This is a genomic window from Plantactinospora endophytica (assembly GCF_016862915.1).
Lineage (GTDB): Bacteria > Actinomycetota > Actinomycetes > Mycobacteriales > Micromonosporaceae > Plantactinospora > Plantactinospora endophytica.
Genome location: NZ_BONW01000050.1, coordinates 57,672 through 99,541 on the forward strand (window position 1 = coordinate 57,672; position 41,870 = coordinate 99,541).

At 66.9% G+C, this 41,870-nt stretch carries 25 protein-coding genes, 3 pseudogenes and 2 CRISPR repeat arrays (1 of these 30 only partly in view); of the genes and pseudogenes, 23 read left to right on the forward strand and 5 right to left on the reverse strand.

Annotated features, from left to right (window positions below; translation table 11 throughout):
* The 3 genes and pseudogenes from Pen02_RS39625 to Pen02_RS39635 all read left to right on the forward strand — a co-directional run.
* Nucleotides 1-6,552: the 3' portion of a polymorphic toxin-type HINT domain-containing protein gene (locus tag Pen02_RS39625; protein ID WP_203871356.1), read on the forward strand. It extends 558 nt beyond the left edge of the window; the window shows 6,552 of its 7,110 coding nt (coding positions 559-7,110); the start codon falls outside the window, past its left edge; the stop codon is at nucleotides 6,550-6,552.
* Entirely contained in the window at nucleotides 6,549-6,953 is a 405-nt protein-coding gene (locus tag Pen02_RS43125; protein ID WP_203871357.1) for a CPCC family cysteine-rich protein, read from the forward strand. The genes Pen02_RS39625 and Pen02_RS43125 overlap by 4 nt, the downstream gene beginning before the upstream one ends.
* Nucleotides 6,954-7,226: 273 nt before the next feature.
* Nucleotides 7,227-7,427, forward strand: a pseudogene (locus Pen02_RS39635) (transposase); the annotation flags it as partial.
* A 111-nt stretch (nucleotides 7,428-7,538) separates the two neighbouring features.
* On the opposite strand, the gene Pen02_RS39640 reads toward Pen02_RS39635, so the two are convergent.
* The 3 genes from Pen02_RS39640 to Pen02_RS39650 form a co-directional block, all read right to left on the reverse strand.
* A complete protein-coding gene (locus tag Pen02_RS39640; RefSeq protein WP_203871358.1) occupies nucleotides 7,539-8,639 on the reverse strand; it encodes a tetratricopeptide repeat protein in 1,101 nt (366 codons plus the stop codon).
* Nucleotides 8,629-9,384: a hypothetical protein gene (locus Pen02_RS39645; RefSeq protein ID WP_203871359.1), complete on the reverse strand. Its 756-nt coding sequence runs from the start codon at nucleotides 9,382-9,384 to the stop codon at nucleotides 8,629-8,631. Before Pen02_RS39645 ends, Pen02_RS39640 begins: the two co-directional genes overlap by 11 nt.
* A 539-nt stretch (nucleotides 9,385-9,923) precedes the next feature.
* Nucleotides 9,924-10,154 (reverse strand): hypothetical protein, encoded by a 231-nt coding sequence (locus tag Pen02_RS39650; protein ID WP_203871360.1) that lies wholly within the window; start codon nucleotides 10,152-10,154, stop codon nucleotides 9,924-9,926.
* Between the two features lie 369 nt (nucleotides 10,155-10,523).
* Between Pen02_RS39650 and Pen02_RS39655 the strand changes: the two genes are divergently transcribed.
* From Pen02_RS39655 to Pen02_RS43290, 7 genes and pseudogenes are all read left to right on the forward strand, one after another.
* A complete protein-coding gene (locus tag Pen02_RS39655; RefSeq protein ID WP_203871361.1) occupies nucleotides 10,524-12,599 on the forward strand; it encodes a GNAT family N-acetyltransferase in 2,076 nt (691 codons plus the stop codon).
* The gene (locus Pen02_RS39660) at nucleotides 12,596-13,063 is read left to right on the forward strand and encodes an ASCH domain-containing protein (protein WP_203871362.1); all 468 of its coding nucleotides are present in this window, start codon (nucleotides 12,596-12,598) and stop codon (nucleotides 13,061-13,063) included. The genes Pen02_RS39655 and Pen02_RS39660 overlap by 4 nt, the downstream gene beginning before the upstream one ends.
* Nucleotides 13,064-13,257: 194 nt before the next feature.
* Nucleotides 13,258-13,673 (forward strand): annotated as a pseudogene (locus Pen02_RS39665) (DDE-type integrase/transposase/recombinase); the annotation flags it as partial.
* Between the two features lie 470 nt (nucleotides 13,674-14,143).
* Nucleotides 14,144-14,812 carry a hypothetical protein gene (locus Pen02_RS39670; protein WP_203871364.1) on the forward strand — a complete coding sequence of 223 codons (669 nt, stop codon included), beginning with the start codon at nucleotides 14,144-14,146 and terminating at the stop codon, nucleotides 14,810-14,812.
* Between the two features lie 44 nt (nucleotides 14,813-14,856).
* Entirely contained in the window at nucleotides 14,857-15,117 is a 261-nt protein-coding gene (locus Pen02_RS39675; RefSeq protein ID WP_203871365.1) for an Rv1352/Rv1906c domain-containing protein, read from the forward strand.
* 121 nt (nucleotides 15,118-15,238) lie between these two features.
* Nucleotides 15,239-15,919 (forward strand): DUF6308 family protein, encoded by a 681-nt coding sequence (locus tag Pen02_RS39680; RefSeq protein WP_203871366.1) that lies wholly within the window; start codon nucleotides 15,239-15,241, stop codon nucleotides 15,917-15,919.
* 200 nt (nucleotides 15,920-16,119) lie between these two features.
* A complete protein-coding gene (locus Pen02_RS43290; protein ID WP_504739750.1) occupies nucleotides 16,120-16,338 on the forward strand; it encodes a DUF8847 domain-containing protein in 219 nt (72 codons plus the stop codon).
* Nucleotides 16,339-16,373: 35 nt separating this feature from the next.
* Here the strand turns inward: Pen02_RS43290 and Pen02_RS39685 are convergent, their stop codons facing one another.
* Nucleotides 16,374-16,751: an Imm32 family immunity protein gene (locus tag Pen02_RS39685; RefSeq protein ID WP_203871367.1), complete on the reverse strand. Its 378-nt coding sequence runs from the start codon at nucleotides 16,749-16,751 to the stop codon at nucleotides 16,374-16,376.
* A gap of 192 nt (nucleotides 16,752-16,943) precedes the next feature.
* On the reverse strand, nucleotides 16,944-20,048 hold the full coding sequence (locus Pen02_RS39690; protein WP_203871368.1) for an NACHT domain-containing protein: 3,105 nt from the start codon (nucleotides 20,046-20,048) through the stop codon (nucleotides 16,944-16,946).
* A gap of 591 nt (nucleotides 20,049-20,639) precedes the next feature.
* On the opposite strand from Pen02_RS39690, the gene Pen02_RS39695 reads away from it, so the two are divergent.
* From Pen02_RS39695 to Pen02_RS39755, 13 genes and pseudogenes are all read left to right on the forward strand, one after another.
* Nucleotides 20,640-21,164, forward strand: a complete 525-nt coding sequence (locus tag Pen02_RS39695) for a WXG100 family type VII secretion target (protein ID WP_203871369.1) — start codon at nucleotides 20,640-20,642, stop codon at nucleotides 21,162-21,164.
* Entirely contained in the window at nucleotides 21,165-22,025 is an 861-nt protein-coding gene (locus Pen02_RS39700; RefSeq protein ID WP_203871370.1) for a hypothetical protein, read from the forward strand.
* Complete coding sequence (locus tag Pen02_RS39705; RefSeq protein WP_203871371.1) at nucleotides 22,018-23,394, forward strand: PGAP1-like alpha/beta domain-containing protein; 1,377 nt, start codon at nucleotides 22,018-22,020, stop codon at nucleotides 23,392-23,394. Before Pen02_RS39700 ends, Pen02_RS39705 begins: the two co-directional genes overlap by 8 nt.
* A 25-nt stretch (nucleotides 23,395-23,419) precedes the next feature.
* Nucleotides 23,420-23,860, forward strand: coding sequence for a hypothetical protein (locus tag Pen02_RS39710; RefSeq protein WP_203871372.1), 441 nt, complete (start codon nucleotides 23,420-23,422; stop codon nucleotides 23,858-23,860).
* 208 nt (nucleotides 23,861-24,068) lie between these two features.
* A pseudogene (locus Pen02_RS39715) lies at nucleotides 24,069-24,428 on the forward strand (dihydrofolate reductase family protein); the annotation flags it as partial.
* Nucleotides 24,429-24,760: 332 nt separating this feature from the next.
* Nucleotides 24,761-25,883: a CRISPR direct-repeat array (repeat unit 37 nt; unit sequence CCAGCACCGACGGCTCGCCGTCGGTGAGGATCTCAAC).
* A 230-nt stretch (nucleotides 25,884-26,113) separates the two neighbouring features.
* Nucleotides 26,114-28,372, forward strand: coding sequence for a CRISPR-associated helicase Cas3' (gene cas3, locus Pen02_RS39720; RefSeq protein WP_203871373.1), 2,259 nt, complete (start codon nucleotides 26,114-26,116; stop codon nucleotides 28,370-28,372).
* Nucleotides 28,373-29,124: 752 nt separating this feature from the next.
* A complete protein-coding gene (gene cas5c / locus Pen02_RS39725) occupies nucleotides 29,125-29,793 on the forward strand; it encodes a type I-C CRISPR-associated protein Cas5c (protein ID WP_239141997.1) in 669 nt (222 codons plus the stop codon).
* A complete protein-coding gene (locus Pen02_RS39730) occupies nucleotides 29,793-31,682 on the forward strand; it encodes a type I-C CRISPR-associated protein Cas8c/Csd1 (protein WP_203871374.1) in 1,890 nt (629 codons plus the stop codon). The genes cas5c and Pen02_RS39730 overlap by 1 nt, the downstream gene beginning before the upstream one ends.
* Nucleotides 31,679-32,575 carry a type I-C CRISPR-associated protein Cas7/Csd2 gene (cas7c, locus tag Pen02_RS39735; RefSeq protein WP_203871375.1) on the forward strand — a complete coding sequence of 299 codons (897 nt, stop codon included), beginning with the start codon at nucleotides 31,679-31,681 and terminating at the stop codon, nucleotides 32,573-32,575. Before Pen02_RS39730 ends, cas7c begins: the two co-directional genes overlap by 4 nt.
* Before the next feature lie 22 nt (nucleotides 32,576-32,597).
* On the forward strand, nucleotides 32,598-33,239 hold the full coding sequence (cas4, locus tag Pen02_RS39740) for a CRISPR-associated protein Cas4 (protein ID WP_203871376.1): 642 nt from the start codon (nucleotides 32,598-32,600) through the stop codon (nucleotides 33,237-33,239).
* Nucleotides 33,232-34,263 (forward strand): type I-C CRISPR-associated endonuclease Cas1c, encoded by a 1,032-nt coding sequence (gene cas1c, locus Pen02_RS39745; RefSeq protein ID WP_203871377.1) that lies wholly within the window; start codon nucleotides 33,232-33,234, stop codon nucleotides 34,261-34,263. Before cas4 ends, cas1c begins: the two co-directional genes overlap by 8 nt.
* Entirely contained in the window at nucleotides 34,263-34,553 is a 291-nt protein-coding gene (gene cas2 / locus Pen02_RS39750; protein ID WP_203871378.1) for a CRISPR-associated endonuclease Cas2, read from the forward strand. Before cas1c ends, cas2 begins: the two co-directional genes overlap by 1 nt.
* Nucleotides 34,554-34,686: 133 nt before the next feature.
* Nucleotides 34,687-38,450: a CRISPR direct-repeat array (repeat unit 37 nt; unit sequence CCAGCACCGGCGGCTCGCCGTCGGTGAGGATCTCAAC).
* A gap of 132 nt (nucleotides 38,451-38,582) precedes the next feature.
* Nucleotides 38,583-41,606, forward strand: coding sequence for a KAP family P-loop NTPase fold protein (locus Pen02_RS39755; RefSeq protein ID WP_203871379.1), 3,024 nt, complete (start codon nucleotides 38,583-38,585; stop codon nucleotides 41,604-41,606).
* Nucleotides 41,607-41,870: the final 264 nt, after the last annotated feature.

A 41,870-nucleotide genomic window follows, 5' to 3' on the forward strand; every position in this document is an offset into this window, starting at 1 on the left:
AGCGGCCAGCGGGCGGCGGCCAGCGGTGGCGCGCAGGTGCCGGGGCTGCCGATACGGGTGGCCCCCACGCCGGCTAGCGGCTCGCTGTCCGAGGTGAGCGTGGAGATCCTCGACCGCACGACCGCGAAGGGATGGCGTGACGGGCTCCTCGTCCGGGTGAAGCCGGTCACGCCCGCGAACGCCACGCCAGTGCCGATGAAGGTGTCGATCGACTACGGAGGCTTCCGGTACGCCTACGGCGGCAACTGGGGGTCGCGGCTGCGACTGTGGCAGCTACCAACCGCGTGCGCGGAGCAGACACCGGGATCTGACGATTGCCGGCCGAAGCCGCTGGCGTCAGTGAACAACGCCGCCGGCGGCACGGTCACCGCCGACGTCGTCGCAGCTCCGGCCGGCGCGCTGGTGGCGTTGGCAGCCGCCCCGTCCGGGCCGGAGGGCGACTTCACCGCCACCCCGCTGGCGCCGTCGGCGACCTGGTCGTCGGGCGGAAACACGGGAGACTTCACCTGGTCGTATCCGATGCGTGTGCCGCCGTCGCTGGGCGGACCGACACCTAACCTCGCCCTGTCGTACTCGTCGTCAAGCACCGACGGCCGATCCAGCGCGGACAACAACCAACCCTCCTGGGTGGGCGAGGGCTTCGAGTACACCCCCGGCTTCATCGAGCGCAGCTACGTGCCCTGTATCGATGACATGACCGACGGCAACAACAGCGAGAAAACCGGCGACCTGTGCTGGCGGTCGGACAACGCCACCATGTCCCTCAACGGCAGCGGCACCGAGCTGATCTTCCAGGAAGGCAAAGGCTGGCACGCCCGCAACGAGAACGGCGCGAAGATCGAAAAGCTGCCGGGTGCGAGCAACGGAGCCCGGGGCGGCGAGCACTGGAGGGTGACCACCACCGACGGCGTCCAGTACTACTTCGGCCTCAACAACCTCGCCGGCCAGACATCGACGACGAACTCGACCTGGACGGTACCGGTCGCCGGCAACCACGACAACGAGGAATGCCACAGCGCTACCGGAGGCTTCGACGACTCGTTCTGCACCCAGGCGTGGCGGTGGAACCTCGACTACGTCATCGACCCCCGCGGGAACACCACGTCCTACTGGTACAACACGGAGACGAACTTCTACGCGAAGAACATGGGCGAGGGCGACAATGTCTCCTACATCCGGGGCGGAACGCTGAGGCAGATCGACTACGGCACCTGGGACCGGACCCTTCCCAACGGAACGACGAGCCGCTCGACCATCCCCACCGCCCGCGTGGTGTTCGAATCCGCCAACCGGTGCGAATCCGACTGCGGCGTCCACGACGCCACCAGTTGGAAGGACGTGCCGTGGGACCAGGACTGCGCCAGCGCCACCGCCGACTGCGACGACAACAACTCGCCGACGTTCTGGTCCACCAAGCGGCTGGAGAAGGTCACCACCCAGGTCTGGGACACCACCAAAACCCCTGCGGCGTTCCAGGACGTCGACTCCTGGACGCTCGACCACACCTACCCGCCCGTCGGTGACGGCAGTGAATACGCCGGCATGTGGTTGAACTCGATCACCCGAACCGGCCTCGTCGTCAACAGCGGTGCCACCGGACCCACGCCCCTGGCCCCAGTGTCGCTCCCGCCGGTGACGTTCGAGCCGACATCGATGCCGAACCGGGTCCTGACGGCCCACAACACCAGCAACAACCGCAACCGGATCGGGAACATCGTCACCGAGACCGGTGCGAAGATCCAAATCACCTACAAGCAGCCCGAATGCACGGCCGGAAACACTTCCGAGCCGCACATGAACACAAAACTGTGCTACCCCGTCATCGGCCCGAACCCGACTAACCCGACCGGGCCGGAGATCCGGGAGTGGTGGCACAAGTACGTCGTGGAAAAGATCTCCGAGTACGACGTGCGAATGATCGTCGACGACACCGACCACAGTGCCCCGGCCAAGCACACCCACTACACCTATCTAGAGGAGCCGGCCTGGCACTACGCGGACGACGACGGCCTCGTCAAGCCGAAACGCAAGACGTGGAGCCAGTTCCGCGGCTACAAGGCCGTGGAGACACGCGTCGGTGAAGCCCCCAGCCAGACCCTGACGGTGACGACGTACCTGCGTGGCATGCACGGCGACCGGGAAGCTCCGTCCGGCGGCACCCGCACGGTGCTCGTGCCCGCCAGTCTCGGCAACGAGACCGTGCAGGACGAGGACCAGTTCGCCGGCATGGTCCGGGAACAGGTCGTCTACAACGGCGTCGACACCAAGCCCGTCTCGAAGACCGTCAACGTTCCCTGGCGCTCACCAGCCCTGGCGTCCCGGACCATCAACGGCGACACCGTCACCGCCCGGTTCACCAACACGACCATCACCCACACCGCGACCGCCCTCGGCACCGACGGCCAGGCCGGCTGGCGCACCACACGCACCCAAGCCGCCTTCCACGACACCTACGGCACCCTCGAATCGCTGCGCGACGACGGCGACACCGCCAAGACCGGCGACGAGAAATGCACCACCCACCACTACAACCGCAACACCGGCAAGAACCTCACCAGCACGGTGAAGCAGACCACCGTGACAGCCCTGGCCTGTGGCACCAACCCGGCCAGCACGGCCGACATCATCAGCGACACCCGCAACTACTACGACGGCGCCACCAGCACCGACACCCCAACCACCACCGGCGCCATCACCAAGGTCGAAACACTCAAGGACTGGACCGCCACCACAGGCACGGCGTGGCAGACCACCGCCACGAGCACCTACGACGCCTTCGGACGCACCCTGACCGCCACTGACGTCCGCGAGAACGCCACCACAACCACCTACACCCCCGACACCGGACCAGTCACCAAGATCACCACCACCACCCGCGACCCGAACAACGGCCCGGCCTGGACCAGCAGCGTCGACACCCGCCCGTACTGGGGAACGCCGATCAAGACCACCGACCCCAACGGACGGGTCAACGAACTGGCATACGACCCACTCGGCCGCATCACCAAAGTCTGGAAAAACGGTTGGGACCGGGCAAACCGCGAAGGTAGCCCCTCCGTCGGATTCACCTACCACTACGCACCCGGGCGGGACGCCTACCCCTACACCGTCACAAGGACCCTGCACGCCGGCGGGAACTACCGCACCCTCTACGAGATCTTCGACGGCCTGCTCCGGCCCCGACAGACCCAGACCGAAGCGGTCGGCGGCGGCCGGATCGTCTCCGACACCCGCTACGACAAGGCCGGACGCCCGGAGATGACCTACGCCCCCCACCACGAACTCGGCACCGCCGAGGGCGGACTCTGGGGCAAAGCCGAGTGGCACGTACCCGCGGTAACGAAAACGGTATACGACGACGCCTCCCGACCCCTCGCCGCCATCTTCCTCACCTCCGGCAGCGACGACACCAGCCTCTTCGAGAAATGGCGGACCACCACCGTCCACACCGGTGACAGCACCCGCGTCACACCCCCGGACGGCGGCACCCCGACCACCATAGTCACCGACGCCCAAGGCCGTACCGTCGAACTACGCGAGCACACCACCACCCAAGGGGTCAACGGCCCGTACCAGGCCACCCGCTACACCTACAACGGCAAGGGACAACTCGTCACCGTCGCCGACCCCGACGACAACGAGTGGACCTACACCTTCGATGTCAAGGGCCGCCAGGTCCAGGCCAAAGACCCGGACAGCGGCGTCGTCACCTCCGACTACAACGACTACAACGACCTGACCAAGACCACCGACGCCCGCGGCGAGGTCCTCGCCTACAGCTACGACCTGCTCGGCCGCAAGACCGGCGTCTACGACGACACCGTCACCCCAGCGACCAAGCGCGCGGAGTGGAAGTACGACAAGCTGTCGAGCGGACCCACCGTCCGCGGACAGCTCACCGAGACGATCCGCTACGACCCACCGGGCTCCGCCAACGCATACAAGATGCAAATCCGGGCGATGAACGCCCGCTACCAGCCCACCAGCATCAACTACATCATCCCTGCGGCGGAAGCCGCAGGCCTGCAAGGCACCTGGACCTTCCTACCGTCGTACTCCCTGTACGACGGCACCCCGACCAGCAGCTCCCACCCCGCTGCAGGCGGACTCGGCGCCGAAGCCGTCACCACGGTCTACCACGAAACCACCGGACTGCCGGTCAAACTGGAATCCAACGCCATCGGCGTCAGCGGCTACGTCACCAACCAGCAGTACACACCCTTCGGCGAGCCGTACCGCACCACCCGCGCCAGCACCAACGCCGACCCGGTCGAAGACACCGTCACCTACGACGAGGCAACCCGCCGGATCAAGCGAATCGACGTCAAGTTCGGGGACGCTGCCGAGAACGACGTCCTCTCCAACCGCAGCTACGAACACGACCCCGCCGGCAACGTCACCTCCATCACCGAAAGCCCCTACGGCGGCCCCGTCGACATCCAATGCTTCCGCCACGACACCCTGCGGCGCCTCACCTCCGCGTGGACTCCGAAGACCAGCGTGAACTGTGAGACCGACCCCACCGTGCCCAACCTCGGCGGACCGGCCCCCTACTGGCACGACTGGACGTTCGACAAAGTCGGGAACCGACTCACCGAAACCACCCACGCCGCCGGCGGGAACACCACCCGCACCTACGCCGTCCCCACCGGCGGTAAGGACGTCGCCCGGCCACACGCCGTCACCTCCGTCACCACCCAAGCCCCCGGCCAACCCGCAGTCGTCACCAACTACAGCTACGACGCCGCAGGGAACACCACCTGCCGACCCACCAGCAGCACCGCCAACACCTGCCCACCAGGCGCAAACTCCCAACACCTCGCCTGGGACGCCGAAAACCGACTCACCAGCATCTCCGGCGACGCCCCCACCGCCGGCAGCAACATCTACGACGCCGACGGCAACCGACTCCTCCGCCGCGACGCCACCGGCACCACCCTCTACCTCCCCAACCAGGAAGTACGGACCGAAGGCGCCACCACTACTGCCACTCGCTACTACACCTTCGCCGGCAAACTCATCGCCTCCCGCACCTCCACCGCACTGAACTGGACGTACACCGACCACCACGGCACCCAACACACCACCATCAACGCCGCCAGCGAAGCGATCACCACCCGCCGCCAAACCCCCTACGGCACCCCCCGCGGCACGGCACCGATCTGGCCGAACCAGAAGGGCTTCGTCGGCGGCGACACCGACCCCAGCGGACTCACCCACCTCGGCGCCCGCGAATACGACCCCGCAGTCGGCCGGTTCATCTCCGTCGACCCCATTCAAGACCTCACCGACCCACAGCAGTGGCACGGCTACGCCTACGGTCACAACAACCCGATCAACTTCAGCGACCCCAGCGGCCTCAGAGACTGCGACTTCGCCGACTGCAACCACGACGGCAGCAACAAGTACCCCACCAACCCGGGCACACCCGAATACGGGGGAGGCGCACCCGGCGGCGGACGACTCGACCCCGAAGACGTACCCACCTACAACCCGCCACCACCCCCGCCCACCATCCACGGATACACCGTGCCCAAAGGCGGCCCAGACCTCGCCGAACTCGCACGCCTTGTCGATGGTCACAAACGGTATAGCCCCGAACTCGAACCGATGCACATCGCGGGAATCATCTACGACCTGTGCTACCCAATGCAGTGGGGCGGCGCCAAGATCAAATGCAGCATGGAATTCATGATGGCGGTTGCCGCTACTTCTTCAGTAACAGACCCGGTCGCCCGAAGGGCGGCAATAGAAGCTGAGGCAGGCAGCGCGTACGCCGGTCCCAAGGGCATCCTCGGAGGCAAGGGCCCACGTCCGAGCGGGTGCGGGCTGCGCAGCTTCGCCGGCAACACGCACGTCCTCATGGCAGACGGCACCCGCAAGCCCATCGAGGACGTTCGAGTCGGAGATCAAGTCCTCGCAACTGACCCAGAGACTGGCGAGCAGGGCCCACGTACCGTCACGGCCCTGTGGGTACACGAGGACCAACTCGTGGACCTGCGACTTACCGACGGCACAGGAGTCTCTACTACCGAAGACCATCCCTTCTGGAACCAGAGTGATCGGCAGTGGCAAGAGGCCCAAGAGCTCGACCATGGTGACCTCTTGCTCGGTGTCGATGGGGCTCGGCTGCCGGTCGGCGGTCTTCTAGCCGCGACAGCCTCTCGTGGAACGGCCTACAACCTCACCATCGCGGACATCCACACGTATTATGTGCTTGCCGGCAATACCCCGGTCCTCGTACACAACGTCGGTTGCGGCGCTGAAAAATGGACGAGCCAGGGGAACCTCGATGCCCACTTCGCTCGGCATGGTGAAGAAATGAAATTTACCAGTCAGGCGGAGTATCGCTATGCGGCAGAGGATCTGATGTGTGTATGCGGCGGTCGCAGGGAAGGTGTGCTGATCAAGCGTGATGGGAACACGAGATACTTCCTGGATCCGGCATCTGGAGAGTTCGGAGTCGCGAGCGAGAAGGGAATCGTGACTTACTACAGGCCGGAAAACCCGATGGCGCACTTCAACAATCAGCCTGGAGCCTTGATTCCATGACCTCGCCTCCTGATCGATCACCATGCCCGTGCTGCGGCCACCTTGTACACGATGACCAGCCCGGATCGTCACTCGTCTGTCCCGTCTGCTTCTGGGAAGATGACGCGGTCCAACTCCGATGGCCGCTATACGAAGGCGGAGCGAATAGGTTCTCTCTTGTCGAAGCTCAGGGGATATATCAAGCGTTGCGGGTCAGCCACACGCGTTTTGCAAACAATGTTCGCGTGCCGAAAGTAGGTGAGCCACTAGACGAGGGCTTCCGGCCGATAGACCTCGCCGTTGACAGCTTTGAAGAGGTGGCGGTGCAGGAGAATCCTTGGCCTGATGACCGCAGTGTTCTCTATTGGTGGCGGCCGACATTCTGGCGGCGCTCTAGAAACGATCGGGCGAGTAACCCTTGATGGAGTGGCGCCAATACTTTTTGTGTTGGTTCCACTCCGTTGTGTGCTGACGGTTGTGGTTTTGTGAGTAGATTGCTGTCACGGTTGCTGTCAACGCATACCACGTATATTCATTGTATGAATTAATGATGTTTGCGAGATCGTCCGATGGTGCAGCGCGTAGCTCGCGACATCTGTCTCGATGGCAGCCAGCGTGCCGCCGTCACCTCAGAGGTAGCAGGCAGGTCAGGGCAGGCCGTTGATCACCAGCCACCGGCGGATGGGCCGGCGGTCGTCGACTCGACAGACTTACCCCACCTGCACACGTTCACCCGCGGCCTCGGCCTCGATTGCGACGCCGTCAACGCCGCCCTGACCCATCCCTTTCACAACGGCGGCACCGAAGGCGTGAACACCAAGACCAAACTGATCAAGCGGCAAATGTACGGACGCGCCGGCTTCGCCCTCCTACGACACCGCATCCTGCTCGGCTAACCAACACCCACCGTCGCCACCGAATGTGCGACAGAGCCGAAATCGACACATTCCCCGCCCGCTCGTCGCCGCGTTCGCGGAGCGGCTGGTCATTGCCGCGACGTACTGGCTTCAGTCTCTTAAGGCTCCCTGGTTGTGTAGCACTTGGGCGAGGTTGCCCCGGGTGGTCAGGGTATCGGGATGTTCAGTGCCGAGCACCCGCGTCTGGACCATGAGTATCGCCCGGTATTCGGCTTCAGCTTCCGCATGGCCGCCCTGGTCGACCAGCACATGAGCGAGTCGCTGACGAGTGGTCAGAGTATCGGGGTGTTCGGTTCCGAGCACGCGTGCCTGTACCTTGAGTACAGCACGGTACTGGGCTGCAGCCTCCGCGAGCAGTTCCTCCCCACGAGGGCGCGCATGGGAAGGGTCATAGACAACATTGTGACGGAAGTGCCACCTAGATAGTTGCCCTACAACGCCAGAAACGTCCTTTCCGGGCAACTCTGCTATCTGCCGCAGGAGGGCGAAAGCGTTCTCCGTACTCATCTTCCAATAATCGTGTAAGAGGGCATCCCAAGAGCGGTCATGCATGAATCGCGTGGATGGCTGAAGCCACAGCAAGTCCAAGCTGCGACGCCACGGATCAGGGACGACTTCGGAGCTCTCTGCATTGAAGCGCTTATTCCAGAGAAGGCGTAGCTCCGAGTCTCGTGGCGTAGCCTTCAAATCAAATGCATGGCCTGGCATGTGCAGCTCCGGAATGCCAAGTGATGGCGGTGAAGGGAGTTTGTCAAGCAGCTCCTCAATCTCTTGCCCGAGTCTTTTGAGACGGTCGAGGAGATCCTGTGAGGCCGACGGTTGCGGCAATAATAGCCGGCCATGCTCCGCTGAAGTTGCCGCGCTCTCACCAGTGATCGCACTTCCGCCAACAGGTTCCGTCAGTTCGTCTACGGCCGCGACGAAGACACTCTTGCCGGACAAGTTCGGTGACGCCGGAAGCCCTGGTCGGATGCCGGCGGGGTCACTTCCAAGCAATGTTTCCTTTGGGCGACCGTCGTCGGCGCGGACGGGCTGCACGGTGACCTGCTTCTGGTCATCCGTAATCTCGCGCACCTTGCGTAGAGTTTGAGGCGTCGCGCCATGCTTGCGCAGGAGCCGGGCGAACGCGGTGGAGACTTGACCTGAGCTAAGTGGTGGCAGGCGTTTGCCTGGTCGTGCGTCAGCGCTCATGGGCTCCCCACCATCCTGGCGGCGGCGGACCGAGAATGTCCAAGGTCGTGGCCAGATCGTCTAACGCGTTTCGTGTCTCGTCACTGGTCAAGTCTTGCTCCTTGAAGGGGCCTGTGACAAGGATGCAGCCGTTAGGTCGCCCGTCAGGTGCGAACGTCGGGCTTGCCACAATGCCCTCTGGCTGTGCTGACCGTCGTAGCTGCCCCCAGTCCAGCCCGAATCGGTCGTCAACGCTGCGTTCCTCCCACGCCTCCCGGCCTTGGTGCGTCGCATCGCGAACGAACCTGCGCCACTCCTTAGCGACGATCTCCTGGCCGCTAAACGCGGTGCCTGCGATTCCGAAGCCGGGACGGAAGGCGCGTTGTGTGTCTGTGATGCCTGCACCTGCCTGGATGGCACCGACTCTGACTAGGCGCCGTCGGTGCAGCACGCCACGGCGGTGGTAGTAGTGCACGCCGACTTCGTCCCATGACACACCCGTGGACAGGACCATCGTTGAGATCATGGCGCTCAGAGCCGCGCGTATGTCGTTGTCGTAGTCCTGGATGCGGCCAGCTTGCACGGCGTAGTTCACCGACAGCACAGCGTCGTAGCAGATGTACGAGGCCAGCACGAGGACGCTGGCCCACTGCAGGGGAACCTGCCCTCCCCAGAAGCGCTCGGAGGGAAGAGAGAGCTGAGCAAGTGTCACGACCCCGCCAGCGGCGGCCATGACTGCAGCGCGGGCGAGACGTAGGGCGATCACCCAACGATTGTGACCGATGGCCACCAGCACAGGTAGGAGCGGCTTGTGGACGCAGCTGTTGACTGTTGCTGCGCGGACTCGGCGGGCTCCTGTCCCGGCTGCGGCACAGCTGACGTCGATTCTCTCCTCGCCGGGTTGTCTCCGTCGAGGACGAGGCGTGCGGTGGCTTCGGCCGCTGTCCGTTGTGACTCGGGTAGGAGGCTGGTGTAGGTGTCGTGTGAGGTAGCCGGGTGGATCGGCGGCCCCGTCGGGGCCAGCGAACACGTAGCCGCTGTCGTGGCACACCTTCCCGGCTTTGGCCCGTGCGGCACGCCGCTGGTGTTGCTACTCGCGGGTGCTGGCGCAGCACCCCGCACGGTGTGCTGGTCCAGGGCCACGGTCCGGCGGCTGGACGCCGATTTCGGTGGCCCTTCGTGTACGTCGTAGCCGGCGGTGGTCCGCTGCCGCACCATCGACAGTTTACCTTCGTGCAGGTCGACCTCGGTCCAGCGCAGGCCGGCGGCTCCACCCCTGCATAGGCCGCGTAGGGCGATCAGCCACTACAGAGCGAACAGCTTGTCGTCACGGACGTAGTCGAGGAAGCCGGCCAACTGGGTGGGTGTCCAGACCGCGACGTGGGCTGCTGCCCGGTGGCTTGTCAACTCGGCGCCGCGGGCCTCGGTCCACACCAGGGCCTGCGGGCGTGGACAGGCGGGTAGTTCCACCCACCGGGCCGGTTGGTTCGGGTCGATCGTTGCCAGCTTAAGCGCCGACGAGGCTGGTTTGAGCATAAATGCGCAGTATTCGTTGACTAGAAATGGTAGGTAGCGGCAGGGGGTCCGACAGTTTCTTGAACGAGATCAGACGAACTGACAGAGTGTCGATCATGGAATGGCGTGCGATATTACGACGGGCTGCCAAGGTCAGATTCGGCCAGGTAGGCAATCTCTGCTGAGCGAGCGGTGTCGGTATCGGGGTAGTTCGCGTCAGGGCGCACGCTCCCGCCGCGCTCGGTTCTGTCGATAATCCGACTGCTCCACCGTCTGTCGCACATATATCCGGCTTGCTTGCCAGGTGGGCCAGCGTGCCGCAGGGCCGACTAGGCAAGCGTGAACATTTGGGGTCTTCACCGACTTCTCTCCGTCCGGCAGACTCCGGTCATGCCTCTCGATCAAGAAGCGCCGTCGTCCTCGACAATCCGCTTGGCGTTGGCGGCAGGTGATGACGCTTCCGGAATCATGGCGGCGGTCGAGTTGGGTAACAAGGCTCGCGCGACCTTGGGTCACATGCCGTACGCCGGTTACCGAGACGCGGCGAAGAAGGGGACTCTGCTCCTGGCCTACGCGGACGAGCAGATCGTCGGGTATGCGCTGTATGGCCTGACCCGTCGGCGTGTGAGGTTGACGCATCTATGCGTCGATCCACAGTGGCACGGCCACGGCATCGCGCGCCTGCTGGTCGACTGGATCAGCGATCAACACGGCGACTATCCCGGGATATTGGCCAAGTGTCGCGACAGCTACGACCTTGGCGACATGTGGATCAAGCTTCGGTTTACTCCGTTGTCCCAGCGGCCAGGACGCAGTAAAGCCCGTCACCTGTTGACAAGTTGGTGGCGTGATCACGGGCAGCCGAACCTGTTCACCCGCGACGACGACAGCGTACTGGCGCGCGCCGCAGTCGACCTGAACGTCCTTCGAGACCTGGCCGACGAGGAGCGATCCGACGCCGTCGAATCCAGAGCGCTGGTAGGGGACCAGTTCGCGGACCGTCTGGAGCTGGTGCGGACGGGCGCACTCGATTCGGAAGTCAACAGTATGGAAGGGCCCTTGCGTGCCCACTGCATCACTGCCGCCCAATCGTTCACCCCGCCACCTCGAGTGGACCACGCACAGCTGAAGCAGGTGCGAGCCGACCTGCTGTCTGCGGTGCACCTCGTTAACCCCGGATATCCCCACACGGATCAGGACCGGTACGACCTCGAGCACGTCTGCGAGGCAATCGCGCTGGGTCTCAAGCTATTCGTCACCCGAGACGAGTCCCTCACCGGCATCCTCGGCCCACCCGCGCAGCGCCACCACGGACTCCGAATCCTGCGTCCGCTGGAGGTCATCACCCATATCGACGAGTTGGCCCGCGCGGAGGCGTATCAGCCGGCTGCCCTGCTTGGCACCCGCTATCGGCGCCAACTGCTCGGCATCGACGCCGGAGACGATCTGGTTGGACTGGTCAACCCGGCGGCGGGCGAGCGACGACGGGATCTACGCAACACCAATCGCGGGCTGGCTCTGGCAGGGTGCGACCGCGTCGGGATCTATGATCCCGACGGGCGGCTGGTAGCCGTCATCGCGGCCCGGCGCGAGAACGGCGCCCTGACCGTGCCGTTGGCGCGGGTAGCGAACATCGGCTTGGCCGACACGCTCGCCCGCCAACTGCTGTTCCAACTTCGGCAACAGGCACGTGAGGCCGGAAGCCCAATCCTCAAGATCACAGACCGATACGTGTCTCCAGCGCTGCGGCTCGCGGCGTTGCAGGACGGCTTCAACCAACACGACGAGCAGCTCTATGCGTTCGTGATCGACGTCTGCGGACCAGCCAAACAGGTTGAGCACCAGGCTGTCACCGCAGCGCGGCGGGTCGGCGTGCCCGAGCCGGCGCCGTTAAGATCAGACATGCCCGCTGTCGCCGCTGCCGAATTGGAGCGGATCTGGTGGCCGGTCAAGATCGCTGACAGCGCCCTGCCAACCTATCTGATCCCGATCCGGCAGGCGTACTCGGCTGATCTACTCGGCGTCCCCGGCGGCCTACTCCCTCGCCACGATAACCTTGGCCTGGCACTCGAACACGTCTACTACCGCAGCCCGCGCGGCACCCGGCCACGTCACCCCGCTCGGCTTTTGTGGTACATGAGCCGCAGTGGACCTGCCACCGCTTACCCTGCCGCCGTCATCGCCTGTTCACAACTGGACTTGGCGGAGATCGGGACGCCAGAGGACTTCCACGCCCGGTTCCAGCACCTCGGCGTATGGGGCGAACACCAGCTCCACAGCGTTGCCCACAACGGGCAGGTGCAAGCCTTGCGGTTCACCAACACCGAGCTGCTGACCCACATACCCCTGCAACGGCTGGCGGTACTGGCTGCGGCCCATCAGCAGCGAGGAGTACCACCTCTAGGACCACTACGGATACCGCCCGGGCTGTTTGCCGCGCTCTATCAGGAAGGCCGCCGACAGTGAGCACCTCCAGGACTCTGCTGCTGTCCCTCCGTCCCCGCTTCGCCGACGCCATCCTGTCCGGCACGAAGACGGTGGAGCTGCGACGACGGCCCGTCAACGCCCACTCAGAAACCCCGATCATCCTCTACGCCAGCAGCCCCACCATGGCTATCGTGGGCACCGCCCGCCTACGCGACGTCCAGACGCTCGATCCGTCGGAGGCATGGCGGCAGTACCAGGCCTGCCTCGGCCTCAGCCGCCTCGAGTTCGATGCCTACCTTGATGGCAACGACCGAGCCCACCTACTCCGGCTACACCGCGTCTGCACCCTCGACGAGCCACTACCCCTACGCCGACTCCGCGAAGAAGGTCGATTCCAACCCCCGCAAAGCTTCCGCTACCTCGCCGAATCCGACCCACACACCCTACGCACCCTGATCCCCGCAACCACTGCCAGGAGGGTCAACGTTGCGCCCCGTCAGTAGGCCACTGTGGCGTCACCCCGCCGAAGGTACTTGCCCCGAGCGGGAGGCACGCCGCAGTACCTAGCAGATCGCGCGGCTCTGTTGCGTTGCCGGTCGAGGGCCTGGGGCAGTGTTGAGGTATAGAGCAATCGGGCCAGCGTCCTGCGTGGATGCCGCCAAGGTCGGCGTTCGCCGGGTTCCGGTTTCCGGCTGAGGTGTACCGGGTCGTCGACCAGCATGGGCAGGTCATCGACGTCCTCGTGTCGCCTCGCCGGGACGCCGCTGCGGCTCGACGGTTCTTCCGGCGGGCGCTGCGGATGCTGAAGGTGACACCCGCCGAGGTGGTCACCGATGGTGCCCCGATCTACCCGGCGGTCCTGGACGACCTCGTCCCGTCAGCCTGGCACCACGTCGAGCGGTACGCCAACAACCCGATCGAGGCCGACCACAGCCAGCTCAAGCACCGGTTACGGCGATGCGTGGGTTGCGGACCGACCGGACCGCACAAGTGATCATCGCCGGACATGCGTTCACGCAGAACGTGCGACGCGGACACTACGAACTCGGACACGAAGCACCACCGGCGCTACGCCTCGCCGCAGCGTTCACCGAACTATCCCGAGCGATCTGATTCCGAACCGGCATACGAGGTTCGACGTGTCTACCGACTCGAGAACGCAACAGCCCCGCCGGGTCCAATGCGGTCAAGTGAGTCCGGCTACCAGTTTCCGCGTCCGACGTTCGTAAGGTCGACGTCAGACCGATCCCTCCGTCCAGGTGATGATCGTCGATTAGCGCCGGTCACGGGGGCGGCAGAGAGGAATCGGCGGTGGGCGCGCCGTGCTCGGTCGTCGACGGTCGTGTGTGGGGAGCCGGGTCGGCCGATCGGGCGACGGAGGCGTTCCAGCGGTATCGACGGGTGCGCCCAGCCAAGGCGGCCGTCGGCTAGTTTGACGAATGGACCTGCCGCAAAGGACCGCCTGGGTCCCCGATTGACCCTGCGCGACTGGCTGCGATGACCGTCGCTTACAGCCTCCGTCCGACAATCCGTGCCCAGTCAGCCGAGGGTTGCGGCTCGGTGACGGTCAGTATCGTTCCATCATGTTCAACCCTCCCCAAATCGCTCTCAATCGCATTAAGCAATACACACGTCGTAGCGCCAGGGTCGGCCTTGTCGGGCTTGCAGCGATTGCCGCGACAGCGACGATCACCATCGTCACCGCCGACGCGAGCGACAAGCCGGAAGACGCGCCACCGGCGGCCCACGGGAAACCGTGTACGACGGTGGCCGAGACGGGACGGACGGCGAACGGGACGGTGGTGCGTTGCCGGCCCGTCGGCAACACCTTGAAGTGGTGGGCGGAGGGCATCTCCACCGCCACCCAGCAGCCGTCGCCGCCTGACCGTGATCACGACGGCATCAGCGACGAGCGTGACGAGTTCCCCGACGACCCGCACAACACGCCGCGTCGCCTCATCAGGCTCACCTGCTCGGTCGGCGAGGACAACCGCGGCTTCGACGTCGAGATCCTCCCCGGCAAGGGCGCCGACTTCACGGCGGTCTGGGCAGCGAAGCCGGTCAGCTGCGAACGGGCACCGTCATTCCGGACAGCGACCTGGAGCGGAAGGCCCTCAAGACACTCGGCTCCGACGAACCGGACATCGGCATTCTGTACACCATCTGCGGAGAGGTCGACCCGGACGACCCGTACGCTGATGCGGGCTTCACACCGAGCACGGCACAGATCACGGAAATCACGGGCGCATTGACGCTGTGTCCGACGCACCCGCAGGCGAAGAAGTGGCGCCAGGCGGTGAAACGCGGCCAGGCCGACGCGAAGCTGGAGGCCGAGGGAAGGATCTTCGCCGACGGCACCTACCTCGTGCGGAAGGAGATCAAGCCAGGAAGATACGTGACAACGGACGTCGAGGGCTGCTACTGGGAGCGGCAGGATCGGTCCGGCGAGATCATCGACAACAACTTCACACTCAGCGCACGCCGAGTTCAGGTGACGATCAAGCCCTCAGACTACGGCTTCATGTCCGAGAACTGCGGCCAGTGGCGCCCTGCCTAACGCTGTACCCCCCCCGCTGACGGGCCTACCGCTTCCACCACCAACGAGCGTGGGGGCCTCCCACTTGGCGCCGCGATACCCCGACCAGAGCCTCCTCGTACCAACCACAAAAGGGACAGCCGTGCCCCCTCCCGTACCGATCCGCCTGCCGGAAGCCCTCACCACGCCCGACGACGAGGTCGCACTCAAACTCCTGGCTGAGTACTACGGCCACCCCTACGGAGCGCCGCACGCACTGACGGGCGCCGGCTTCGACGTCTGGGACAGCACAGGAACCCGCGCCGAGGATGCGAACCGGTTCACCGCCGACGATCTCGTGGCGCTGATGTTCCTGTCTCTGGCCGTGCCCGCGTCAACGGCCCTTGTGCTGCTGGGGGACAGGGTCGCCGACTTCGCTGGACTGCTCGCCGAGGTGGGCCCGGACCGGGATCTGGCCGACGAGGAGGAGCCGCTGCACCCCGGCTGGCCCGCCTGGCGGCTGTACCAGGAGTTGCTGGAGGTGCCGGGCGTGGGGCGGACGACGGCGAGCAAGCTGCTGGCCCGGAAACGGCCACGTCTACTCCCGGTCTGGGACACCGAGACCGCCAAGGTGACCGGTGCCAGATCGAAGCACTGGGAGCCGCTGCGACTAGCGCTCAGAGCGGACGGCAAGGTGCTGCACCGGCGGCTGCTGCGGCTACGTGATCTGGCGGGCCTGCCGTCACAGGTCAGCGCGCTCCGAGTGTTCGACGTCATCTGCTGGCGTGAGGGCATACGCCGGCACGCCGCCACCCCAGCACCCCGCCGGCGCTGGAGTCGTTGAGGCCGTCCGCATCGCACGTCACGGCCGGCAGCGACCTGTTTAGAGGACCGATCGTCCTAAACACCGGCTCGGAAGTGGACGAGCAGTGCGGCTTGCTGGGCTGTCGTAACTGCCTGGGCGCCAGGCAGTGTGGACCGCGGGGCTCGTATCCGAGGCGGAGTGTGCCGTTGTGGCGGCCGTAGCATCGAGCGGTGACGACCGTGACTGTTCATCTGAGGGGTGGGCCGGCTGACGGGGCGGTACGCGAGGTGCCGGCCCTACCGGGCGGCCAACCGCCGGATTGCCTGATGCTGCGGCAGCGCAACAGCGCGCCAGGCATGACAGCGGACCAGGATCACCGCTACGAACTCGAACCAGAGCCCGAGTCTGACGGAACTTGGACGATGACCTACGTCCGCTCGGTGGCGGCGCGAGACTGAGTGCACATCCCCCTGGCCGAGAGCGCACCGCTTGATCAGCGCTGAGGCATCCCGCCGTGCGGACTGTTGACGATGAGCGGCACGCTGTCTGGTGCCAGGAAATGGTGGCCCTCGAAGTACTCCATGTGAACGTGCCCGCCGTCGTCCATGCTGGCTACGTTGCGTAGCAGGTCGGCGAGGAGCGACCGGTTCTCCGCGCCACCGCGGATGCCGAGGTAGCTGCGATCGTTGACACCAATGGTAACGGGGCCTTGCGTCACTTCGATGAGCACACCCCGTAGGTGCCGAGGGTGAGCGGACGGCGCGAGGGTCAGCTCGCCTCCGCTTGCTACCAGGTCAGTGAGGTGACAAAGGTCTGCCCGGCCACTCGTGATGTCGCCGCCTTCGGCGGCGGAGTAGTAGTCGAGCTTCACGCCGCAACCGTAGGCTCCCGCGTCTATCTGGCATCTTTCAGCTCGCTGCCCCGACCTCAACGCCTGACCGCGCTCACCCACCGAACCTGTGTGACGTCTTGAACGACATGTTCGACGCCCATGGCGAGGACTTCGGTCCGGTCTGGAGGGCCTCGCTGTCCTTGTGAGTAGTCCGCAGCGCGGCCGCTGCGGTCACGAGACGGATTTGCCGTGCTCCGCCGCGTCCAGCCAAGCCCGCGCGTCGGTGTTGCCGGCGTCGGCGTGCCTCCGGATCAGTGCGGTGGCCTCGTCGAGCCGCCCGTGCCGGGCGAGCAGGTCTGCGAGCGGGAACGGCGGTCCTGGATCGTCCTCGCTCACCCGTTCCTGCATCAGCGCGATGGCCTCCGTAGCCAGGCCTGCTCCGACCATCTGGTCGATCCACCATGCCTCGGCGGCCCCGTCACCGGCGCTGGCCCGGGCGATGAGCTGCCTCTGCAGTCCGGCGCGGGCCAGCATCTGCACCATCTCGGGGCCGCACGACCGGTTCCCCGCGGTGTCGGCCTGCCGGAGCAGGCGCATCGCCTGCTTCACCCGGCCGCGTTCCACTAGCGCCGTCACCACCGCGTGCCGGCTGGAGGAGTGCGCCGCGGGTGACTCCGCGCGTACCACTTGGAGCGCCGCGAGCAGCTCGCGTTGCTCCAGCAGCAGCCGCACCAGCTGATCGATGGCGGCCTGGCGTCCGGTAGCAGCGCGGGCGCGCAGCAGCGCAATCGCGTCGCCGGCCCGCGACCGGGCGACGAGGTAGTCGACGAGACGGGCCGCCACGGAAACGGATCCGGCGGTCGGCCGGTCGGTCATCACGGTGAGGGCGTCGCTGAACCGGCCGGAATCGACGAGGATCTCGGCGAGGCGAGCGGCGGCGGACTCGCCCGGCTCGTTCCGCAGCAGCGCGACGGCTGCCTCGGTATCGCCCTGCCGGGACAGCACGGCGGCGAGCCACACGGCCGAGCCGTCCGTTCCCTGGTCGTAGGTCCTCCGCGCCCGGCGCAACGCCGCCTCGTCGTGGCCGTGCTCCAGGAGCAGCGCGTCGAGGCGCTCGGCGGCGTAGTCCTTCTGTCGGGTCAGCGTCTCCACCCACGCCTCGGCTTCCACGACCTGGGCGTTCCCGACCAGGTGACTCAGGCGCTGCTCGATGGCGAGGATCTGTCCGGTCTCGGCGATGGCCCGTACGTCGTCGTGGCGGCCGTCGCTGATCAGCCGTTCGATCAGCTGCTGCCCGCAGCCGCCGCGGCGGAGCGCACGGGTCACGGCTTCGTCCAGCTCACCGGTCCGCACCAGATACTCCGTCAGCGCCGCGGCCGACGCCTCGTCGCCGACGTCTGCGCGGGTACGGAGCTCGTCGACCCGGTCGTGCTCGGCGAGGAGCCGGGCCAGCTGCTCCCGGCCGCGCCGCGCCGAACCGTGGTCGCCGGCGGCAGCCGCGCGCAGGATCGCGAGCGCTTCCTCGGTGCGCCCCTGCCCGGCCCAGAGGCCGGCCAGCCGCCCGGCCACGTAGTGGTTGCCGGCCTCCCACTGCCGGCGCAGCACCTCGATCGCCTCGTCGCCGCGACCGAGTGTGATCAGCAGGGCGGCCAGCCGTTCTGCGGCGGCCTTCTCACCGCGCTGCACCCGTTCGCGGGTGTACTCGAGAGCCTGTCGCAGGGCGAGGTGGTCCTGCAGGAGCACGTGCCGGAACTGGTAGGTGGGGCCGTTACGCCGCAGCACGGCCCGTTTGCGGTGGGCATCGTCGAGGAAGCGGGCCAGCCGGAGCGGCAGGCGACCGGCGCAGACGAGCCGGAGATGGGTCGCCCGGAACCGCACCCACGGGATGACCTCACCTCGCAGCATCGGGTCGGCGAGAGGTGTGGCAAGCGACGCTATGGCGGTCAGCGCGCTTACCAGCTCAAGGCTGGCGCGGATGATCCAGGGCCGCCCGGCGAGCAACGTCGGCCTGACGTCCCACAGGTTCAGGTCGCGGGTGCCGCGCTCGTACATGTGGTAGGCCAGGGTGGACAGGTAGCGGCGGGCCCGGTCCGGCGGGAGCGCGCCCGGCGCCTCGTACGCGGCTGTCACGAATACGTCCATCAGCCGGCGCGCGACCGCCTCCGGCGTGGTGAACGCGAGCAGCTCACCCGGCTGATGTGGTTCGCGCTCGTAGGCGCTGCGGGCCAGTGCGATCATGAGCGGGCTGGTCAGGGTCCGGGATACCGGGGCGTCCGGGTTCGACCGCATCTCCCGGAAGACCGGCTCCCAGAGCCTCGTACGCAGCTCCGGGTACGACAGGTAGGCGATGGCCGTCCCGGCCTCGACCGGTTCGATCTCGACGACTGCGGCCTTGGTCAGGATGGTTCCCCCGGAGCGCACCGCGTCCTCATACTCAACGCCCCGGCTGGTGACGACGAGGTGGTGGCCCCGCAGGCCGTACTCGTCCAGTTGGCGGACCGCGTCGGAGCGTTCGGCGGCGGGTAACTCGTCGAGCCCGTCCAACACCGGCAGGATCCGGTGCTGCGCGAACAGCCACCGCGCCACCCGGTCCGGATCACCGAACTCGGCCAAGACCCTGTGGTGACCGCGGACGAGACCGCACCGCAGGAAGCGGTCGAGTGGCACAGACCGTGCCTGCCAGTCGTTGATGGCGATCAGGACCGGCACCCGCTGCTCGTCGCTGGCCCGCTCGAGAAGTCCCGCAGCCAGCAGCATGGCGAGCACGCTCTTGCCCGCCCCTGGCGCGCCGAGGATCACCAACTGCCGGTTTGGCAGCTCGCGGAACCGGGTGACGATCTCGCCAGCGTCGCCGTCGAGGACCAGCGGCAGCCCGGGGCCGAGAGTTCCGTCGCCCAGAACAGCGTCCCAGCCAGCGGCAGGCCGACCGGTCGCCGACCAGCGGACCATAACCGGCGCTGGTCTGCCCGCGTGCCGGTAGACGAGCTCGTGCCGCACCGTGTGCAGAACACTCGCCGCGAGCTCGCCAACCAGCGCGCCGCCGTCACTGACGGCGGCGCGCGACCGGGCCAGCTTCTCGGCGGCGATGACCGACAGGGCCGCCGCGGCCAGGGGCGCCGCGACGATGTTGGCCCAGTTCGTCCACCGCTCGAAGGCGTCCTTCGCCGCAGCGAGCTCGGCGGGGCCGGAGCCGGGCCCGGACAGCCGCGCGACCGCCAGGTCAGCGTGCAGTCCGCGGACCAGCACCACCGTGGACACCACCAGCGCGGCGGTACCGAACAGGACCCAGCCGAACCGGCGCACCCGCCGCCCCCAACGCCACACACAGCGCATCATGGCGGATCCGGGCCGGCCCCGGCACCACCCGGAAGGTTCTGTTGCGTAGCCGGTTGCAGGGCCGGGGCGGAGTCGACACCCGGGCGGGCTGCCGGAATCGGCGGGACAGCCTTCATCCTTGACCGGCACCGTTTGGGCTCTGAGCCGAATAGATCTGCTGAACTTGATCCGCGACACGATTCGCCGTCGAGGGCAGTCGAACTAAGCGACAATGCAGGCAGAGTAGATCGACCAGCAGCGCTCGCGCGGCTAACTCCCAACGTCAGCGAGAAGCCGCTCGCCCCCGGCAGCGACGACGGCAGAGTGCGATTGCAGGGCTCGGCCTCTGATGGAGAGTACGGACTCTGCGGCGATGGCGGCCCCGCCGAGCACTCGATGCTCATCTACACCCGTGCCCAGCCATCGCTCGCCCAATCCAACCCGCCGGCCCAGGCACGGCCTGTGTGACACCTCGTCAGAGCGCTCCGCTCGCCCTCCGGCTACCGCAGCCAGCATTCGCGGCCGTGATGGCCATGGGCGGGGTTGCGAGGGCTTGAACCGGTCGGGCACCCTGGGCCTGCGGCGTTGACGGACGGCGATGGATTGTGCGCAGTGCGCTTCCAATCGGGTTCGGTAGCCGCCGCAGGGCGGAGGGATCGCGACGTGTTTCGGATGTACGGGGATCCGGACGAGTTGGACCGGCTGGCGGGCCGGCTGCGTCAACGCGCGGGAGAGGTTCGTGAGCGGGCCGCCGACCACGAGCGTCAGGGACACGCGGCGCGGTGGGTGTCCGTCTCGGCGCAGGTGTACCGGGATCGGGTAACGCAGGATCGGACCCGGGCGGACCAGACCGCCGACGAGCTGGATCGGGTCGCGGACGCGGTTGTGGCGCATGCGCAGGAGGTACGGGAGTTGATTGCCCGGATCGCGCGGATCGAGGAGCAGGTCACTGGCTGGTTCGAGTCCGCCGCTCAGCGACTCAGAGACTTGGCGCCGTTGGCGGGTGGTCCGTTGTTGAAGGCGGTGGTGGAGGCGCCGTGGGCGGGTTGGTCGGTTCAGCCCGGCAATCTGCCGGCGTCGGGGGACCGGCGGTGGTTGGAGGTCGGCGAGTTCATGCGGGGCAAGGGAGTGCTCTGAGTGGAGTCGGCGAACGAGGGGCCGCTGGCGCGCCGGCTGGTGTTGTCCGCGCCGGAGTGGGCGCTGCTCGTGCGGCAGACCGGGATGCGTCCTCCGCCGGGACTGCCGGTTGTTGACCTTGAGGACGCACAGGTGCCGGAGGTCGCTGCCCGGCTGGCCGCGAGGGGAGTGGTGACGGCAGACGGGGGCGATCCGCTGGTGTGCCGGCCGGTCGAGCCGGTCGCGGTCAACCTTACGACGTTCGTCGCCGCTCGGGCCGTGGTGCAGGTGGAGGCGTCGGTCGCCGACCGGTGGACACGGGCGCTGTTCGCGGTGGCCGGTCGCGCCGGCGCCGGCCTGGTCGCGTTGGCCGACGGCGGCGTTCAGTTGTCGATGTTCGAGGCGGTGACCCTCGGTCCGGAACTGGTCCGGGTGGTGCCCGCGGTGCGCGACCTGGTCGACTCGGAGGCGGCGCGGATCGGTCAGGCACTCGGCGGCGGCCCAGCCAGCTCGTCAATGTCGGGCCGGCTGCCCGTGAACGCGTTGGTCGAGTACGGGCCCGCTGGTGAGTTGGCGGGGACGGTGGGCCGGCATCGGGTGGTGGAGGCGCTGGGGTTGACGTCGGCGCAGGCGCGGTTGGCCGAGCAGGTGACCAGTCGGGCGACGGGTGTGCTGCGGATCGTGGTGTCCGGTCGCCTCGGCGACGGGGCCGGCTTGGCGCAGGTGGTGTGGCTGGCCACCGACGAGGGCTGGCTCGGGCTGCACCCGGACCCGGACGGCTCCGGACGGCGGATGGTGCAGGTGCTGCCGGTGGCCCGAGAGGACATCGGGGTGTGGCTGGCCCCCTACCTGGGACAGCTGTTGGAGGACCGCGATGGGTGATCCGGAGTTCCAGGTCAGCGGCGGCGCCGGTGGAACCGGCGCCCGGTACGAGGACATCGGCGTGCTCGCCGCGCACAGTGACGACCTGGCCCGGGACCTGGCCGGGGCAAGTGTGCAGGGACACGGCGTGCTCGTCGACCCGGACCTGCTGGCATCGGCGGTCCTCAACCCGGACGGGTTCGCGAAGATTGAGGCGGGGTTGCTGAGTGCGCTGGACGGCCCGGACGGGTTGTCGGCGTTGTCGCTCGGCTTCGGGGAGCGGGCGATCGCGCTGCGGACGGTCGTCGCCTCCTACCAGGCGGTCGACGAGGCCCAGGCGCGGGCGATCGACACCCTGCGCTGGGCCGCCGGCTACGGCCTCGGCGGCGCACTCCAGACCGGTGTGCTGGCGCCCGGGCTGGCGCTGCCGCTGGTCGCACCGATCGGCGTCGCGGGCGCCGTGTTCGGCGACGACGTCGACTGGGAGCAGCTGCTGACCGAGCATCCCGGCATCGTCGACAACCTCGTCGGCCTCGGTCCCGGTCTGATCAGCAGCCTGCCCGGAACACCGATGGTCGCCGACGTACCGGGCGCGGCGGACCTGCTCGGGCAACTCTACGAAGACGGCACCCACCAAACCGTCGAGCGGGGCGTCGACGACTCCCACGACTCGATGCGGTTCCCGCCACGCGACTTCGCGGACCTGATCGACGGCCTCGACTGGCGCAACCGCGAGGCGAACGCGGGCCAACCCGACCAAATCGACGTCCGGGTGATCACGAACCCGGACGGCAGCCGCGCGTACGTCGTCGACATCCCCGGCACCAAGGAATGGAACCACCCGTTCCAGGGCGACAGCCCCTACCTACACGACACCGGCACCAACATCCACGTCCTCGGCGGCGACACCACCACCCGACAACACGCGATCGCCGACGCGCTGCGGATGGCCGGCGCCACCACCGACGACCCCGTCATGCTCGTCGGCCACAGCCAGGGCGGAATGGTCGCCGCCCAGGCCGCCCACGACACCAGCACCGGCGCCTTCCCCTACAACGTCACCCACGTCGTCACCGCCGGCTCACCCATCGGCGCCGTCGACGTACCACCGAACGTCCAGGTCCTCTCGCTGGAGAACGGCCACGACCTGGTGCCGCACCTCGACGCCCGCGACAACCCCGACCAGGCCAACCGCACCACGGTCACCTTCGACAGCCAACTCGGGTCCGTAGGAGCGAACCACAACACCCGCGAGGCGTACCTACCGGCGGCCCAGGCACTCGACCGCAGCAGCGACCCGTCGGTGCAGGCGTACCGGGACAGCGCGGGCGCGTTCCTCGGCGGGGAGAGTGTCGAGTCGAAGGTGTACGAGTTGAACCGGATCCACTGATGCGACCGGACGGGAGGAAGCGGACATGCGGCAAACGACGCGACCGGCCAGGCGGGGCGTCACGGCGGTCGTGGTAGCGGCGGCGCTAGTGATAATCGCGTCCGGCTGCAACGTCAACGACTCACCACAGGAACGGGAGGAGTCGAACGCCATCGCCGCCGAGATCCAGGAGACGCTGGCGCAGCGCCCCGAGGTGGAACAAGTCAAGGTCAACTACCAGAACAACCTCAGCGCCTCAGCCCAAGCCAGCGTCACCATCACCGTCACCCCCGGCACCGACGTCGAACCTGTTATCGAAGAAGCGACCCGCCTGATCTGGCTCAGCGAACTCCACCCGCTCAGCATCATCAGCATCGCCGCCAACGAGGCCGAGGCCCAACAACGCGGCGTCGACCGGGACATCGACCCAAACGGCACCGACAAGGCCGAACTCGAACGAAGGTACGGGCCACGCCCACCGGAGTAACCACGGGCGTAGGCGACCAGCGTCCGCCAGCGGAGTGATCTGCCGGATTTCGTGATCCAAGGCGGCCGGCCCCAGGTACCGCTCGACGTGCGACCGGTCGAAGAGTGCATGGAGCGTTCCGAGGCCGTCGACGTCTTCACTCAGATCGCCTACCGAGAGCCTCACTAGGGCCAGTGCCCCAGCCTGACCACTACCCGTTCGACGAAGGTACCCGGTGTCCTCGACGCGCAAGGACTTCCCGTGGACCAACAGCGACCACATCGCCAGCGACCTGCGCGAGGGCGTGCAGAAGCTCAAGGACGCGACCCCGGCCGGGGTCCTCCTCAAAAGCGGCAAGCTCGCGACCGAGCTCGACCGGCTGGACCTGATCGACGAGTACAAGATGCTGTTCCATCCCAGGATCACCGGCCACGGCCCGACCCTGTACCAGGGCGGGCTGCCCGCAACGCGACAGCTCGAACTGCTCTCGACGGAGCCGCTCCGCAACGGCGCGGTGGCCATGCACTACCGCCGCGCGCTGAAGCACCGGGGGTCCATCGCCGCCAGCTCACCGGCAGCGCGGCGTTGAAGGGTATGGCCTCCGGGTACAGAAGTCCGTCCTCGAGGTGACCTGCACTCAATGCCCGTGATGCGTCGGAACTCACCGATACCATCAACCACACGCGCGACGACATTCGGCTGTCGACCGGCAGCAGGCACCCTGCAGGCAGTCGAGCGACTCGCCGTTGCCCAGCTCGCGCCTCACGAAGGCGATCACCTGTTGTGAATGATCTAGGAACCCTAAGCTCGACGATGCCGAGCGTTCGGCTCCACGTTCCAATTCGGTCCGTACTGGACAAAACGCCGCCTTGTTTCGCTGGAGACGATCTTCAACATTGTTCCTTGCCTGACCAGGAAGCCCCAGCACCGACGGCTCGCCGTCGGTGAGGATCTCAAGCGTGCACGTCACCGTCGCGGACGACCGGCACCACCCAGCACCGACGGCTCGCCGTCGGTGAGGATCTCAACCTCCCGCAGTTCGCGGACAGCGGCAGCGGCCGGAGCCCAGCACCGACGGCTCGCCGTCGGTGAGGATCTCAACACGAAGTGGAGTACGTGGAAGTTGACCGTCCAACCCAGCACCGACGGCTCGCCGTCGGTGAGGATCTCAACTCACAATGCGATGATCTAGTTAGCGTTCCGTTACTGCCCAGCACCGACGGCTCGCCGTCGGTGAGGATCTCAACTACGCGCTGCTGATGGAGCGCCGGGCGGCCCGCCGCCAGCACCGACGGCTCGCCGTCGGTGAGGATCTCAACGCGGTCAAGGCGGCGGCCGGCGGCGGCTGGCGGGCCAGCACCGGCGGCTCGCCGTCGGTGAGGATCTCAACCTGCGTGCCGACCATGGCGCTGACCAGTTCGCCGGCCAGCACCGACGGCTCGCCGTCGGTGAGGATCTCAACGCCCACCGCTGCGGCGGATACCTCGCCAGCCCTCGCCAGCACCGACGGCTCGCCGTCGGTGAGGATCTCAACGCGCTGGCCGCGTTCGATGACCGGCAGGTCCTCGCCAGCACCGACGGCTCGCCGTCGGTGAGGATCTCAACGCACATGGCGGGGCCTGGCGCCGACGACGCCCCAGCGGCCAGCAGCGACGGCTCGCCGTCGGTGAGGATCTCAACTCCAGCGCGGCGACGTTGCGCACGAACTGGTCGTCGCCAGCACCGACGGCTCGCCGTCGGTGAGGATCTCAACGCGGCCGCGTGCATCCGCCGTGAGGTCGGCGTCCGCGCCCAGCACCGACGGCTCGCCGTCGGTGAGGATCTCAACTCGCTCTTCCACTGCTCGTGCTCAACCGGCCGGCCCCAGCACCGACGGCTCGCCGTCGGTGAGGATCTCAACCGCCCCGCCGTGCTGCCCGGCCCGGCCCCGATCGACCAGCACCGACGGCTCGCCGTCGGTGAGGATCTCAACCGGTCAAGTCGGGCGCCGTTGGCGGTAGCGATCAGCCAGCACCGACGGCTCGCCGTCGGTGAGGATCTCAACAAGCATGCGGTGCTTCGGCCGGGGCTGCGGGTCCTGGCCGACGGCTGTCCTATCTGAAACCTCGAGGCCGTTGATCACCGGAGTCCCCTGCACCCGCTCCGGGGATCAAGATTGGCTTGGAGGGGTTGAGTATCCGAATGTCTTGTATTTGACAGTCGGGTATGACGCTTCGGTTTTGTCGTAGGGGTGTGGTTGGGTGCCCGTGTTGTCGGTTGTGAGGAGCATTCTCGGTGTGGGCGCACAGTGTGAACAAGATCGGACTCCGCCATCGCCTCGAAGATCACCTTCGAGGTACGGCTGAATTGGCGCGGCGTTTCGCGGCGCCGTTCTTGTTCAGTGAGCTTGCCTGGTGGACTGGTCTTGTCCACGATGGAGGGAAGGCGTGGTGTGCTTGGCAGGACAAGTTGCTCTTGGTGGAGCCGACGAATGGCCGTGTCGGGTTGGATCACAAGTCGTTTGGTGTGCAACTTGCCCGGCAATTCGGGCTCCGGCCGGTGGAGTGGGCGGTCGCGGGGCATCACGGGGGTCTGACCTGCGAGGATGAGGTAGATGATCTCTTTGGTCGGTCAGATGCGGACGAGGCGCGTTTGCGGTCTGGGCCGTGGGCGGACGTCGAGCGTCGATTGCGGCTGGCCGTCCCGGAGATTTTTGAACGACCCCCCATGTTGCCCGCCGACTTCGCGCCGGGGGCCGATCGTCTGCGGCAGGAGTTTCTGGTCCGGTTCTTATTTTCGTGCCTGGTTGACGCTGATGTGTTGGATACTCAGGCGCACCGCGAGTCGGTCGAGCCGCGGATAGGACGTGATCTGGATGCTCCTGGGCTGCTGAAGCGCTTTCTTGAGCGGCGGGCGAAGTACCTTCGGAAGCGGATGCCAGGTGCGCTCGACGGTTGGCGGGAGGAGGTTTTCGCTGCTGCCCTGCGGGTCGCCGAACAGGAGCCGGGAATCTTCAGACTGACTGCTCCGACTGGTACGGCGAAGACCATCGCGGCGGCTGGATTCGCTCTCAAGCATGCCGCCAAATACGGAAAACGGCGAGTGATCGTCGCCGTGCCGTTCATTACGATCACCGAACAGAACGCCGTAGTCTATCAGCGGCTCCTCGACCCTGAGGATATGGCGGCGGAGCGGGTTGTCCTGGAGCACCACAGTCAAGTCGAGATGGGTGACGAAGATCAGAGCAACTCGCACCATTCTTGGCGTCGGCTCGCTGCGGAGAACTGGGACGCTCCGTTTGTTGTGACTACTACTGTTCAGTTGTTTGAGTCGCTGTTTGGGCGGACCCAGTCGCAGGCGCGCAAGCTGCATCGGATCGCCAATTCAGTGCTAGTCCTGGACGAGGTGCAGGCGATGCCACATCGCCTTCTGTCGCAGATCGCGGATGCTCTGAGGATCTTGTCTGAGCGCTTCGGTGTGACGGTACTCCTCTCGTCGGCTACTCAACCGGAACTGCGCGAACTGAATCCGCTCCGAGATCTGCGATCGACTGAGATTGTCTCAAACCCGAAGGCCATGTTCGACGCGTGCCGAAGGGTTCGTTACGAATGGCGGCATAGCCGGCGGTTGACGCTTGCTGACGTGGCGGCGGAGGCCTTGGCTCACCCACAGGCACTACTGGTGGTAAACACCGTACGTGACGCGCGGAATATGTTCTTGGCTTTGCGGCGCCTTGCTGGCGACGGTGTGACCATCCTGCATCTGTCTACCGCCATGTGCCCAGCGCACCGACGAAAGGTACTGGATACGGTTCGCCGTTTACTGGAGGCGGGGGACCGGGTGCTACTGGCGAGTACGTCCTTGGTTGAGGCTGGCGTTGATCTCGACTTCCCGGTGGCATTTCGGGCGATCAGTCCACCCGAGTCCATGGCTCAGGTCGCGGGGAGGTGCAACCGCGAGGGCAATCTTGGCGACCAGGGTGGTCTGGTCGTCATCTTCGATCCAGCAGATGGCGGGCAGCCGCGATCTTACAAGACCCAAATCGAAGTAGCGCAGGAATACTTTGGCCCAGGCAAGGCGAAACCTGAGGACATTACCGCGTTGCGCAAGTACTTTCCGGAACTGTACCGAACCCTCGGCATCGAGGACCTGGGCAGTGTCGCCAAAACCATCGAAAAAAATCGCTCACGCTGGGACTTTCGGGCCGTCGCCGATGGGCCTGTCACGCAGGCTGGTACCACGAAGCGGAACCGCGAACTGGCGTTCCGTATGATTATCGATGACACCGTGCCGGCGGTCGTCCCATACCCCGATCCCATCGCTATGCAGACGATCAAACAATGCCTGGACCGGTTACGCAGTCCTCAAGCGGATATGAAGGCGATACGGCTTCTGCAGCCGTACATCATCACCTTGCGTCGGGATACGGCGCAGGAACGTGCGGTGTTTCATCAACTCGATCCGGTCGTCGGCGACCTGCTGGAGTGGCGCGGCGACTACGACGACGGGTACGGCGTCGTGCTTGAACCTCGGACGGATGACTTCATCCTGTGAGCGCACCCCAAGTCTGGGCTCGTCCCGCGCGTCTCGCGACGACGCATCTGACAGCCCCGTATGAGGTCCTCGCTCAACGCCTACCGCCCCTGACGAACTGGATCGAAGTCAGGAGCAGCATGGGTGCTGCGATGAAGGTACCGCCACCTGCGAGGGCGGCGTTGGCGGGATTGGCGCCACCTACCCGACTGGGCACACCGGCGGCAGCGGCGACAGGGGCTGTCGCCAGTGTCCAGACTGACGGTCCTGAAGCCGGCCCTTCCTCGCGCGAACAGTGCTGCCGCAGACGCCGAACACCACGGTGGACCCTCCGATTGCCCGGACAGCGGCTGGCGGGACGGTACTGAGGATGCGAGCAGTTGTGTCGAACCTTCGGAGATCCACTTTCGGCTGGGACTCGCTAACGGCTGGCTCCAGCGGTCCGGCCAGTACTGACGGTATGAGACGCCAGCGTCGTCGGTCGAGGGTGTATCTATCGTCCAGTGCTGAACCGGACACTTGCTATGCCAGCCCCGGGTCCTTCAGAATCGAGGGACTGGAGCGGGCGCGACGTCGGCGTATCCGAGGGTCTCAACAGCACCGGACGGTAGATGGTGGTTGTCGTCTAGCGGCCCGTGCCTGCATCTGCGGTGGCTGCGGGCCACGCGCCATTCGCAGCCTCGACGCTTCGCCTAAGGAACTCCTGGAGCGTCGTGGCGATTACGCCCACGGGTACGGCATCGTGCTCGAATCCCGGAATGAGGACTTCCCCTGTGAGTGACTCGTCGCGCGTTCGGACGCTTCCTCCGGTAGTGGTACAGGTGAGGGCAGAGGGTGCGTTGTTCACCCGGCCAGAGTTGCGGGTCGAGCGGGTCAGTTACCCGGTGATGACCCCAAGCGCGGCGGCCGGCGTGCTCGACGCGATCTTCTGGAAGCCGGAGTTCCGGTGGGTACCGGTGAAGATCGAAGTGCTGCGGCCGATCCAGCAGTTCTCGCTGCGTCGTAACGAGACACACGATCTGCCGAGCCTGAGTGAAGCCGTCGGTAAGGGACGCCGAATCGACACGGTCGCCAACCGCGATCAGCGCAGCGCCCTGTGCCTGCGTGACGTCGAGTACCGCATCCACGCCCAGGTCGAGCTGGCCCGGCACGCGGACAAGAACGAGGCGGCCTATCGTGACCAGTTCCGCCGCAGGGTCAACCGGGGAGCCTGTTTCCAGCAACCGTTCCTCGGAGCCCGGGAGTTCCCGGCCGCGTTCTTTCCGCCGGACGACGCCCCGCCGATCGCTGAAACACGTGATCTGGGCGTGATGCTGCACCGCATCCACTACGGGCCACCGACCCGGTTCGACTGGTTCACCGCACAGCTAGAAGCGGGCGTACTACGCATCCCCACCGTCGGGATCCCCGGTGCATCGCCTGACCAGTCCGGGGCGGCGTGATGCTGCTCCAACGGCTGGTTCAGTTCCAGCGACCGAGGGAAGACGCCGCGGAAGCCGCAGCGGCCCGCCCGTACAGCAGGCAGCGGATAGTCCGGTGGCAGCTGAACCTGGACCACGCAGGCCGGTTCACCCGGCTCGTGGACCTCGCCGACCCATCCGACCGGTCGACGAGGTTCGGGCGGCCCATCCTGGTGCCCAACGGCGGCCGCACCTCCGGTATCGCACCATGTCCAGGAGCAGACGACGCCCAGTATGTCCTCGGGTGGCGCGACGAGAAGAGCAAGCACGACCGTGTCACCGCCGCACACAACGCCTTCATCGCGCTGGCCCGACGCTGGCTGCGCGAACACCCGGACGAGCCGGCGGCCAGGGCCCTGGTGGCCTTCTGCGACCGCCGCGAATGGCCCCAGCCGCCGCAGGACGCGAAATGGGCATCGAAGGACCTGATGATCATCGCGGTCGCGGGCCGACGGATCACCGAGCGTGACTCGCTCTGGGAGCTTTGGCAGAACGTCGTCCGGGAGCGTAAAAGCGGCGCGGGAACCGACGGCGACGGCCGGCAGGGCCATTGTCTGGTCTGCGACCGTGACGGCACGCTCCTCGACCGGATGCCCCAGACGCTGCCGAAGGCCCTGGTGCCACGCGCCGAACAGGACATCGCGCTGGTCTCGGCGAACCGGCGCATACACACCTACGACTTCAACGAGGGACTCGTCGGGTCTCCCATCTGCGTCGCCTGTGGCCAGGCAGCGGTGGCCAATCTCAGCACGATCCTGTCAGACGAGCGGTTCACCTTCTCCTACCCCAGACAGCGGACCCGGCTCGCCTGGTGGGCCACCGACGGAGCCGACAGCGACACCATCCGGATGCTCGACGAACGTCCGGAGCGGATCAGCAACTACCTGCACACACTCGCCCTAGGCAGACAGCGGCGACGACCCGGCCGGCATCAGTTCTGCTCCGTCACGCTCTCCGGAAACGTGTCCCGGTTGATGGTCCACCAGTGGTTGGAAATGCCGCTCACACAGGCCGAGTCGAACGTCGAAACCTGGTTCCGAGACCACCAGATCTTGAACCGGGGCCAGGACGAGCCGTCCGGCTACCCGATCTGGTTGCTGGTGCTCTGCGCCGGTCAATGGGCAACCGACAAAATCACCGGCACGGATCGGTACATCCCATTCGCTGACAAGGCAGCAGACCGGCCCGATGACCTGGCACAACTGCTGCTGCACAGCGGACTGAACGGCGGAACGCTACCGCCGCACGTTCTGGCGCACACGGTCCGACGCATCCGCACCGACCTCCGCGTTGACGGCCCACGGGCCGCGCTGCTGCGAGTCGCGCTCAACCGCCACCCACACCGAAACGGAGAAGGGCCCGCCGCCGTGCTCGACGAAGAACAGGACAACCCGGCATACCTGCATGGTCGGCTCTTCGCCGTCCTCGAATCGCTCCAGCGCCGCGCCTACCCCGGCGACGGCCTGCCCAACACCACCTTCTTCCACCGCTACTTCGCCGGAGCGGTCACCAACCCACGGGTAGCCCTGGTGCAGGGTTGCCAGCTCTCACCCGCATGGCTCAAGAAGCTCGACGGCACCGCCCAGGACCGCGGCAACCCCCAGGCAGACCGGGACCGGGCCGCCAAGGCGGCGTACCGGTTCCGGGAGCGCCTTCGCGAGTTACACGACCGGCTGAACGAGCCGGTCAAGCCACTCGCCGACGCCGAAAGCCAGTCCTGGTTCGTGCTCGGCTACTTCCAACAGCAGGCCCACGACATCCGCATGGCGCGTGCCGGCAAGGCACCCGAAGTGCCCACCGACGACCTGTCCACCAATCACGACGGCCCGAACACAGGCTCACACACCGATGAGGAGCACGACGACCAGTGAAGCCCGAAACCATCAATCCAGACGTACGCCACGACGCGGTCGTGTTCTTCGACGTGGTCGACGGCAACCCGAACGGCGACCCCGACGGCGGCAACCGGCCACGGGTCGACGAAGCGACCGGCCACGGCCTCGTCACCGACGTAGCCCTGAAGCGGAAGATCCGCGACACGATCGGGTTCGCCGCCGAAACCCTCGGCTACCAGCCTGAGCGCTACCAGGTGTTCGTCGAGGCAGGGCACGCCCTCAACACCCGGGCCGCCGAGTCCTACACCGCGACCGGCATCGAACTCAAAGCCAAGAAAATCACGTCCGAGCAGGCCGAGGCCGCCCGCAGGTGGATGACCGAACGCTATGTCGACGTACGGCTCTTCGGAGCGGTCCTCTCGACCGGCGACACAAAAGCACTCGGCCAGATCCGTGGACCACTCCAGTTCGGCATCGCTCGGAGCGTCGATCCCGTCCTCCCCGTGTCACACGCCATCACACGCGTGACGCAAACCAAACAGGAGGACATCGACAAGGGCGAAAAGACGGAAATGGGCAGCAAGTGGACGGTGCCGTACGGCCTCTACCGCGCCCAGTTCCACTACTCCGCCGCGCTCGCCCGCAAGACGGGCGTCACCAGCAACGACCTGCAGGCGCTCTACAAGACGCTCCAGTTCATGTTCGACCACGACCGGACCGCGACCCGAGGCATCATGACGCTACGCGGCCTGTATGTATTCAGCCACCACGACGCCTTCGGCACCGCACCAGCCCAATCCCTGCTCGACCGAATCGAGGTCGAACGGATCACCGGGGTCGGCACGGCCCGCCACTTCACCGATTACAAGATCACGGCGAGTGTCGCAGACCTGCCATCCGGGGTCACCTTCGAGGCGCTGGTCGGCTGACACCCACAAGAGGAGCCAACTGATGACCTGGTGGCCTGACGGGAACAATGACGCCGGACGCATCCCGCTGTCAGCACTCGAACACTACGCCTACTGCCCTCGGCAGGCCGCCCTCATCCACGTCGACGGCATCTTCACCGACGACGTCAACACCGTGCGTGGCCATCTCGCGCACGAGCGTGTCGACAAGCCGGGCATCCGAGCAACCGCCGCTACCGGCGTTCGACAACACTACGCCGTACCCGTCTGGAGCGAAGTCCTCGGCCTCTACGGCCGCTGCGACGTCGTGGAGATCGGCCAACGCACAGCCGTTCCCGTCGAACACAAGATCGGCGAATACCGGCCCGGCGGCCCCGCCGACATCCAAGTCGCGGCGCAGGCCCTCTGCCTGCGCGAGATGCTCGACCTCGACGTGCCCTACGGCGAGGTGTTCACCCACGCCGACCGGCGCCGACACCAGGTCGCCATCACCGACGAAATGACGGCCAGAGTGGCCGAGACCACGACCGCCCTCAAAGCCCTCCTCGTCGCACCGCGACTACCCGCACCAGTGGCCGACCGAAGATGCCGGCGGTGCTCCCTACAAGACGACTGTCTGCCGCGGGCGCTGACGGCGACCGCCGACATCTACTCGCCACAACCCCTCGGTAGGTGGGATGCCTGAGATCATCAAAAACACCCTGTACGTACTGACGCCGGGCAGCAGCCTGCACCTCGACAGCGACGCCGTCCGGGTATTCCATCCCGCCAACGGCGCCAAGAGATTGCCGCTGATCCGGATCGATCACGTCGTGGCTTTCGGAGGCGTGACGATCACCGACGACTTCATGCACCGATGCGCCGCCGACCAACGCTCCGTGACATGGCTGTCAGGAAACGGACGATTCCGTGCAAGAGTCGTCGGTCCACAGGGCGGAAACCCGCTACTGCGAGTCGCTCAACATGACGCGCTTCGAGACAACCGAGCTCGGCTGGACGTCGCACGAACCTTCGTCGCAGGCAAGCTACAAAACACCCGGCAGCTCCTCATGCGTTCCGCAGCCGACGCGAAAGGCGAACGCCAAGAGGCATTACGGAAGACGGCGACCGCAATCGGGCAGGATCTGACCGGCCTGCCCAACACCGACAACCTCAACGTCATCCTCGGCATCGAAGGACAAGGCGCCAAACGGTATGTCCGCACGTGGCCCCATCTGCTCGTCGAGCACTCCCAAGTCGCCGCCCCCACGCATCGGGTAAGTCGCCCTCCAACCGACCCGGTCAACGCCGCGCTCTCTTTCGGCTACGGAATGCTACGCGTTGCTGTACATGGCGCGCTCGAACATGTCGGGCTCGATCCCTACATCGGCTACCTACACGGCATCCGGCCCGGGAAGCCCGCCCTGGCACTCGATCTCATGGAGGAAATGCGGCAGCTCCTCGTAGACCGACTGGTCTTCACGGCCTTCAACCGCCGACAACTCCTACCGCAGCACTTCGCTGCACACACAGGCGGTGCCTGTGAGCTGTCCGAGGACGGACGACGTGCGTACCTGGCGCTGTGGAGTGAGTCCCGAGCGCGCTTGTGGCCACACCGCCAACTCGGCCGAGAGATCCCGGCCGCGGTGCTACCCATCATCCAAGCACGCCTACTCGCCCGACATCTGCGCGGTGACATGCCTCGCTACACACCGTGGAGTCCCGCCTGATGGAGTATCTCGTCACTTACGATGTCGACACCACGACGCCAGAGGGACAGCGGCGACTCCGCCGGGTCGCGAAGGTCTGTGAAGGGTATGGCCTCCGGGTACAGAAGTCCGTCTTCGAGGTGACCTGCACCGACGCCCAGATGCTCGTGATGCGCCAGAAACTCACCGACATCATCAACCGCACGACCGACGACATCCGGCTGTACCGACTGGCAGCAGGCACCCTGCAGACAGTCGAGCGACTCGGCGTTGCCGAGCTCGCGCCTCACAGAGGCGACCACCTGTTGTGAATGATCTAGGAACCCTAAGCTCGACGATGCCGAGCGTTGGGTTCCGGGGTTCAATTCGGTCCGTACTGGATGAAACGCCGCCTGGCCTCGCTGAAAACGATCTTTATCGTTGTTCCTTGCCTGGCCAGGAAGCCCAGCACCGGCGGCTCGCCGTCGGTGAGGATCTCAACTGGACGGGCACGAGCCGGGCGGCGGCCTCGCTGGCGCCAGCACCGGCGGCTCGCCGTCGGTGAGGATCTCAACCGCGTTCAGGGTCTGTTGCAGGGCCGGGAGGTGCCCAGCACCGGCGGCTCGCCGTCGGTGAGGATCTCAACATGATGATCTCCCTACTGTTGTTGGTGGTGCTGTCGGATCCAGCACCGGCGGCTCGCCGTCGGTGAGGATCTCAACCACCACGGCTCCCCGCACAGCGGGAGGAGCCCCGCCCAGCACCGGCGGCTCGCCGTCGGTGAGGATCTCAACGCAGATCACGCGAGCATGTCAGGCGGGCAGGTCGCGCCCAGCACCGGCGGCTCGCCGTCGGTGAGGATCTCAACTCCGCCGTCGCCGACGATCACCGAGCCGCCCCGGGTGCCAGCACCGGCGGCTCGCCGTCGGTGAGGATCTCAACTGCTCACTCACAGTCAGCTCACCTCCTGCGTGGTGCCAGCCAGCACCGGCGGCTCGCCGTCGGTGAGGATCTCAACTCGGCTGCGGCGTACAGCCCACCGACCGCGAGGCCAGCACCGGCGGCTCGCCGTCGGTGAGGATCTCAACATCGCGCACCCGCCCCAGGTGGCCCGGCCGGCGCAAGTCCAGCACCGGCGGCTCGCCGTCGGTGAGGATCTCAACGGCGTCCGGGTCGTCGATGTTGCTCCACGCCTCCGCCAGCACCGGCGGCTCGCCGTCGGTGAGGATCTCAACTGCGGTTGGACCAGGACGGCGTAGGCCGACGTCCCCCACCAGCACCGGCGGCTCGCCGTCGGTGAGGATCTCAACATCGCCTGGTTGTAGACCGCGATCCGGATCCGGGGCGCCAGCACCGGCGGCTCGCCGTCGGTGAGGATCTCAACGGCCTGGTCACGGCGGCTCCGGAGGGGTCTTTGGCCAGCACCGGCGGCTCGCCGTCGGTGAGGATCTCAACTCCGTCCGTACTGGGAGGCCGAGTGGGCCAGCGACCAGCACCGGCGGCTCGCCGTCGGTGAGGATCTCAACGCATACCAGTCCGGCAGGGCCCGCCGCGGCATGCTGCCAGCACCGGCGGCTCGCCGTCGGTGAGGATCTCAACCGCCGGCCGATACCGGATCCCAACACGACCCGGCCACCAGCACCGGCGGCTCGCCGTCGGTGAGGATCTCAACCGTCGTTGGCGGGCTCTCGGCTGGACGCCGGAGCAGCCAGCACCGGCGGCTCGCCGTCGGTGAGGATCTCAACGTCGTGGCGGGCGTCGCCGAGGGTGGCGCCGCAGCCAGCACCGGCGGCTCGCCGTCGGTGAGGATCTCAACGATGAGATAAGGATGCTCGTCACATCCTCCGAGTCACCAGCACCGGCGGCTCGCCGTCGGTGAGGATCTCAACTTCGCGGTCGGTTTGTACGCGTGGACGATCACAGCCAGCACCGGCGGCTCGCCGTCGGTGAGGATCTCAACTGGTCGACCGGCACCGCCAGGAGTGGACCCGGCACCAGCACCGGCGGCTCGCCGTCGGTGAGGATCTCAACGATGTTCCGCCATGTGTCCTCGTTGCCGCACACCCGGCACCAGCACCGGCGGCTCGCCGTCGGTGAGGATCTCAACCGTCGCCCTGGTCGGCGGCGAGGACGGCGGGGTCAAGCCAGCACCGGCGGCTCGCCGTCGGTGAGGATCTCAACCAGTTGCGGGTGGTCCGGCACGTCATCACCGAAGCCGTCCAGCACCGGCGGCTCGCCGTCGGTGAGGATCTCAACTGGCGGTATCGGCGAGCGTGGCCGGCGGGTCCTCGGCCCAGCACCGGCGGCTCGCCGTCGGTGAGGATCTCAACAAGGCGAGCGGCCTCGACATGCGCGAGTTTGAAAAGCCAGCACCGGCGGCTCGCCGTCGGTGAGGATCTCAACACCTCCTCTGTCCAGAGGCCCTGCGGATGGAGGTGGTCCAGCACCGGCGGCTCGCCGTCGGTGAGGATCTCAACGCGGTCACGTGGCGGGTGCTGGTCTTCCTGCCGCAGCCAGCACCGGCGGCTCGCCGTCGGTGAGGATCTCAACATCGACACCCCGCCGATCGACGCCGTCGTCCAGGAGCCAGCACCGGCGGCTCGCCGTCGGTGAGGATCTCAACGTGAGCCGGTCGGGTGTCCGAACTGGGAGGGGTGTCGGCCAGCACCGGCGGCTCGCCGTCGGTGAGGATCTCAACTCCGCCATCGCGGCCAGCGCCGGAGCGATCTTGTCCCAGCACCGGCGGCTCGCCGTCGGTGAGGATCTCAACGTACCGGCGCCACTGACCGCGCTCGGTCTGCCCGCCCCAGCACCGGCGGCTCGCCGTCGGTGAGGATCTCAACCTCGACCAGGGCCAGCTCGACCCGGTGGTCGACGTCCTGCCAGCACCGGCGGCTCGCCGTCGGTGAGGATCTCAACACCACCGACAACCCAGCCAGCGCGGACGCGATCCGCCAGCACCGGCGGCTCGCCGTCGGTGAGGATCTCAACAGCGACGGCCGCTACGACACGGCCGCCCGGGTGGTGCGGCCAGCACCGGCGGCTCGCCGTCGGTGAGGATCTCAACGCCGTCCAGTCCCCGGTCGGCGTCTGCCCCATGCCAGCACCGGCGGCTCGCCGTCGGTGAGGATCTCAACTCGGTGCCTCGCGGCTTTCGGGGCCGGCTCGGGCGGCCAGCACCGGCGGCTCGCCGTCGGTGAGGATCTCAACGCGAACGACGACCCGATGGCTCCGACAACCTGGAGCCAGCACCGGCGGCTCGCCGTCGGTGAGGATCTCAACTCTACATCCGGCAATCCATCACCCGCGTCAAGCGCGACCAGCACCGGCGGCTCGCCGTCGGTGAGGATCTCAACGAGTGGCAGGCGCCGTCGGGGAGGGCCGTGCGGGACCAGCACCGGCGGCTCGCCGTCGGTGAGGATCTCAACTTCAGGGCTTGTTCGACGGCTCGGCGGCCGGCGGCGCCCAGCACCGGCGGCTCGCCGTCGGTGAGGATCTCAACGCCACCGTGCGGCCGGTGGCGTTGCAGGTGCACCCCAGCACCGGCGGCTCGCCGTCGGTGAGGATCTCAACGTGATCGCGGCGCCGTCGCCGGCGCCGGAGATCTCGGCCAGCACCGGCGGCTCGCCGTCGGTGAGGATCTCAACGCCACGATCACGGAGACCAGCCACGCGGCGGCGGCCAGCCAGCACCGGCGGCTCGCCGTCGGTGAGGATCTCAACCACACGTCCGGCGGCGCGGTGAAGATCTCCCGGAACCAGCACCGGCGGCTCGCCGTCGGTGAGGATCTCAACCGTGCCTCCGCACCCGCGAGGGCCGCCGCGTGAGCCAGCACCGGCGGCTCGCCGTCGGTGAGGATCTCAACATGAACAGCGCCCTTCCCGCTGCGGACGCGCAAGCCAGCACCGGCGGCTCGCCGTCGGTGAGGATCTCAACCCGGAGGAAGAAGACATATCCGCTGTACTGGTCGGGGGCCAGCACCGGCGGCTCGCCGTCGGTGAGGATTTCAACATGTCCAGTCCGACTGAGGCGACAACCGGTCGGCCCAGCACCGGCGGCTCGCCGTCGGTGAGGATCTCAACGCCGCCGCCGTGTCCGGGTCCGCCGCTCTCGACGTCACCCAGCACCGGCGGCTCGCCGTCGGTGAGGATCTCAATGGCACCCCGTGACCTGGGAAAACTCCGGGGGAGGGCCAGCATCGGCGGCTCGCCGTCGGTGAGGATCTCAATTTGACCGCGCGGCGTGCATACGCCTTCCGCAGCTCCGGCCATCGGTCAGGGATCATGGGCAGAGCTGTGGGAGTGCCGGTTCGGTACGCTGACCGCGACTTTGGAGACGGCTGGCGAACGGCGGTGTGCGGCTTGCCTGGCGGCAACTGGTGGGTCGACGACCCGATCGACAAGCCGAGCGATGACCTGTTCGGGCGCGGCCCGTTCGTAGCCCGCGCGGTCGCCTTGCTTACCCAGATCGGCTCCCGGCCCAGCAGCACGGTGGTGGGGTTGGTCGGCCCGTGGGGCAGCGGTAAGACCAGCACGATCCAGATGATCGTGGCGGCACTCGCCCCTGAGCGGTGGGGCGTTAGTTGGATCAACCCGTGGGCGTTGTCCGGTCCCGACGCGGTCGTCACCGAGCTGCTCGGCGCGATCCGGACCGCGGTGCCGGAGAAGTCCACCGCCGGCGCGCGGGTCCGGCGTGCGCTTTCCCGGTACGGCGCCCTGGCCACGCCAGCGCTGTCGATGGTGCCGGTGGTCGGTAGCGCCGTGACCGCCGCGGCCAACGAGGCCATACAGCGGCTCGACCAGGGGACGACCCTTGAGGAACAGGCAGAGCAGGTCCGCGACGCGCTGCACGCGCTGGCCCGGCCGACGCTGGTCGTCATCGACGACGTCGACCGGCTGCAGCCCGAGCAACTCCTGGCGGTGTTCCGGGCGGTGCGGGTGCTGGGCCGGCTGCCGCACGTGCACTACGTCCTCGCGTACGACCAAGAGACCATTCTTGACGTGCTGTCCACGACCCCGATCGCCGACAAGCACGGCGCCCGGGCCGTCGCGTTCCTGGAGAAGATCGTCACGCTCCGCCTCGAGCAGCCGCCGGTCCGTCTGGAGCACGCTGAAACGCTGTTCACGACCGGCTGCGCTGCCGCGCTCGGCCGGGTGTCCGCGTCGCTGAGCGAGGACGCGCAACGCCGCATGGTCGAAGAGCGTGAGGCGCTGCTGCTGAGGGTCCTGACCGAGCCGCGTAGCGTGGCCCGGCTGCTCGCCCAGGTCGACATCTACCTGCCACTGGTCGGCGCCGCTGAGGTCGACGTCGTCGACTTCATCACCCTGACATTTCTGCGAATCACCTATCCGCGCCTGTACCAGACCATCGCCATGCACCGCGTCGCCCTCGTCGACACCACCGACGTCGCCGACCTCCTCACCGAATTCGACGAGGCGGCGCTGGCCCGACTCGACGTCCCGGCGCCGCATACCCGTCGGGTCGCGGACGCCCTGCAACGGCTCTTCCCGCGTCTGACCACCGACCCGGTGAGATCGATATGGGCCCAGCATCAACGGCGTGGGCAGCGGCGGATCAGCGATCCCGACTACACCGAGCGGTACTTCGCCCTGACATCCATCACCGGCGAGATCAGCGACGATAGCCTCGCCCGGGCTATCCGGGAGTTGGCCGAGGGACGCCATGGCATGGCAGCCGAGGACCTCACCCTGGCGTTGCGGCCTGACCTCACCGACGCTCACGCGTGTGCCCGGGCGGCCCGGACACTGCGCCGGGCCGCGTCGCTGTCCGCGGAACTGTCCGGCAGCGAGGCCGTCGCGGTGATGCCGTACGTGCTTGATCAGTTCCATCACCTTCGCATCCCTGCGGCGGGTGGGTTCGGTCCTGACGAGGAAGCGACCGTTTGGCTCGCGGCGCTGCTGCAACGGGCCGACGGCGGCCCGCTGCCCGATGGCGTGCCGGGCGATCCCAATTTGTTGCCGTACTTGTTGAAGGCGATCCGGATGGCGGTGCCCGAGCCGGGCGACGTCACCATCGCGCGTCTCGTTGCTGAACCTTCCGGGGCGTCGTGGCTTGGGGACCTTGTGCGAGCCACGTACGAAGCAGCGTGGACGCGGGTCCAGGAGCACACGCGTCTTGGCGACACCGCCCCCATCGAGCCGGTGAGCCTGTACATCTCCCGGCTGGAGGCGGCCTTCGGCGACGCGGAGGTCGACCGGCGGATCACCGCAGCCGTCAACGGCGGTCTGCCAATCACAGACCTCGCGGCCCGACTGGTCGACACCGAGGTCGTGTTCGGATCCGCGGACCCTCACACCCGCATCAGTGGGTTCGACGCGACGGCGTTCCTGGGACGTATCGGACGCCACCGTCTCTCCGCAGCACGGGCGCACCTGGACAGCGCCGCAGCGGGCACTCGGCCCGGCAATCTCGACCGCACAGACGTCTCGTGGGGGAACCGGCGCCGATTCGCCGCCGGCACCCTCATCGAGGCACTCGACGCCGGCATCACAGAACCGGGAAGGCTGCTGCCGAGCCCGCCTGAAGAGCAACACCACCCCTTCACCAACCACCGTCCGTCGCTGTTGAACGACGGAGGCAAACCACCTGGCCTGACGCTGCAGGTCGCCGTGCTGCTGCCCGCAGCCGACGCACTCCCTACACACGTTCACAGCGGATGGGGCACCCCAGTCCAGACACGTGAAGAAATCTTGATCGCCGCGATGCGGAGCGCACCGATCAGTGGCTGGCTCCAGACACTCCACTCCCAGTGGGGAATAGCCGCCGAGCCCTGGACCATCAGTGACGTTGGCAATCGTCTTTACACAACCGTTCAGTCCGGTGCACGGGCCACCACACCCGGCACCCTTAACCCACGCCAACCGATGCCAGTCAGGGTCGGCGCCCAGCTCGTCACCGGCCACACCGCGCGGAGCCCGAACCAGCAGTCGTTGCTGCTGACCGTCGGCATCGAGTTTCGCCTGGCCGAACTCAACGAGCGACGCCAACTCGCGCAGGCGCGGCCGCGCGTCGTGTCCCAGCCCGCAACGATCACCCTGCCCAGCTTGTTCGAGCTCACTGACGCGCTCATCCGATGCGAGCAGACGGCGAGAGCGCTGTGGGCGCAGCTCGACGGCCAGGCGCCTCCACCCGAAACCGCGTTCCTGCACCTGTTGCTGACAACCCCCGAAGGACTCAGCGCAGTCGTCGACATCGGCACCTACCCGCGACGCGGCACCGCCGCCCGGAGCCAGCACTCCAGGGTCTACCGGTACCGGTCCAGGTCCGGCGATATCGCGGCGGCTGCATTGCGGGACTGGCTGAGCGAGGACGGGTACCGGCAACACGAGCAGGCGATCCTGGACCTGTGGGACCCCGCCCCCTAGTACACCGGCGGGGCCGACCCGCTGACCGCCGCGTTCGTGTCGTCCGGCTTACTTGATCGTGAATCTCCGCTTCCTGGCCTTGGCGGTCGCGGCTGATAGGGAGTCCTGTCTCGTATACAGGCCCAGAGAACGTTGACGCGTTGCCGCGCTAGGGCGGCGGAGGCTTGACGATGCGTTTTTCCTCCGGCCTTCTTCTTGTCGTAGTAGGCGCGTGATTGTGGGCAGCAGGTGAGTGCGGCGAAGGTCGAGAGGCTGAAGACGCGT

Bases quoted from the DNA above. Each gene is read 5' to 3' on its own strand.
- Pen02_RS43125 (WP_203871357.1), top strand. From the start codon at position 6,549: ATGACCTCGCCTCCTGATCGATCACCATGCCCGTGCTGCGGCCACCTT.
- Pen02_RS39640 (WP_203871358.1), bottom strand. From the start codon at position 8,639: ATGAGCGCTGACGCACGACCAGGCAAACGCCTGCCACCACTTAGCTCA.
- Pen02_RS39650 (WP_203871360.1), bottom strand. From the start codon at position 10,154: ATGCTCAAACCAGCCTCGTCGGCGCTTAAGCTGGCAACGATCGACCCG.
- Pen02_RS39655 (WP_203871361.1), top strand. From the start codon at position 10,524: ATGCCTCTCGATCAAGAAGCGCCGTCGTCCTCGACAATCCGCTTGGCG.
- Pen02_RS39670 (WP_203871364.1), top strand. From the start codon at position 14,144: ATGTTCAACCCTCCCCAAATCGCTCTCAATCGCATTAAGCAATACACA.
- Pen02_RS39690 (WP_203871368.1), bottom strand. From the start codon at position 20,048: ATGATGCGCTGTGTGTGGCGTTGGGGGCGGCGGGTGCGCCGGTTCGGC.
- Pen02_RS39705 (WP_203871371.1), top strand. From the start codon at position 22,018: ATGGGTGATCCGGAGTTCCAGGTCAGCGGCGGCGCCGGTGGAACCGGC.
- Pen02_RS39710 (WP_203871372.1), top strand. From the start codon at position 23,420: ATGCGGCAAACGACGCGACCGGCCAGGCGGGGCGTCACGGCGGTCGTG.
- Pen02_RS39730 (WP_203871374.1), top strand. From the start codon at position 29,793: ATGCTGCTCCAACGGCTGGTTCAGTTCCAGCGACCGAGGGAAGACGCC.
- cas4 (WP_203871376.1), top strand. From the start codon at position 32,598: ATGACCTGGTGGCCTGACGGGAACAATGACGCCGGACGCATCCCGCTG.
- cas1c (WP_203871377.1), top strand. From the start codon at position 33,232: ATGCCTGAGATCATCAAAAACACCCTGTACGTACTGACGCCGGGCAGC.
- cas2 (WP_203871378.1), top strand. From the start codon at position 34,263: ATGGAGTATCTCGTCACTTACGATGTCGACACCACGACGCCAGAGGGA.